Consider the following 56,533-nt stretch of genomic DNA (forward strand, 5'->3'; position numbering starts at 1 on the left):
CCGACCACGCCGCGCGCGATCAGCGCCTGGCACACTTCCCACGCATGGGGATGCGCCACGCTGACATGGCTGCCGCGCGTCGCCGGATCGCGCGGCGTCACCAGCGTAAAGCCCGCACCCGCGCACCGCTGCTCGATCCCTGCGATCAGCAGCGCGCTCAGCGACCGGCTCTTCGCCGTCACCTCGGCCATGCTCACGCCGTCGAACGTATCGAGTCCCGCATCCAGCGCCGCCATGCCGAGGATCGGCGGCGTGCCGCACAGGAATGGCGCCATGCCCTCGCCCGGCGCGTAATCGTCGCCGAAATCGAACGGCGCGCGATGACCCATCCAGCCCGTCATCGGCGAGCGGAGCCGCCCGTGCAGCCGCCCAGCGACATACAGGAAGGCGGGTGCACCCGGCCCGCCGTTCAGATATTTATACCCACAGCCGACCGCCATGTCCGCGTCGCAACCGACCAGATCCACCGGCACCGCGCCAACGCTGTGGCTGAGATCCCACAGGATCAGCGCGCCCTTGGCATGCGCCGCCATAGTCAGCGACGCCATGTCGAGCATCGCACCTGTCTTGTAGTGCACATGCGTCAGCATCACGACCGCGGTGTCGCCGTCGATCGCCGCCGCGATCTCACCCACCGGCACGGTGCGCACCTGCCGCCCGGGCAGCAGGTCAGCGATCCCTTGCGCGATGTACAGGTCGGTTGGGAAATTGCCCGGCTCGGTCAGGATCGTCGTGCGATCGGGCTGCGCCTGGCACGCCGCGACGATCAGCTTGAACAGGTTGGCCGAGGTCGAATCGGCGACGATCACCTCGTCCGCGCCCGCCCCGATCAGCGGTGCGATGCGCGCGCCCAGCCGCACCGGCGCCTCGATCCAGCCATGCTTGTTCCAGCTGGCGATCAGATCGTGGCCCCATTGCGCCTCGACCGCCGCTGCCACCCGCGCGGGCGTGGCACGCGGCAGCGCGCCAAGCGAATTGCCGTCGAGATAGATCAGCCCCTCCGGCAGCGTGAAGCGGTCGCGGTACGCACGCAGCGGATCGGCCGCATCCATCGTCTGCGCCTCGGCCAGCGTCGTCCAGCCGCTCACAGCACCGCCCTTACGGTCAGCAATTCGGGAAAGAACACCTGGTCGATCACCCGTGCAAGATACGGCACGCCTGCCGTGCCGCCCGTACCACGCTTGAACCCGATCACCCGTTCCACCGTCTTCAGATGGCCGAAACGCCACAACTGAAAGCGATATTCCAGATCGACGAGCTTTTCCGCCAGCTCGTACAGGTTCCAGTATCGCTCGGGCGCGGCATAGACCGTGCGCCAGCATGCCTCCACACCCGCCGAGGCGACATAGGGCTGCGTCACGTCGCGGTTCAGCTGGTCCTCCGGCACCGGCAGCCCGGCGCGCGACAGCGCCCGCAGCGCCTCGTCATAGATGCTCGGCTGCGCCAGGGCATCGCGCAGCAGTGCCTGCAGATGCGGCGCATCGTCGAACACTGCGATCATCGCGGCGTTCTTGTTGCCCATCAGGAATTCCATCGCGCGATATTGCTGCGACTGGAAACCGGAGCTCGCGCCCAGCTTCCCACGCATCGCGGAATAATCGGCCGGGGTGATCGTCGCCAGGGTCTCCCAGCTGCCGATCAGCTGCTGCTGCACCCGCGCCACCCGCGCCATCATCTTGAACGCGGTGTCGAGCCGATCCTCGGCGATCGCGGTGCGCGCCGCCGTCAGTTCGTGCAGGCACAATTTCATCCACAATTCGGACGCTTGGTGGATGACGATGAACAGCAGTTCGTCATGCGTGTCGGACAAGGGTGTCTGGCACGCGAGCAGCTCGTCGAGCCGCAGATAGCTGGCGTAGGTCGGCCCGCCAGGTGGCGTGGCGGCGTTGGGATCGGCGCGCATTTCCATGCCCCGCCCCTAGCGCGAACCACCCACCCGGCGCAGCCCGTTAGTTCGCCGCCGCTGCCGTCACCGTACCGACCTGGCTCTGACATGGCGGCGCGGCACCGGCGAAATCGGCAAAACTGCCGAACCGGCTGGTGGCGTCCGCCGCCACCGTGCCGCCCTTGCCGGCCACCTCCCAGACATAGGATTTGTTGTTGTCGAACCCGGAAATCGCCGCGTTAAGGGCCGCCGCTTCTGCCGCGCTGATCTCCGGCGCCACGACGCGGCGGCTCTTCACCATGCGCGCGACCTGCCCGTCGAACAACGAGATGCGCCAGTAGGCGATTCCGCCCAGCGTGCGATCCATCGGCTTGGCGGAATAGGACCAGCGAAATCCCTTGCCCGCCGGCGGCACCTTCACCGTCGTCGCATAACAGGAGAATGCCGGATAATCGTTGGCATAGGGCACGTCCTGCGGCTGATCCTTCGGGCGCTTCAGCTCGCTTGGCGGGGGAAAGCCGCCGCCGAACAGATAATGCGTGTGCCCCCCCTTGGCATCGCCCTCCCAATCGACCTTGCCCTCGCCTTCGAGTCCTAGGACGAGCAGGCGATTGTCCTCGTCGAAGCGCCAGCTGGTGCGGCTCGCCTCCACTGCGGGATATTGCTGCCGCCAATAGGCCGTCAGCATCTTGTCCGCGTCGCTCGCCGCCACCCCCGCGAGCTGTGCGCGAACGCCGTAGATCTCATCGCCGCGCAGCGTCTGCTGGATGCGATAGCGGCCCGGCTGATCGAACCCCGCCGAGGCATCGATGTCGACCACCTCGATCCGGTTCGGCAGCCGCGGCGCGGGAAATACCAGTGCCTCCAGCGCCGCACCGTCGGCGCGCAGCGGCAATACCCAGCGCGACAGTGGCGCCTCCAGCGCGGCGAGCGTACGATCGCCCAGCCGCGTACCGTCCAGCCATACGGGCGCGCCATTCACCGTGGCGCGCACCACCACATGGTCGAACATCGCAGGCGTCGGCAACCGCTCGTTGATCCCATCGCCGCCCTTGCTCGCCACCAGCACCGGCTCGGCCGCGATCCCCATCTCGCGGAGCAGCGCGATCAGCAGCGCGGTCTTGCCTTTGCAGTCACCGAACTTGCGGCTCCACGTCTCGTCGGCATTAGCCGGGCGGTAATTGCCGCCGTCCAGCCCGACATAGACGTAGCGGATGCGGTCCTGCACCAGCCGCAGCGCCGCCTCCACGCGGCGCGCCGGATCGCTCGTTTCCGCCGCAATACGCTGCGCCTCGGCGCGGATCGGCGAATTGGGTGCCAGCGCCGCTGCCTGGGTGTAAGAATCGGCAAAGCCGCGCGACAGCGTCTGCCAGTCGGCATAGCCGCTGAACTGCACCAGCCGGTTGATGAGATAGCGCACCGGGGCCTGCTCGGGCAGCGTCGCACTCGCCGGATCGGTCAGCAGGTATAGCCGCTCGGTCTGGTCGCCGAGATCGCGCACCACCGGCTCGGGCAGGTCGCCCGTGCTGCGATACGCCACCGGCACGTTCTTGTCGGCCAGCACGCGCAGCCGGTAAGCGCCGCGTATCCCGATCATCGGAAATTGCTGGAAGCCGTCTGCCGCATCCACCGGCACCACGCCACGCCGCCGCTTGGTCGCGGCGAATTCCAGCTCGTCCCCGACCTGCAATCCCGCCGCCTGCAAGGTCGCGGTGAGGTCGCCGTAGAGCATGGATTGCTCCAGATCGTTCTCGCGCTGGATCACCGCGAACTTCTGCGCGCCGATCACGTCGATCGTCTGCCCGCCGCGGATGATCACCAGCCGATGAACAATCATCTCTTCATTGGCGGGCGACCAGGTGATCGCGATATTGCCAGCCGCCAGCCCCTCGGGCGACAGCAGCTTCATGCGCCAGGCCTGATATTCCTCCTGCACCCCCGCGGTGATCCGCGCCTGCGTATCCGAATAGATGACCCGCAGCGGCGCGCCCGGCGGCAGCGGCGCGTCGGTCGCGCTCGGCGGCGCGATCACCCACGCTGGCGCGGGAGCATAGAGCACGTCGCGCGCTGTCGTTCGGGCACTCTGCGCCTTGGCCCCGGTGGCAGCGCCATCGCGCAACGATTGCGCCGCCGTCTGGCTGGCCAGCGCGCCCGCCAGCAGCACCGAAAAACCTGCAACCCGCATGCGTCCCCCCCTATGTCCCCGCCCCTTGCTATCAGCGCGCGGGCGGGTTCGCGAGCCACCATATCGGCCCCGCTTTTCCGATCGACATGGCGCCAGCAGCGGCTCGATGGAAGGAAGCAGCGGATGGCACCGGTCCGATCCAGCCGCTAAGCGGAGCGCCATGGATTATGTCGCGATGAAGAACTTTGTCGGCACTTGGTTCGAAAGCGGTGGCGATGCGCTGTTGCACGTCCACGGCGGCATGCTGGTGCTGATCCTCGCGCGTCTGATCACGCGCCGCTCACTCGCGACGCCAATCCCGCTCCTGTGTGTCGTCGCGCTCCAGACGCTCAACGAATGTATCGATCGCTACAACCACGGCTCGTGGCGTTGGCCCGATACGATCGGCGATACCGCCAACACCCTGTTCTGGCCCGTGGTACTGTTCATTGGCCTGCGCCTGCGCCGTCAGCGCGAGAACAGTGGTCGGGCCGTGGCGGATGCGGAAGCGGCGCTCTGACGCGTCGCTACGCCGCCAGCCGCCGCCGGTCCGCTTCGTCGAGCGCCTGAAGCGACACGCCCCGGCTTTCGCGCATCACCAGCGCGGCGCCCAGGCTCACCGCCGCGCTCGCGCTCACGTATATGGCCAGCGGCAGCCAGTCGTCATAGGCGCGCAGCATCGTCGCGCCGATCAGCGGTGCCCAGCTTCCCGCGACGATCGCCGTGACCTGATAACCGAGCGACACACCCGAATAGCGCATCCGCGTCGGAAACATCTCGGCCATGATCGCCGGCTGTGGCGCATACATGATGCCGTGCACCACCAGCCCGGCCATGATCGCGGCAAGCATGGTCGCGGTGTCGCCGGTATCGAACATCGGAAAGGCCGCGAACGGCCAGGCGATCGCTAGCGCGGCACCAAGCAGATAGGTCGGCCGCCGTCCCACCCTGTCCGCCGCCCAGCCGGCGAGCGGGATCACCACCACATGCAGCAAATGGCCGATGAACAGCAGCCCCAGGATGCGGCTGGTCGCGATGCCGCGATACGCCAGATAGGTGATCGAGAAGGTGACCACCATGTAATACAGGATGTTCTCGCCGAAGCGCAGCGCCATGGCGGTAAACACGCCCCGCGGGTAGCGGCGAAACACCTCCACCACGCCATGCCCAGCCTCATCGCGGCGCGCCGCTTCTTCGCGCGCGGCATGGAACAGCGGCGAATCGCTCACCTGCGTGCGGATGTAATAGCCGATCGCGATGATGATGACCGACAGCCAGAAGGCGACGCGCCAGCCCCAGGCAAGGAACGCCTCTTCGGTCAGAAATGTCGACAGGACCAGCAGCACGATCGTCGCCAGCACATTGCCAAGCGGCACGCCGGCCTGCGGAAAGCTGCCCCAGAACGCCCGGCTCTTATTGGGGCTATGCTCGGTCACCAGCAGCACCGCACCGCCCCACTCGCCGCCCAGCGCAAAGCCCTGGATGAAGCGCAGCGTCACCAGCAGCGCCGGCGCCCAATAGCCGATCGCCTCGAAGCCGGGCAGGCAGCCCATCAGGAATGTGGAGGCGCCGATCAGTATCAGGCTGAATTGCAGCAGCGACTTGCGCCCGATCCGATCGCCTATATGCCCGAACACCACCCCGCCCAGCGGCCGCGCGATGAAGCCCACGGCATAGGTGGCGAAGGCGGCGATGATGCCGTCGAGGTTGTTGCCCGTTTGCGGAAAGAACAGCTTGCCGAAGACCAACGTGGCGGCGGTGCCGTAGAGGAAGAATTCGTACCATTCGACGATCGTGCCCGCCATGGAGGCGCTCACCACCTTCTTCAGGTGCGACAGGTCGGCCCGGCTCTCGTGTTCCAACGCCATTGTTCTCCTGCCCCTCGCGTCCCCAGTAACGTACCGGGATCAGCCGGCAAAATCATCATCGTGGCCAAACAGCGCCGCGACAATCCCGGCCGGATGTGCTTTGATGCGCGGCATGGAGAGCGCAGAGCCACAGAGCCGCAAGCGCCGTGCACCGAGACGCGATGCGCAGGCACGCCGCGCCGCGCTGATCGCCGCGGCGGTGCATTGCTTCACGCAAGAGGGCTATCGTGTGCCGCTGGACACGATTGCCGAGCGTGCCGGCGTTGGCCGCGGCACCTTGTATCGTAACTTCAAGGATCGCGAAGCGCTGGTGCTCGCCATCCTTGAACAGGAAACCGATCAGCTGGAACGCGGCATCGATCCCGCGCGGCCGTTGATCGACATCCTGCTCGATTTCGTGCGCGACGGCGCAGTCGCCTCGTCGCTGTTCGCCCGGATCGCCGCCGACCTGCAGCTGGACGAGACGAACCGAGCCGCGTGGCAAGCGCTGGGCGAGCGCTTCGCCCGCATCCTTGAACCCGCGGTGGTCGCGGCCCGGCAGCGTGGCGAGATCGGGCCTGCCATCACCGCGCGTGACGTGGTCCTGGCCGCGCGCATGGCCAGCATCGTCATGCTCCCCTTCCTCAGTGAGGAAGAAGTGACGGATCAGCTCAACGAGGCGCTTCGCCTGGTGTTCGGCGGGCTGCGTCCGCGCTGAGCGGCGCGGCCTGCCACCCCAGCCCCAGCGCCTTGTTCACCGCGATAAAGCTTTGCGTCAGCTGTGCCTTGGCCTGCGCGACTGCCAATTCCGCGCCGATCCGCTGTCGCTCCACGTCCAGCTGGTCGATCAGCGTCGTCGTGCCCGCCGCCACGCGCTGCTGATTGAGCGCCGCCGCCCGCTTTGCCGTGCCCGCAGCGCGCGCGAGCACGCCAAGCTGCGCCCGCGTGCTGCCAAAGCGTGATAGCGCCGTCTCCGTCTCCTGCAACGCCTGCAACACCGCCTGGCGGTACGCGGCATCCGCCGCATCGCGCTGCGCCTCCGCCGCCCGCGTCGCCGCACGCGCCCGACCGAAATCGAGCAGCGACCAATTCAGCGACGGCGCCACCAGCGTCGTCAGATTGCCGAGATCGAAGATGTCGCCCGCCGTCGTCCCGCCCAGCCCGAGCAACCCCATGAAGCTCAGCCCTGGCAGCTCCTTTGCCTTCTTCACGCCGACACCCGCCGTCGCCGCCGCGAGCTGCCGCTCCGCCGCGCGTATGTCCGGCCGCTGGGCGATCAGCGCGGCGGGATCGCCGATCGGCACGCGCGCGGGCGGCAGCGGCACCGGCACCGGCCGCGACAGGTCCGCATCGAGCGCCCCAGGCGCCCGCCCGGTCAGCACCGCCAGCAGGTTCAGTTGCTCGTCGCGCTGCGCGTTCAGCGGCACGCCTTCGGCCGTGGTGTTCTCCAGCTGGTTCTGCAATCGTTCCAGCTGTAACTGCGAGGCGGTGCCCCGCGCGACGCGCTGGCGCATCAGCGCAAGCTGCTGCTGTTGCAGGCTGACCGACGCGGCGTTCAGCCGCAGCCGCTCCTGAACGTCGCGCAGCGCAACATAGGCCTGTGCCACCTGCGCGGAGAGCGAGACCTGCGCGTCGGCAAGGTCCGCCACCCGCGCCGCCGCGGTGGCGCGCGCCTGCTCCACCCCGCGCCGCACGCCGCCGAACAGATCGAGTTCCCATGATATGTTGAGGCCGGCATTGTAGAATTCGAGCGCCGTGCCCCCACCGCCGCTTTGCCCGGCACCCGCCTGACCAGCGCCGCCCCCCTGTGTGGCGCCGCTCTGCCCCTGCGCATTGCCCAGTGCGACCCCGGGCAGGTCGGCATAGATCACGGTGCCCATCGCGCTCGCGCTCGGCAGCTGCGCGCTGCGTTGCTGGCGCAGCTGCGCCTCCGCCTCGCGGATCCGCGCCGCTGCCTGATCCAGCGTCGGGCTATGCGCCAGCGCATCCGCCACCAGCGCATCGAGCCGCTTGTCGCCCAGCGCCTCCCACCACCGCGCGAGTCCCGGCGCTGCATCGGCAACGCCAGCGGGCGCGCGCACGAAGCTGCCGCGCTGAATCGCGTCGGCCGCGACCACCGGCGGCGCCTTATAGTCCGGCCCCACCGTGCACGCCCCGATCAGCGTCACCGCCAGCAAAGCGACCGACCACCGCATCAATGCACCATCGCCGGGCCGGTGTTGGTCGGCAGCGGCCGCAGGAAGAGGACGAGCGGCAACACCACCAGCGTGCCCACCCCCATGATCCAGAAAATATCGTTATACGTCATCACCAGCGCCTCCGCCTGGATCTGCTGCGACAGCAGCCGCAATCCCGCCTGCTGATCGCCCACCACCTGCGCCAGCGATCCGACGTAATCCTGCACCGACTGGCTGTTGGCGCTCATCGTCTCCTCCAGCCGCCGGCTGTGAAAATACAGCCGCTTGTCCTGCAGGATCGAGATGCCCGCCAGCGCGAAGCTGCCGCCCAGATTGCGCACCGCGTTGAACAGGCCGGACGCGTCACCGGCGTCCTCGGGCGGCACCGAACGCACGACCGCCTGGCTCAGGAACAACATGCCCAGGATCTGCCCCACCCCACGCATCAGCTGCGACACGGTGAAGTCGCCGCCCGCCGATTGTGCCGTAAGGCTTGAATCGAGCAGGGACGAGCTTCCCATGATCAGCAGCCCCGCCCCCACCGCCAGGCGAATGTCGACACGGCGCAGCAGCACGGGGACGATCGCCATCAGGAACAGGCTGGGCAGGCCAGACAGCAGCACCACCTTGCCCGCCTGCAACGCATTGTAATCCGCCAGCGCGGCGAGAAACTGGGGAATGGCGTAGCTGGTGCCATACAGCACCATGCCCAGCACCATCGCCATCAGCGCGACCGATCCGAACTGTCGATCGATCAGCAGCTTCAATTTGATAATCGGCCGCCGTGCGGTCACCTGCCCCCAGAACAGGAGCGCAAAGCCGACCAGGCTGATGACGAACATCCAGCGGATCAGGCTGGAGTCGAACCATTGCTCGCGCTGCCCGTCCTCCAGGAACACCGTCAGCCCGCCCAGCCCCAGCGCCAGCCCGACGATCCCCAGCCAGTCCGCCTCGCGGACCAGGTGCAGTTGCGACTGCTCGTGCCGCAGCCCGAGCAGCAGCAGCGTGACCAGCACGGCGCAGATCGGCACGTTGATGAAGAACGCATAATGCCAGCTGATGTTCTCGGTCAGCCACCCGCCGATCAGCGGCCCCAGTACCGGCCCGAGGATCGCCGTCACGCCGAACGCGGCAATGCCGACGGGCTGCTGCGCGGGCGGCAGGCGCTGCGCGATGATCGTCTGCGCGGTCGGGATCATCGCGCCGCCGGTGAAACCCTGCCCGATGCGCCCGACGATCATCATCGACAGGTTGGTGGAGAGACCGCAGATCACCGAAAAGCCGGTGAACAGCGCGGCGGCGAGCAGCAGAAAGGTGCGCAGCCCCAGCATCCGCTCCAGCCAGGCGGCCATCGGAATGATCACGATCTCCGCGACCAGATAAGCGGTCGCGATCCACGTGCCTTCCGTGCCGCTGGCGCCGATCTCGCCCTGGATCGTCGGCAGCGCCGAATTGACGATGGAGATGTCCAGCGTCGCCATGAAGGCGCCAAGCGTTCCCGCCGCCACCGCCAGCCACGCGCCGACATCCGCCCGCGCTGCGCCTCCACGAGGCATCGACGGCGCCGCGCTTGCCACCTTATCGCGCCCGCTGACTTTCTCGGACGGCCTCCTGCTGCGCCCGGATGCGCGCCAGATCGTCACGCGCCGACTTGGTGTTCACCGTCACCGTCACCGACATGCCCGGCACCAGCAGCCGCCGTGCCGCGGGCGTCGCCTGGATGGAGATGCGCACCGGCACACGCTGCGTGATCTTGGTGAAATTGCCCGTCGCATTCTGCGGCGGGAGGATCGAGAATTGCGCGCCCGTCCCCGGCGCCTGACTTTCCACCCGCCCGGCAAGCTCCACACCGTCCAGCGCGTCGACCTTGATCGTAGCGGGTTGCCCCGGCCGCATCAGCGCGAGCTGCGTTTCCTTGAAATTGGCGCGGACGTACAATTTGTCGAGCGGCACGATCGACATCAGCCGCGTGCCCGCCTGCACGAACTGCCCCACCGTCACCGTCTTGTTGCCGATCCGTCCCGCACTGGCGGCGCGCAGCAGCGTCGCACCGACATCGACGTTGGCAGCGGCAAGCTGCGCCCGCGCGGCCTCGCCCTGCGCGCGCCCCTGCCCTACCTGCTCCTGCAAGGTCGCGACGCGGCGCTGCTGCATCGCCAGTGCGGCTTCCTGCGCGCGGACATTGTCGGCCGATTGCTCGGCGGTCGCTTCCAGCTGGGCAAGCTGCTGGCGGCTCTCTGCGCCACTCGCCGCCAGCGGGCGATAGCGCGCGACCTCGCCGGCATCGAAGGCCGCCTTGGCGCGCGCCGCCGCCAATTGCGCGCGCGCCTGCGCCACCACGGCATATTGTTCGCGCACCTGCGCCCGCGCCGCATCGGCCTGTGCCGCCGCCACCGCGATCTGCGCCTCGGCCTGCGCCGCCTGCGCGCGGGCGGTGCGGGGATCGATGCGCACCAGCGGCTGGCCGGCGCGCACGTCCTCGTTCTCCGCCACGAACACCTCGCCGACATAGCCGCCGATTCGCGGCGCCACCGTCACCATGTCCGCCGCGATCTGCGCGTCGTTGGTGTCCTGCAGATATTTGCCGATGCTTTGATACCGCAGAAACCACCAGCCGCCCGCGATCAGCGCGACAAGCGCAACGATCCCGAGGATCAGCTTGGCCTTGCGGCTGATCGGCTTGCGCGCCGAGGCTTCCTCCTCCGGCGTGTCGTGCGTCTGGTCTTCGGCACCTTCGGATGCGGTCATCATGAACTCGCGGCAGATGGTGCGCGGCAGGCACCTGATACATAGCGCCTAAACGGACACGGTGTCCGTATCAAGCCGAGCGCTCCCGCAGCGTTGCTTACATCCGCGGCCCGGCGACCGCCCGCACCGCGCGCTTGGGCTTCTCGTCGATCAGCTTGGCGATGGCGGGAGAGCGCGCATCCGCATTCGCATAGTCGCGCGCGGACATGCCGGCGATATTGTCGGTCTGGTCCGGGTTCGCGCCAGCCGCCAGCAGGCTGCGCACCAGCGCCAAATCGCGCTTCTGCACCGCCCGGATCAGCGGCGTCTCGCCGCCGCCATTGGCAAGGTTCGGATTGGCCTTGGCTGTCGCCAGAATGTCGACCAGGTCGTTCTGCCCGTATTGCACGGCCAGCAGCAGCGGGGTGTCGCCGCGCCCGTCACGCATGTTCGGATCGGCACCGCGCGCCAGCAGGAACCGCAGATAGGTCGCGTCCCCACGCTTCACCACGATGTGCAGCGCGCCTTCGCCCGTGGTGACATCGCGCGCGTTCACGATGCGCTGCCCGGGCTGGTCGAGCATCTTCACCACTTCGTCGCCGCTCGACTTACGAACGGCTTCAAGAAACTTGTATCCCTGCGACTGCTGCTGCGCGGCGGCGGGCAGGGCGGCGAGGAGAAAAACAGGTACAAACAGGCGGCTGAGCGTCTTCACGGGCAAACGATCCATCTGATGGTTGCGGCGCCCGGCCTAACAGATCAAGGCTGCCGGTGCCATGAACGTCCGTCAATTTGCCTGGCTCGCGCCATTCGCCCTTCTTGCCTGCTCGCCCGACCAGCAGCCCCCGGCACAGCCGCCGCTGGAGGGCGCCCGCATCGGCGGCGCCTTCACGCTCACTGATCAGGACGGCAAGCGCGTCTCCGATACGGCGTTCGCCGGCAAATACCGCATCATGTATTTCGGCTATACCTTCTGCCCGGACGTGTGCCCCGTCGACGTGCAGAATCTCGCCGCCGGGCTGAAGCTGCTGGAGAAAAGCGATCCGGCACTCGCGCAGCGCGTCGTGCCGATCTTCGTTACGATCGATCCCGAACGCGATACGCCTGCGGTGCTGAAGCAGTTCGTCGGCGCCTTTCATCCCCGCATGGTCGGCCTCACCGGCTCGCCGGAGGAAATCGCCAAGGTGGCCAAGGAGTTCGCGATCTTCTATCAGCGCGGCAAGGGCACGCCGGACGGCTATCTGATGGATCACAGCCGCCAGGCCTATCTGATGTCGCCGGAGGGCAAGCCGTTGGCGCTGCTGCCGCAGGACGGCACGCCACAGGCGGTTGCCAACGAGATCAAACGCTGGGTGAAATGACGCGCTTCTGGGAAGACACGCCGCTCGACAAGCTGGACCGCGCGCAATGGGAGGCGCTGTGCGACGGCTGCGGCAAATGCTGCCTGCACAAACTGGAAGACGAGGAAACGAACGAGCTGTTCGCCACCAATGTCGCCTGCCGCCTGCTCGATCGGCGCAGCGGGCAATGCTCCAACTATCGCCACCGCCACGCCTATGTCTCCGAGTGCGTGCGCCTGTCGATGCGCAACGTCGACGCGATAGAGTGGCTGCCCAGCACCTGCGCCTATCGGCTGCGCCTCAACGGCGAACAATTGCCCGACTGGCATTATCTCAACTCCGGCGATCGCGAGGCGGTGCACCGCGCGGGCGAGTCGGTGCGCGGCTGGACGATCAGCGAGGATGATGCCGGCGAACTGGAATATCACATGACCGATCGCCGGCTATAACGGCCTCGCACGCCCGATCTCGCGCGCCGCCTCGTGACTGATGATATCGACATCTTTCGCCACCCCGCCGCGCGCCGAATCAAGCTGGCGTTCGATCCCGCGACCGGTCGTTTTCGCCTGACGGTTCCCAAACGCGCATCGCTGGCCAAGGCACGCGCCTGGGTGGCCGAAAACATCCAGTGGATGGCCGAACAGCGTGCGCAGCTACCCCAGGCGCGGCCATTCGTCCCCGGCGCAGAGCTGCCGTTCGGCGACGAGACGCTGGTGATCGACTGGCAGGAAGGCCCTTCGCGCCTCATTCGCCGCGTCGACAATCGCCTGGTCGCATCTGGCGCGGAGGTCACCCTCCCCCGCCGAGTCGAGGCGTGGCTGCGCCGCGAAGCACTGCGCCTGCTGGAGGAGGACACCGCCTTCTACGCCGCCCGCGCCGGGGTGAATATCACCCGCGTCGCCATCGGCGATCCGCGGGGCCGCTGGGGCAGTTGCAGCAGCAGCGGCACGATCCGCTACAGTTGGCGCCTCGTCATTGCGCCCACCGCGGTACGCCGCGCCACCGCCGCGCACGAAGTGGCACACCGCATCCACATGAACCATTCCGCCGCCTTCCACACCCTGGTGGAAACCCTCTACGGCAGCGACCCGACGCCGCACCGTCACTGGCTGCGCACCAATGGCGCCGCGCTTCACTGGTACGGTCGATCGTCCGCCGGCGGTGGCGGCTGAATACGCCGATCCCGCCGCGGCTCACGTGACGGGTCACGCGGCTGCTCACGATAGGGATCGCGCCCGGTCACGCGATCGATCCAGTCCTGGTCCAACCGCTGCGGCGGCGGTGGAGCAGGCGCTGCAGGTGCCGGCTGCTCGTAAGAATAATCGTCCGATGCCGGCCGCTCGGCGCGCGGCGAGGGTCGCTCGATGCCCCGCCCGTAAGTGTCGTCATCCTGCACCGGAACACCATCAACCGCGATCGGCACGCCGTTTTCGTCCACGAACACGCTGTTGTCCGGCTCACCGAAATAGCTCTCCTCATCAGGCTCGAGCTGCCATTCAGGAAGCGTCACCTCCGTGTCGAACTGCTCGACCGGCCGCGAGGCCACCGCCTTTGTCATGAACTGCGAGAAGGCACGCGCCGGCGCGGCGCCGCCCTGCAACCCGCCCACCGGCTTGGCATCGTCGCGGCCCATCCACACGCCTGTGGTCAGCCCCGAAGAGAAGCCGAGGAACCAGCCATCCTTTGACGAAGAGGTCGTGCCCGTCTTTCCCGCCACCGGGCGGCCGATCTGCGCGGCGCGACCGGTGCCGGTGCTGACCGCCGTCTGCAACAGGTCGGTCATCTGCGCCGCGACATAGGGCGCCACCAGCACGCGGCTGCGATCCACCTCCTGCTGGTAGATCACCTCGTTGTTCGCGGTGACCTTGGTGATGCCATAGGGTGTTACCGCCACCCCCTTGTTCGCGACGCTGGCGAAGGCGCGCGTCATGTCGATCAGGCGCACGTCCGATGTGCCGAGCACCATCGAGGGCTGCGTATTGATCGGCGAGGTGATGCCAAACCGGCGTGCCATGTCCGCCACCGTGGTGAAGCCCACCTGCTGCCCAAGCCGCGCCGCCACCGTGTTGAGCGAATAGGCGAACGCCGTCCTGAGCGTCACCTGACCGGAATAGCGGCGCGAGCTGTTCCGCGGACTCCAGCCGTTGATCGTGATCGGCTCGTCGACAACGGTCGACTCCGGGGTCATCCCGGCCTCAAGCGCCGAAAGATACACGAACAGCTTGAACGCCGAGCCCGGCTGGCGCTGCGCCTGCGTCGCCCGGTTGTAGATCGACGACACGTAATCCTTGCCGCCGACCATCGCGCGAACCGCGCCGTCGCGATCCAGCGACACCAACGCCCCCTGCGCACCGGCGGGCGCATTGGCGCGCACGGCGGCGTCGGCCGCGCGCTGCATGTTGAGATCGAGCGTGGTCCACACTTCCAGCGGCCGCTCGGTCTCGTCGATCAGCATTTCGAGCTGCGGCAGCGCCCAGTCGGTGAAATAGCGTACGCTGTTCTGCTTGGGCTCCGGTGCCAGCTTGACGGCATTCGGGTCCGCATCGGCGGCTTCGCTGGCGCTGATCACGCCATTGGCCGCCATCACGCGCAGCACCACCTGCGCGCGGTCAACCGCGGCTTGCGCGTCGGCGGTCGGCGAATAATTGGACGGCGCCTTCACCAGCCCGGCGATGATCGCCGCCTCACTGAGCGACAGGCGATTGGCGCCATGACCGAAGAATTTGCGCGAAGCGGCGTCGATGCCATAGGCGCCGCCCCCGTAATACACCTTGTTCAGGTAGAGCTCGAGCACCTGCTCCTTGGAGAATTTGCGCTCCATCGCGAGCGCCAGGATCCATTCGCGGAACTTACGCCCGAACTTCTTCTGATTGTTGAGGAAAACGTTACGGGCGAGCTGCTGCGTGATCGTTGATCCGCCCTGCACCCAGCGACCGCGATCGAGGCGTACCTTCAGCGAGCGCGCTACGCCGATCGGATCGACACCGATGTGGCTGTAGAACCTCTTATCCTCCACCGCGATGGTCGCCTCGCGCATGATGCGTGGGATGCGATCGAAGGGCAGCCACTCGCCGTAGCTCGGGCCGATCGACACCAGCACCGTGCCGTCCACCGCATGCACGCGGATCATCTGACCATTCGGAGAGGACTTCAGCTCCTCGAACGAGGGCAGCTGCGCGCGTGCGATGTAAACCGCGGTGAGCAATGCGCCAAACGCCAGCACCGCGAGCGCGATCAGGACCTTGATCGTGATCGACAGGCGGCGACGCCAGAGCGAACGGGGAGCGGGGCGGCGGGCCATTGAAGCGCCTTGTGGGATAGAAGCTTAGGCTGCGCTTAACAAGATGACCCGGACCCGCTCAACTACGTGGCTGGAAATCGAGGCTGACCGAGTTCATGCAATAGCGAAGGCCGGTTGGCGGCGGCCCGTCGGGGAAGACGTGGCCCAAATGACTGTCGCACCGGCCGCAGCGCGATTCGATCCGTGCCATGCCGTGGCTGGTGTCGCGGTGGTCGGTCACCGCATCGGGTGCGATCGGCTGGGTGAAGCTGGGCCAGCCCGAGCCGGAGTCATATTTGTCCGCGCTGTCGAACAAATCCAGATCACAGGCGGCACAGCAATAGATGCCATCACCCTTGTAATCGTTATATTTTCCGGCGAACGCGCGTTCGGTCCCCGCTTCGCGCAGCACATGATATTGCTCGGGGGTAAGCCGCTCTTTCCACTCGGCTTCCGACAAATTCAGCTGATCCATTCGCGATCGATCCTCGTGATTGACCCTGCATCTGGGTTCACGAACGTGCCGGTACAAGTCAGTCGTTGGACCAGCGCGCCCAGATCGCGGTGGGCAGCACCAGCCCGCGCGCTTCCTCGCGCACGCCAAGTTCGCCGCATTCCACCGTGCCCGGCAAGTCGGCGAACAGCTGGCGCAGCATCTCGCCGATTGCCAGCGCGGACATGCGCACCGCATAAACGGTGAGGAACAGCGCGCGGGAGTTGGCGTCGAGCAGCTGGCGGCAATCCGCAATCAGCGCGGGCAGATGCTCCTCCAGCCGCCAGATCTCGCCATCGGGGCCGCGGCCGTATTTGGGGGGATCGAGCAGAATCGCGTCATAGCGGCGGCCGCGACGGACCTCGCGGGCGACGAACTTGGCGGCGTCATCCACGATCCAGCGTACCGGACGGTCGGTCATGCCCGACAGCTTGGCATTGGCGCGGGCGGCATCGACCGATTTCTTGGAGGCATCGACATGGACCATCTTGGCGCCCGCCGCCGACAGCGCGAGCGTGCCGACGCCGGTATAACCGAACAAATTCAACGCCTCAGGCTCAGTCACGCCATCCAGTCGCTCGCGCAGCCAGGACCAGACGGGCGCCATGTCGGGGAAGAAACCGAGATGGCGGAAGGGCGTGTTCTGCGCGGTGAAGCGCACGGTGCCGGGGCCGACGCCCCAGGCGAGTGGCCAGCCGTCGCGCGGGACGGGGCGGGTGTAATGCCATTGGCCACCGCCATCCTCGTCGCTGCCGGGAATGAATTCTCCGTGCGATTTCCAGTCGTTACCGGCCGGCGCCCAGAGCGCCTGCGGCTCGGGGCGGATGAAGCGATAGTCGCCGTAGCGCTCCAGCTTGCGACCATGGCCGCAATCGACGAGGCCATAATCGCCCCAGGGTTCACCGATGAGCGTGTCGAGTTTCATGGGAGCAGCGTTACCGCCATGCTGATCGACTTGGAACCGCCCGGCGGGACCAGGAAGATGCCGGGTTTGTCAATGAATTCACCGGCATAGCCCTCCGGATCGGCGATGCCGTGCCACGGCTCGACGCAGATGTAGCGGGCGCCGGGCTTGGTCCAGATGCCGAGCATCGGGGTGTCGGGGAAGTCGATCCGCAGGTGTGGCCCGCCGGGGGCGCCGTAGGTGACGCTGGAGGAGCGGACATGGTCCCACACCAGCGCGTCATGCGTGAACAGATCATCGGCGAGGTGGAGCGTCCGACCGTCCAGCGGCGAGGGGTTTGAGCCGGCCTTGATCGTGCCGTCATCGGCGATGGGTCGGACGCCATCCGGCTCATTTTGGCCAAAAGTGATGACGTGCTGGCCACGTTCCGCGCCACCGGGCAGCGGCCAAGCGAAAGCGGGGTGAAAACCGAAACTCGCCGGCATTTCGTTTTGGTTCGAATTGGCGATCAGGATGTCGGTGTGCAGCGTCGCGTCGTCGAGGCGGAAGGTCGCGTCGAGCGTGAAGGCGAAGGGGTAATGGACGCGGGTCTCGTCGTTATCCTGCAAGCGGAAGGTCGCGTGCGTGGGGCCGTGGTCGACCAGCGTGAATGGCAGACGGCGAGCGAAGCCGTGCTGCTTCATCGGGTATTCGCGGCCGCCGATGCGGATCACCTCGCCGGCGGGCTTGCCGACGACGGGGAAGAGCAAGGGCGCGCGGCCGGTCCAAAACGCCGGGTCGGCATCGGTCATCAGCTCGCAGCCGGCGGCGTCCTTCAGCGAGGACAGCTCCGCGCCGAGCGGGTTGATCGCCGCGGACAGTTGATCGTTCGCGATGGTGATCCAGTCGGTCACTTTGCCTCCTTCACCGTCAGCCCGCCGGGGCGGGACGACGGCTATGTGTTAGCCCCTGAGCGAGGCGCCCAGCTTGGCGGCGGCGGCGACGACCTTGTCGGCGATCGCCTTCAGCTCGGCCTCGACGAATGCCTTTTCACCGGGTTGCAGCACGACCTCGACCGCCATCGAGGTTTCGCCGTCCTTGGTGAAGACGTCGAACACGCGGGCGGAGACGATCGCGGCCTTGTCCGCACCCTTGACCGCGCGGGCGAGCGCATCTGCAGCAAGCCCCTCGGGCACGAGGAAGGCGAAGTCGCGGCGGACGGCCTGGAGCGCGGGCGGTGTATAGGCCGGGCGCATGAAGCCTGCAGAACGCTTTGCGGGGATCGCCTCGAGATACAGCTCCACCGCGGCGACGCCGGCGTCGAGATCGAACGCGCGGGTGACATTGGGGTGGAGGATGCCGAAGGCGGCAAGCACCGTCTTGGGTCCGAGCCGCAGCGTGCCCGACTGGCCAGGGTGCCAGGCGTCACCGGCTTCGCCGAATACCTGGAGGTTATCGACCGGCGCGCCGGCGGCGGCGAGGAGCGCCAGCGCCTCGGTCTTGGCGTCGAACGCGTCAAAGGCTTGCGCCTTGCCCGTTTGCCAGTGCCGCGCGCGGCGATCGCCGGCGAGGACGAGGCTGAGCGTCGGCCGCTCCTTGTCAGCGAGATAGCGGCGGCCGATCTCGAACAGGCGGATCGTGCCCGCCCCGCGCCGCACGTTGCGCGCGGCGGCGGAGAGCAGGCCCGGTAGCAGCGACGGGCGCATGACCTTCAGGTCCTCGCTGATCGGATTGGCGAGCGTGAAGGCACCGCCACCGAAGGGCGCGGCCTCGGCCTCCGAAATGAAGCTCCACGTCACCGCTTCGTCCAGGCCGCGCGCGGCGGCGGCGCGGCGGACGCGGCGTTCCAGCTTCTGCTCCGGCGTGGCGGTGGGGGCTGCGACACCCGGCGCGCGGGGCAGCGGGACCGAGGGAACGTTGTCGATTCCCTCGATGCGGATCACTTCCTCGACCAGATCGGCGGCGCCATCGATGTCGCGGCGCCACGTCGGCGGGGTGACCTGCCAATCGTCGCTGACGGTGAAGCCGAGCGAGGTAAGGATCGCGCGCTGCCGCTCCGGCGCGACGGCGAGGCCGCCGAGCGTTTCGGCGCGGGCCGGATCATAGGCGTAGCTGCGGGTGCCGAGCGGCGGCTCGCCGGCGCGGCTGATGCCCGTTGGCTGGCCACCGCACAGGTCGAGCACGAGACGGGTAGCGATCGCCAGGCCATCGTCCAGAAACGCCGGATCAACGCCGCGCTCGAACCGCTGGCGCGCATCGCTGGTCAGCATCAGCTTCTGGCCGGTGCGCGCGATATGCTCGGGATCGAAATAGGCGCATTCGATGACGACATCGGTGGTCGTGTCCGACACGCCCGATTCCTCGCCGCCCATGATCCCGCCGATGTCGTGGACATGGGCGTCGTCGGCGATGACCGTCATCGTCTCGTCGAGCGTGTAGGTCTTGCCGTTGAGCGCGAGGACCGTCTCGCCCGCCTTCGCCTTGCGCGCGACGAGGCCGCCCGACAGCTTCGCCTTGTCGTAGACGTGCAGCGGACGGCCGAGATCGACGGTGATGTAATTGGTGATGTCGACCAGCGCCGAAATCGGCTTCTGACCGATCGCGCGCAGGCGCTTGGCCAGCCACTCGGGCGATGCGCCGTTGCTGACGCCGTTCACGCCCTGCGCGAAGAAGGCCGGGCAGCCGGCGGGATCGTCGGTGCGCACGTCGGGGCCGGGGCCCGTTCCCTCAGTCGCCTCGATCCCCGTTCGGGCTGAGGCTGTCGAAGCCCGTGCGTCTGGAACACGCCCTTCGACAAGCTCAGGGCGAACGGAGGTAGAGTTGTCCGTGCCAAGGTGGGGGCCGGGCACCGTCAGCGGCTTCAGCGTGCCGAGGCCGGCGGCGGCGAGATCGCGGGCGATGCCGCGCACGCCCATGCAATCCTGGCGGTTGGGGGTGATCGACACGTCGATGACCGGATCGTTGAGGCCCGCCCATTCGGCGAAGGCAGCGCCGACCGGAGCGTCGGCGGCCAGCTCGATGATGCCGTCATGATCGTCGCCCAGCTCCAGCTCGCGCGTGGAGCACATCATGCCGTTCGATTCGACGCCGCGGATCGCCGCGACCTTCAGCACCATGCCGTTGGCCGGCACCGTGGCACCGGGCATGCCGAACACGCCGACGAGGCCGGCACGCGCGTTGGGCGCGCCGCACACGACCTGAAGCGGGCCGTCACCGGCGTCGACCGACAGCACCTGAAGCTTGTCCGCCTGCGGGTGCCGCTCGGCGGTCAGCACCTTGGCGATGCGGAAAGCGGCGAGCTTCTCGCCCGGGTTCTCGACCCCTTCGACCTCGAGGCCGATGCGGGTGAGGCCGACGAGGATCTCGTCCAGCGACGCCTCGGTCGAGAGGTGGTCCTTGAGCCAGGAAAGGGTGAATTTCATGGGTTTCTCAATCCGTCGCCCCGGCCGAGGCGGGGGTCTTGTGAGCTATCGTAGGTCGTGTGGTCGCCAAGGTCACGCCGTCACCCCGGACTCGATCCGGGGTCCATCGTGCCGCGAACGCATCGAGGTCGGTGTGCGCGGAACCATGGATCCCGGATCAAGTCCGGGATGACGCAGTGAGATAGGGCGCCGTCGCGGTTCAAGCTTCAGCGCGCCGATCACGCCGCGCCGACGCCGCCCGACAGCGTCGGGACGTCGAGGGCGGAGAAGCCATAATGTTTGAGCCAGCGGATATCGCCGTCGAAGAAGGCGCGCAGATCGTCCATGCCGTATTTCAGCATGGCGAGGCGATCGATGCCGCAGCCGAAGGCGAAGCCCTGCCATTCATCGGGATCGAGCCCGCAGGCGGCGATCACCTTTGGGTGGACCATGCCGCTGCCGAGCACTTCCATCCAGCCGCCGTTCTCGACATCGCCGCCGCCGCCGATCACGCGCTTGCCCTTTTGCAGGGTGTAGCCGACGTCGACCTCCGCCGACGGCTCGGTGAAGGGGAAGTAGCTGGGGCGCAGGCGCAGCACGATGTCGTCACGCTCGAAGAACGCCTTGAGGAACGTCTCCAGCGTCCACTTGAGGTGCCCCATGGTGATGCCCTTGTCGATCACGAGGCCCTCGACCTGGTGGAACATCGGCGTGTGCGTCGCGTCGCTGTCGCTGCGATAGGTGCGGCCGGGGGCGATGATGCGGATCGGCGGCTTGTTCGCCAGCATCGTGCGGATCTGCACCGGCGAGGTGTGGGTGCGCAGCAGACGCGGCCGCTCGCGATCCTCGGGCACATGGTCGCCGTCGAGATAAAAGGTGTCGTGCATCGCGCGCGCCGGATGGGTCTCCGGAATGTTGAGCGCGGTGAAATTGTGCCAGTCGGTCTCCATCTCCGGGCCGGTGGCGACCGCGAAGCCGAGATCGGCGAAGATTTCCGCCAGTTCGTCCATCACCTGGCTGACCGGGTGGATCGTGCCGGCAAGCGGCACCTCGGCCGGCAACGTCATGTCGATCCGCTCGGCGGCGAGCTTCGCCTCCAGCGCGGCGGCTTCGAGCGCGGCCTTGCGGCTGGCGATCGCGCCCGTCACGGCCTCGCGCAGGCCGTGGATCGCGGGGCCCTGCACCTGGCGCTCCTCGGGGCTGAGCCCGCCCATCGACTTCAGCAGCGCGGTGACGCGGCCCTGCTTGCCCAGCGCGTCGACACGCACCGCGTCCAGCGCCTCCAGCCCCGCCGCGGCCTCGATCGCGGTCAGCAGGTGCGTTTTCAGGTCGTCAATCTCGGTCATCGGTAACTATCCCGTCATTCCCGCGCAGGCGGGAATCCATACGCGCTGTGTTCTCGACTTGCTCGAAGCCGAGGTTGATCGCCAAGTCCACCCATCCGGGGTTGTTCTCCTCGACCAACCGCAGCTTCCAGTCTCGATCCCACTTCTTCAGCTGCTTCTCGCGGCCGATCGCGGCTTCCATCGTGTCTGCCATCTCGAACCAGACAAGACGATGCACACCGTAGCGGCTGGTGAACCCTTCGATCAATCCTGCGCGGTGCTGATGCAGCCGCGCGAGCAGGTTCGATGTGACCCCGATGTAGAGCGTACCATGCTTGCCGCTGGCGAGAATGTAGACGCAGGGTTGTCTGGCCATCGTCGATCCTCCTCTCGCCGGTTCGGAGAATATGGATTCCCGCCTGCGCGGGAATGACGATTATCGAGGGGAGAAGGGCTTCAGAAACACGAAAGGCGCGGGTGTTGCCACCCACGCCCGTTGTGTCGCTCTGGAAGAAGAGGCTCAAGCCTCGGCGGGCAGCGCCTTCTTCACCTGAGCGATCAGCGCCGTAAACGCTTCGCCTTCGTGCATCGCGATGTCGGCCAGGACCTTGCGGTCGAGGTCGATGCCGGACAGCTTCAGGCCGTGCATGAACTGGCTGTAGGTCAGGCCCTCGGCGCGGACGCCGGCGTTGATGCGCTGGATCCACAGGCCACGGAAGGTCCGCTTCTTAACCTTGCGGTCGCGATACGCGTACTGGCCGGCCTTTTCGACGGCCTGCCGCGCGATGCGGATCGTGTTCTTGCGGCGGCCGCGGTAACCCTTGGCCTGTTCCAGAATGTTCTTGTGCTTGGCGCGAGTGGTTACGCCCCGCTTGACGCGTGCCATATCTTAGTTCCTCTCGCTCAACGCAGACCGTAGGGAGCCCAGGCCTTCACCGTCGCGGTGTCGGCCTTCGACAGCACCTTGGTGCCGCGATTCTGGCGGATGTACTTGCCGGTGTGATGCAGCAGGCGGTGGCGCTTGCCGGCGACGCCGTGCTTCAACAGGCCGGTTGCGGTGAGCTTGAAGCGCTTCTTCACGCCGCTCTTCGTCTTGAGCTTGGGCATTTTGGTCCTTTCAGTTCGAGCGAGACTGGAACCGCCGCGGCAGCCCTGATGGCCGGGCGGTTCGTTTCACCTCGCTGGGAGAAGCGCCGGCCCCTAGCGATGCTGCGGGCGAAATGCAACCAACTCGTGATCCCAAGCGATGTGCGGGGATGGACATGGTGAGTGAGCGTAACGACCAGCCGTCACCCCCTGCGGCAGACGCGCGGCAGCAGCGCCGTCGCCGGATCATCCGCAACACGATCATCGCGATCCTGGCGGTGCCGGCGCTGATCTGGCTGGTGCTGTTCATCACTAAGGGGCGCTTTTTGAAGAGCCCGTTCGAATCGATCGTCGGCCGCATGACCAATCGCGAGGTGCGCGTCGGCGGCGACTTCCAGCTCTATTTCGCGCCGTGGCGGATCAAATTCTATGCCGAGCGCTTCACGATCGCCAATCCTGAATGGGCGACGCGGCCGTATCTGTTCCGCGCGGACCGGATCGACACGCAGATCGCGCCGCTGTCGCTCCTGTTCGGCAAGCGGCGGCTGTATTCGCTCGATCTGCTGAACGGCGCGGCGGATCTCGAATGGAATGCGGGCCACAGCACCAACACCTGGACCTTCAGCGAGAAGAAGGGCGGCAAGCCGCTGGAGTTTCCGCGGATCGACGTGGCGACCGTGCGCGGCACCACCGTGCGCTATCTCGATCCGCGCATGCGGCTGCTGGCCGATCTCGGGATCGAGGACATCCGATCCGAGGATGCGCAGATCGGCAAGGCGGTGCGCGTCGCTGGCGAAGGCCGGATCCGCGACACGCCATTTCGCGTCGCCGGGCAATTGCTGTCGCCCGACGCGACGGTGAACCGCGGCGAGAACAAGCTGACCGCGCGCGCCTGGGCGGCGAACAATGTGGTCGACGTCGCCGGCACGCTGCCGTCGCTGGCGGAGGTCGAGAAGGTGCCGCTGCAAACGCGGGCGCGCGGACGCGATCTTGCCGAGCTGCTCGGCATCATCGGCGTCGTTCTGCCGGAAACGCGGCGCTATGCGCTGAAGGGTCGCATGGTGAAGGACGGCGACGTCTATCGCTTCACCAACATCGGCGGGACGGTGGGCGAGAGCGACGTCGCCGGCACGCTGACGGTGACAAACGGCGAGCGGCTGCACCTCAAATCGACGCTGCGCACGCGCAGCCTCGACATCGTCGATGCGTCGGGCCTGATCGGCTACAATCCCGACATCGTGGAGGAACAGGGCGCGGTCGCCGCGGCGGCCGCGACGGGGGCGGGTGCGCGCAAGCTGCTGCCCGACACCGCAATGCCGGTCGAGAAGATGCGCGTGTTCGACGCCGATCTCGACTGGACGATCGATCAGGTAAAGTCGCGCCGCGTCCCGATCTCGAACGTGGCGCTGACCCTGAAGCTCGAGCGCGGAAAGCTGGCGCTGTCGCCGTTCAGCTTCGCCATGGCGCGCGGCAACGTTTCGACTGACATCGTGTTCGACACGCGGCAGCGGCCAAGCGCGGTCAGCTACGACGTGCGGCTGGCGCCGACCCCGATGGGGCGGCTGTTCGCGGGCTGGGGCATTGCCGAATCGGGGACCAGCGGCACGATCAAGGGACGGATGGAGCTGCGCGGACGGGGCGATTCGATCGGCGATTCGCTGGCGACGTCGAGCGGGCGCATCGCCTTTGTCATGCCGCAGGGCACCTTGTGGACGCGCAATGTCCAGCTTGCCGAACTCGACATCGGCACGTTCGTGCAGAAGATGTTCGCCGGGAAGCTGAAAAAGCCGGTGGAGATCAATTGCGGGCTGGTTGCCTTCACCGTGCGCGGCGGCATCGCCGCGGCTGACCCGATCCTGATCGACACGCAGAAGAACGTCATTCTCGGGCGCGGTGGCTTCAGCTTCCGCACGGAGGCGATCGATCTGGCGATCCGCGCCGATGCCAAGAAGTTCAGCCTGTTCTCCGGCCAGTCGCCGGTCGGGATCGGCGGCTATTTCGCGGCGCCGGCGCTCGATGTCATCAGCCCCGACCTGATCGGCCGCGCCGGCGCTGGACTCGGCCTGGCGGTGGTCGCCGCGCCGCTCGCGGGCGTGCTGGCGTTCGTCGACGTGGGCGATGCCAAGTCCGCCGCGTGCGGCCCTGTGCTGTCGGGCGCGAACGCCGCCGCGCAGCGCACCAGCAAGGGCGAGAAGCGCGACGACGTGGGCAAGGGCACGACCGCCAAGGACGAAAAGGGCGAGGACAAGCCCGGCAAGAAGCAGCGCAAGAAGTTCCTGGGGATCTTCTGACGCGCGGTGCCGGCTAACCTTCGATAATAGTCACAGCCCGTCGGACATACGACCGCGGCTCTCGTCTACGATGGCGCGCGCCCGACGGTTGCCCCATTCGTCCGCATCACGCCACTCGGCCTTGGTCCTGCAAACCCGCTCCTTGCGGGCGATCGAACCGGTGACTTCCACTCTTCGGCAGATCAGCTCGGGTTGAGGCGCCGGTACTGCTGCCACCTGCAGCAACATCCAGGATAGTAGCATTGTCACGACATTCCTTCATTAGACATCGCGACAGAGCACAGGCAGCCGCGCCATATAGCCGAACTGATGACCGGTGACGCTTAATTCGCGATCGAACGGCTCGTGCTGTACTCGACGATGGCGCGAGCGCGGCTGTTGCCATTGTCGTCGGCGGCGCGCCACTCGGCCTTGGTCTTGCAGACCTTTTCCTTGCGCGCGACGTAGCCGGTCACTTCGATGCGGCGGCAGATCTGCGGCTGTTCGGTAGCAACGGCAGGAACGGCGGAGGGCGGCGTCGCTGCCGATTGAAGCAGCATGACCATTGCGACTGAAAGACCCGACATTTCCCCGTTCTCCCTACCCTTGTTTGATCATCACCCCTTGACCGGGGAGTCGGCTAAATCATCTATCATGCCGCAATACTCGGCGACAACAGATTGTTCTTCGGGCGACAGGTGCGGACTCCATACGTCAAAGATCAGCACGGCGCGTAATTCATCGCTGTTGTTCCATGCTTCATGTTCGATCGTGTCATCGAAAGCGAAGGGCTGACCGATCACCCATTCGCGTGTCTCGCCGCCGACGCGGAAGCCGCAGCCCGGCGGCACGATGAGCGGCAAGTGCACGATCGCGCGCGTATTGGTGACGCCGGTGTGCGGCGGGATTCGCGTATGCGGTTTCAGCATGGAGAAGAAGGCGCTGGGCGCACGGCCGGGAATGCGCGCGCCCGGCAGGCGCGCCAGCGCGGCGACGGTGCGCGGGCAGCGCGCGAGGACCGGTGCGTTCGGCCGGCCATATTCCCACAGGAAACAGGCGCCCCAATCGAGATTGTTGTTGAGCGGATCCCACTGGCTGCCCGACTGGCCTTTTTCCATGCGCACATAGGGGATCAGATCGTCGCCGGGATCGGCGATCAGCGCTTCCAGCTCGGCGCGGATCGCGTCGGTGTCGGCAGCTAGCGCGGCGAACCAGGGGAAATGATGATCGTCGAAGAATTCGTCGGCCGGGAGAAACGGATAATGCAGGCCGGCGCAGACATTGGGATAGATCCGTCGGCCGGAGAGCGAATGATCGAGAAACGCCTGCGAGCGGCGGCGGCTGGTCTGATCGAAGCCATTGACCTGCGGCATCAACGCCTGGCGGATCGGCGCGGCGATCGCCTGCCCCTGCGCGGCGCAATAGTCACGCGCGTGATCGAGCAGCTGGCCGAACTCGGCGCTTGGCTGCGCGATCTGTTCGCCAAGCTGGATCACGCCGGACCAGCGCAGCATCGCCTCGCGCCGGTCGCCGGCACGCTCGAACCATTGCGCCAGCCGCACCAATGCCTGAAGATCGCGCGCATCGATCCCCAATGCTCCCTCAAGCGCTTGCCGCTCGCCCGGCTCGTCGCCGGCCAGACGGCGCGCGTGCGCAAGGTTGCGCCACAGACTGCCCGCGGCGGGATCAAGCGCAACGGCTTGCTCGAACAAGCGCTGTGCCTGATCAATATCTTGGGCGCGCAAGGCGGCGAGGCCGCGTGCATTGGCTTCCTGGGAGGTCAGCGACATGCAGATCTTTCTATGAGGCGACCCGTGGGTTGGGAAGACTATGCCGCACTCGCGAACAAAGGCTAGGGTTCACCTATGTATTCCCGCAACACTTTCGACGCCGCGGACCCGCAATGGCTGGCGCACCGGTACGAGCCGGGGCGTGACCAATTATTGTATCGCTTCGTGCCGCGCGCGATGCACGCCGACGGGCCGTTCCTGACCGACGAGCTGGTGGGCGCGCAGCCGAGCCATGTCGCCGATCGCGCCGCCGGCGTGGCAGCGGCGCGTGCGCATGCCGCGCCACTCCATTTCATCTTTCACTCGGCCTTTTGCGCCTCCACGCTGCTGGTGCGCGCGCTTGATCGGCCGGGTGTGGCGATGGGGCTGTCGGAGCCGGTGCTGCTCAACGATGTGACGGGGATCCGGCGGCGTGGCGAGCGCACGGGCGCCGATCTGGCGCGATTGCTCGACGAGGCCATGGCGCTGCTCGCGCGGCCGTGGGGCGCGGGCGAGAGTGTCGTCGTCAAGCCGTCCAACATCCTGTGCGCGCTGCAACGCCCGATGCTGGCGCTGCGCCCGGATGCGCGCGCGGTGCTGCTGCATGCGCCGCTGCGGGTGTTTCTCACCTCGGTGGCGCGCAAGGGGCTGTGGTGCCGATTGTGGGTGCGCGAACTGCTGGAGGGGCTGCTGCGCGACGGATTGGTCGACCTGGGGTTCGCGCCGGACGACTTCTTTCGCATGAGCGACCTGCAGGTGGCGGCGGTCGGCTGGCTGGCGCAGCATCGCCAGTTCGCCATGCTGGTGCAGCAATTTCCCGATCGGGTCCGCACGCTCGATTCAGAACGGTTGATGGCGGACCCGGCGGCCGCGATCGGCCGGGCAGCGGCGCTGTTCGGGCTGCCGGCGGACGGCGTCGGCGAGCATGCGGCGATGGCGCGGCACAGCAAAACGGGCGCGGCGTTTACGCCCAGCGATCGCGCGCGCGAGCATGCGGATGCGATGGCAGCGCACCGTGACGAGATCGAGAAGGTCAAAGCCTGGGCGCTGGTGATCGCCGAGCGGTCCGGGATCGCGCTGGACCTCAAGGCGCCGCTGCTGCCCTGATCGCAGAGTGCGTTAGGAGGAAGGCGGACGAGGGTTCCGCTTGTCTGGCCGTGGCTGAAGCTCGGCTGCCTTGCAGCGTTTCGCAGACAAAAAAAGGGCGGGCACAAGGCCCGCCCTTCTCTTTGGTGTGAAGCGTTCGCTTAGAAGCGGATCTTCGCAGCCATCACGTAACGGCGACCAATCGCGTCGTAGGTCGACGGGAAGGTGTTGCCGCTGTTGAAGGTGGTCGAACCAGCCTCACCACCGACCAGCGGCGGCTCGATGTCGAACAGGTTCTGGATACCCGCGGTGAACGTCAGGTTCTCTGCAACGTTGAACCGGGTGGTGAGGTCGAAGTAATCCTTCGCCTCGATCCGGTTGAAGTTGACCTGACGGCCAGCCAGACGACCTGCCGAAGCCGGCAGCGTGCCCTCGAAGATGAAGCGCGAGTCTTCGTCGAAGCCACGAGCGACGAAGTCACCGGCTGCGCCCTCATAACGGGTGCTGCCGATGTGGCGCCACAGGAGCGAGATGTCCACGCCCTCGACCGTTGCCGTACCACGCACCGACCACTGCCACTCAGGGATCGGCTGACCGCAGTTGGCCGAGTAATAGCCGACGCAATCACGGTTGAAGCTGGCGGCAGTCGCCTGGAAGGTCGACTTGTCGGTCCAGGTCATCGAGCCGGCGAGGCTGAGCTTCGCGAAGCCGATGTCGTGCGCGTAGTTCGCGGTCACGTCGATACCGCTGGTTTCCAGACGGCCGAGGTTCGACAGCGACAGGAACAAGCCCGGCGTGGTGTTCGGGTCACCGTTCAGGCCGCCCGTGAGCGGGTCACGACGGATCGAGGTGCACGCCGCGCTGGTCGGCGAGTTGGTGCCGGTGGCGCCGAAGCAAGCAGAGATCGCGTCGCCCGGAGCCGGCGAGGTGATCGCACCGTCAACCTTGATGTTGAAGTAATCAACCGAGATCGACAGACGCGGCACGAAGGTCGGCGTGAAGACCACACCGGCCGTCCAGCTCTTGCCCACTTCCGGATCGAGCAGCAGGTTGCCGCCGCCGGTGGAGTTGGCCTGACCCGAGATCGGCTGCGCGATCGAATCAACGTTGGCAGCCGATGCACCCTGCGCAAGGCAGATGGCGCGCAGCGTGCCCGTCGGGTTCGGACGGATGCGGTTACCGTTGTCGTCGAACGTGGCGCACGGATCGTCCTGCAGGTTGGTGAGACCCGTGGTCACCGGCGAGAACAGCTCGGCGATGTTCGGGGCGCGAACGGCGCGCGCGTAGTTACCGCGGATCTTCAGGCCGTTGAACGGCGTCCAGCTACCAGCCGCCTTCCAGGTGGTGGTGTTGAAGCCCGGATCACCCGCTGCATCGATCGTGTAGCTGGAATAGCGGATGCCGCCTTCCACCGTCAGATCCTGGAAGAACGGACGGTTCTGGATCAGCGGAACGATGAGTTCGCCGATCGCTTCGTACACGTCATAGCCGCCGGTGATGTTCGGAGCCGGGCCACCGGCGCCGCCCAGATCGCCGCTGGCTGCCAGCGTGTCGGAGGCCTGCGATGCGCTGTAGCGACGATACTCGCCGCCAACCGCGAACGAGATCGGGTTGTCGGAAAGCGGGCTGGCCACGCCGAAGTCACCGCTGATCGTGGCGCGAGCCTGGGCCAGCGTGGTGCGGGTACGAACGGTCGACGTCTCGTTGAGGAAGTCGACAGCCGCGTCGGTCCAGGTGGCGTTACCCTGCGGACCGAACCAGTTGATCGGAACGCAGCCGGCGGCCGTGCCGTCGAAGCAGCTGGTGGTGTTGTTGGCGAGGAAGCTGTCTGCAACGCGCGAGTTCAGGGTGTAGCCCTGGATCGACTGCAGGTTCTCCGACTCACCGTACGAACCGAACACGTCCCAATCGATCGTGTCGGTGATCGCGCCGCGCGCGCCGAGACGATAGTCGAAGAACTGCGTCGAGTACTCGCTGACGCGCGGACCCACCTCGGTCGCACGACGGAACAGCGCGCTGGTGACCGTCTGGTAGCCGGCATCGCCCGGCGTCAACGTCGGGTTCGCAGCAGCGGCGCAGGCCGCGGCCGAAATGCCGTTGGCCGAGCAGAAGGTGTTGCGCAGCGCGTCGGTCAGGAACGGGTTGTTGAGCGGAATGTCGACCGCGACGCCGAACGAACCCGACGGTGCGATGATCGTCGACACGGTGTTCTTCGAGAAGATGCCACGCGTGTAGACTTCGACGTCGTCGCTGACTTCGTAGTTGGCCGCACCATAGATGTTGAAGCGGTCAAACGGCGTCTGATAGACGTTGAACGGGTTGAAGTTGAACGCGGTGAACGCGTTGCCCGGACGGAAAGCCGTGCCGTCTGCGTTGACCTGACGCGTGCCCTGGCCGGGGATCGAGAAGCGCGACGGAACCGCCGTGCCCGAACCGCCGCCGCCGCCGGTGCCGGAGCTGAGCGCGAGGAAGCCGTAGTCGCGGGCGCCCTGATAGATCGGATCCGATTCCTGGTAGCCGATGCTGAACACCGCGTTGCCGCGGCCGTCATCGAAGTTCGCACCGATCGTCACGTCGGCGCGGAACACGCTGCCGTCGCCTTCTTCGCTGATCTGCTGCGAGACGTTTGCCTCGAGGCCGGCGAAGTTACGGCGGGTGATGAAGTTGATGACGCCCGAAACCGCGTCTGCACCGTAGGTGGTCGATGCACCGCCGGTCAGCACGTCCACGCGGTCGATCAGCGCGAGCGGCACGTTGTTAAGGTCGAAACGGCCGTTCAGTTCGGCCGGCACCAGGCGGACGCCGTCGAGCAGGACGACGTTGCGGTTCGACCCGAGGTTGCGCAGGTTGGCGAACGACGCACCGCCGTTGCCGTTGTTGACCGCGGAACCGATCGACGGGGTGATGCCCGGCAGTTCGCGCAGCAGCTCTTCTGCAACGTTGGCCTGCTGCAGGTCGATTTCGTCGGCGCCGACGACCTTGACCGGGGTGGCCTGAACGAGGTTCGGGTTCTTGATCAGCGTACCGGTAACGACGATGTCGCCGGTCGCGGTCGGGGCGGTGTCAGCACCTTCCTGCGTGACGACGCCCGGCGCCGGTGCACCCGGCGTAACAGTCGAGTCGACCTGCTGCGCCGACGCGGAGCCGGCTGCCATCACGGCGCCGACGAACAGCGTCGTCGTCAACAAGCGCGAGCGAAAAGTTGTGCGCATGTGTGTTTCCCTTTTGATGCCCCGGTTGAACCCGGTTTATCGGCTTGCCCTAATGTGCGATCGACAAAGACCGACCCACATGGCCACACGGGCTAATCAGCAATCCCCGCCCCTGCAACGTCCACCCGGCGCATCCGCCACATTGCCGCGCAAGTGTAACAGGAAGGCAACACTTTCCTGTCCGCCTTGTCCGGTTTCACGACACACTGTATCACCAGCTTAGTTCAAGGAGACGAGAAATGGCGCAATCACGCGCGCTGGCGGCCGGAAGCATGGCGGTGGCGATCATCGCCGCGACCGGTGCCGCAGGGGCACAGGCGCAGGACCGCGCAAGCAGCCGGGTGGTGCAATCCTTTGCCCAATGCCGCGCGATTGCGGTGCCGGAGGAGCGGCTGGCCTGTTTCGACAAGGCGGCGGCTGCGCTGGAGCAGGCGGTGCAGGCGAAGGAAGTGCGCATCCTTGACAAGGACGACGTGCGGCGCACCCGGCGATCGCTATTCGGTTTCCAGCTGCCGCGCGTGGGGCTGTTCAACGAAGGCGACGAAGAGGCGAAGAAGGAGGAGTTCACCGAGATCAACACCACGGTGGCGTCCGCGCGACAGGTGCAGGGCGGACGGGTCGAGATCCGGCTGAGTGGTGAGGACGATGCGGTGTGGCAGACCACCGAGGCGGTGACCTTCCCGCCCAAGGCTGGCGACAAGATCCGCATTCGCCGCGGGGCGATCGGCAGCTATTTCATCAACTTCGGCGGTCGCAGCGTGCGCGGGATGCGCGTGCGCTGATCCCTGACCGGCGGGCCGGGGCGAGCGCACGCGCGCCTCGCCTAGCCGGGCAAGATCGACAGTGCCGGGAGCACCGCCGTCCGGATCGCCTGCTCGATCCGCTCGGCATAATAGCCAATGCCGATCTCGGGCGGATGGACGTTGTCAGCCGCGACGTAGAAGCCGGCGTTGGCGACGCCGGCGGGCACTCCGCTGGCGTTGTTCCACGAGCCCACCACCCACGGCGGCGTCGCGCCGCAGATGGGCACAAAGAGGGTGAGCGGATCGCCGGCTTGCGCGACCGCTGCGGCGATCGCCGCCTCCACCGCCGCGGCCCCCGGCAGGTTGATCGATGGTACGCCGACCACGATGATTGGCGCCGCCGATCCGGCGCGCAGCGTGCGCAAGGTTGCCAGCACGGCGGCCTGCACGGCCGCGGGGGCATAGCCGACGTCGTTGGTCGATCCCATCAACATGAGCGCATCGGGTGCGAGGGCGAGTGCCTGTGCCGCCCGCTGCCCAAAGGTGCGGAAGCTCGCGGCGGAGGCATTGCAATAGCCGGTACCGCCGACCGACAAGTTCCAGCAATCGCGCCAGCCGAGCCGCTTGGCGAGCAGTTGCGCGATCGATCCGCCCGCGAGCCAGGGACCGTAGCTCGACCCGGCATTGTAGCTGTCGCCGATGACGGCCAGCCGCGGCGCACCGCCACCGTCCGCGCTGACTGTGGCCGTGGCGCCGGTCTGGACGCCGCCGAACTGCGAGGCGCTCTTGCCGGTTTCCAGCTCATAGTGACGCCACCGGCGCCCCGTACTGGCCGACCAGTCGATCACCAGCCATTGATCCTGTCCGCCGGCGACATGGCTGCCCGGCATCAGATAGCGCCCATCGACGATCACCCGCACCTGCGCCGAGCCGGCGGGGATGAACAGCGCCACCTTCTCCCCGTCGCAGGCGAAGGAGACCGACGCGCCCACGCACATCGGCGCGCCCGCCTTTGCCTCGAAGCTGGTCAGCGACCAGAAGGTCGTGCGCAGGGGTGAAGCGGTTGCCCCGCGGAGCGTGAAGGCGCCGGAGTGGGCGGCAGGCGTCCAGGTTGCACCGAGCGACGGGTTGCTGGTGACCGCCGTCACTGCTGGTGCCCCGTCGCCCGGATCGGCGGCGCGCGCTCCGCCGACGAACGCCCAGTACAGCCCACCGGCACCATCGGCGACATATTGACCGTTGGTGCTTGTCGTCGGGCCGGTGCCGCTCAGCGGCGCGGTGCCCGCCAAGCCGCACAGATACCAATTGCCGCCATGCGCCACCACCTGGCCAACCGCGTAAGCGGCGCCTGGCGTATAGGCCGGGGCGGCAAGCCAGTGCCGCTCGACTACCGGATTGCGGCCAAGCGCCGCGCCCGCCGCCCGCAGCAGATTGGCGTGGCGGGCCGAGGCGGCTGCGGCTGCGCGGCCTTGCGCGGCGAGGCCGCGCGCCACCACATCCACGCCGCTCATTGCGCCACCCGATAGGTGAGCGTGCCGTTCAGCAGCGTTGCCGACACATAATGAAGCGCACCTGCCTCGCTTTCACTCACCACCGCTTCGTTGCAATTGGCGGTGAAACGCGCCCAGCGCGCACCGCCCGCCGTCAGCGGCAGGCTGGTGACCCCGCCATCGGTGGAGCGCAGCACCTCGACCGTGCCGGTCCACTCGCCCGTGAGCGTGACCCAGATCGGACGGTCCAGATCTGGGGCGAACGGCCCCGCGATGCCGCTGGCGGTCAAGGTGCCGGTGAGCGGGATCGAGCCGGCCGGTTTCTGAACGGCGCGCACCGGCAGCGGATTGTCCTCATGCACCGCCACGGCCGGCGCATCGACCGCGCCGAACGCCACGGCATATTGCGGCACGAAGCCTGCTGGTATTTCCACTTCCGCCATGTCTTCCTCCTGTTTGTTCCATTTATGTTCTACAGGAGGCCGAATGGTGTAGGACAGCGGCTTTCAGGGGATCGATTGCTCGATCAGCGATCGCAGGCTGTCGGCCGCGCGATCGATGTGGAAGCGGGTGGTGAAGCAGGCGCGTGCCTGAACGCGCATCGCCTCTCGCTGCGCGGGCGTGCAGGCGAGAAATCGCGCGATGAGGTCGATCGTGCCTGCCTGCGTATCGGATGCGGCGAACCCTGCGCCATCGGCCACGACCTCGCGCCAGATCGCCACCTGATCGCTGACCAGCACCGGCGTGCCCGCGGCGAGCGCCTCGGCAACGGCGATGCCAAAATTCTCCTGGTGCGATGGCAGCACAAAGGCGCTGGCGGCCCGCAGCGCGCCGGCCTTTTGTGCGCCGGCCAACATGCCGGGAAAGTGGACGCGGGCGGCGATGCCGGCGTCGCTTGCGATCTGCTGCAGGGTAGGCACCAGCTGCGCCTGGTCCGGCCCCGCGACGACCAGATGCAGTGCCGGCTCGCGGTTCGCCAGTGCCACGAAGGCGCGCACCAGCAGATCGCAGCCCTTTTTGGAATGGATCCGGCCGAGAAAGAGTAGAAACGGGTGTGCGCCGAGCGCCGGAAGCGATTGCCGAAAGGCCGCTTCGTCGGTGGCGCCATGTGGCAGATCGGCGGTGCCGTAGTTCACCACCGCGCTGTGCAGGCTATAGGGCCAGAAAGCCCGGTGCGCGCGCAACCGCTCCTCTTCGCTGGTGAAGAGCACCGCGCGCGCGTTGCGTAGCAGCGGCGCCTCCGCCCACCACCAGCTGGCTTGCTTGGCGAGATGCTTGAGCGGGGCGGTGCGGCGGAACCAGGGGTCAAGCATGCCGTGCGGAAACACGAAATACGGCACCGGGCCGCCGGCGAGCGCCTGCGCTGCCCCGCGCGCACCATAGCGCCACAAGCCTGAGACGATCACCGCATCGTAGCGCTGTGCGTTGGCCCGCAGCCACGGGACCATGGCTGGCGCGTAGCGGTAGCGGCGCAGCGGCCCCCCGCCGCGCGCCGGGCCGAGCGCGGTGATGGTGCCGGGGTAATCGGGCAGGTGGCGTTCGTCGGGCGGATCGAGCGTGAGGAGATCCTGCCGGTGCCCCTGCCGCGCCCAGATCGCCGCCACTTGCCGCGCGCCCTCGATCGGGCCGCCGGTGCGCGGATCGGCGCTGGTAATGATCCGCAGGATGCGCGTCACGCCGGTGGCGCGATCGGCAGGCCGCTGAGCGTTGCGAGCCGCGCCAAGCGTTCCTCGCGCGATTGGCAGGCGGCAAGCTCGCCTTCCCATTCGGCGACCTTTGCGGCGACCAGGAAGCGATACCAGAAGCCCTGCAGCAGATGGTAGATCAGCCCGGCCCGGCCATCCATGAAGCCGCGCTGCGCGATGTAGCGGTAGAGGAAATAGCCGAGCGGCCCGGCCCATAACGGCAGCCGAGCATAGACCTTTGTCTTCAGCACCCGCTTGCGGCGTGCCTGACCGGAGAGCCGGGAGGGCGCGGCATCGAACAAGGCGTGGCGGGTGGCGAGCACCTCGACTGCCTCGCGGCTGGCATAGCCATTGTGCTTGGCGGTGAAGAACGACAGGTCGCCGGTGTTCGCATCGGCAAAGCCGCCCGCCAGCTTGATCGCGCGCCCGTGGGTGAGGACCACATGCTCGTCCATCCAGCGCGCCTCCATCCGGCCCGCGCCGGTGCGCCACAGCCGCAAGAGCCACAGGGGGTAGCGCCCGCCGTGGCGGATCCAGCGGCCCATGAAGAGATGCTTGCGGTTCAGCAGCACGCCCGTGACGTCCGCCGCGGCAGTCGGCAGGGTGGTCGCGATCGCCTGCGCCAGATCGGGCTCGATCAGCTCGTCGGCATCGAGCCGCAGCGTCCAGCCGGTGGTGATGCCGCCGTGATCGAGCGCCCATTGCATCTGCGCGGCATGGCTGGTGAACGGGTGCTGCAGCACGCGGGCGCCGGTGGCCCTCGCCAGATCGACCGTCGCGTCGGTCGAGAAGCTGTCGACCACCAGCACCGCGCGCGCGATGGGGCGCACGCTGGCGATGGCGCGCGCGATGTGGTGCGCCTCGTTGAAGGTGATGATGACGACGGTGAGATCCGCTGCTGTCGTTGTGCCGAGCGCTTCGCTCATGTCGACGCGCCGAAGCGGATGCGGCGGTCGCGCAGGTGGGTCGCGGGATTGCCACCGTGGACGGTCCAGGGTGGCAGATCGCGCATCGCGCAGCCGCGTGCCCCGAGCACGGCCCCCTCGCCGATCGTTACGCCCGGCCCGACGAACGCCTCTGCCGCGACCCAGGCGCGCGCACCGATCGCGATCGGGCGGGCGCGCAGCTGGAATGCCGGATCCTCGATATCGTGCGTGCCGGCGCAAAGATGCGCGCGCTGCGAGATGATCGCATGCGCGCCGATCGTGATGCGCGCCATGGAATAGACGTTCGCGCCCGGCCCGATCGCGGCATGATCGCCGATGACGAGATTGGCCGGCGACCAGATGCGCGCGCTGGCATAGACATTCGCGGTCGGCGCCACCCGAGCGCCGAACAGCCGCAGCAGCAGGCGACGCCAGGCGCGCAGCGGCGGCGGGGTCCAGCGTGCCAGCAGCAGCCACGTTGCTGCCCAAGCGAGGCGATACAGACGATTGCCGAGCGCAAAGCTCGGCCCGCCTTTCCACGCACCCGCCACCCGCCCGTCAAGCGGCTGCGCCATCGCCAATCAGCATGATATTCTCCCCCTCGAGACAGGCTAGGCGATCCGCGCGAGGCTCGCAACGCAGTGTATCGACGCGTGCGCGATGGCGGATTAGGCTTACCGCCGGGGAAAAGCGGGGGAGGTTGGATTAGCGCCATGCAATGGCTCGGCTGGGCCTATCTGATCGTGCTGGCGCTGCTCGGCTGCGCGCAATTGCTATTGGGCGCCAGCCTATGGGTCCTCGGCGTGCTTGTGCTGATATCAGGCGCGGCGGTGATCCCGCTGCTTCGCAGCCAGTGGCGCGTATCCGACGGGCTGTACGCGATCATGACCGTGTATTTCGGATCGGGCGCGTTGCTGGTGAAGACGCTGGCGGGTCAGCCAGTCCACAGCAACCTGCAGGTGCCCGATCTTTCCGCCGGCTATCTGTTGCTTGGCTTTGGCGCGATCACGATCGGCTATGGTGTCGCCCGCACGGTGTCGCGCCCCTCGCGCAGCGCGGAGCATCTGCGCCATCTGACGCGCCATGAGCCCAATCTCGTTCGGCTTGCCGTCCCAACCTTTCTCGCTGGCGCCGTGTTCCTGTTCCTGCAGACGCAGTTTCGCCCGATCGCGGTGGATGGCGGCTTCGAGCCGGGCGGGTTCGGCGGGTTCGGCACCTTCTACCCGCTGCTGCCGCTCGGCATCGCCTTGCAGGCCGCGCTGGTGGTGCGGCAACCGCTGGTCGCCCGGCACAAGGCCGTGCTCGCCGTGATGATGCTGGTCGTGCTGGCGCTGACGCTGGCCGACAATACCAAGCGGACCTTGTTCGACTGCCTGCTGGTGATCGCGCTTGTCTTCGTGGTGCATGGCGCGCGGTTGCGCCTGCGGTGGATCATCCCTGCAGGGGTGAGCGCCGCCGTGCTGCTGGCGCTTGTCATGCCGGCGGTGCAGATCGTGCGCACCATGACCGACGTGCGCAGCACCGCGCGGATCGGCGCCACGTGGTCAGTGCTGCGCGAGCATGGCTTCCACCCTGTGCGGCTCGCCGCAACCGCCGATCAGCTGGCGACCGGGCACCAGCGCGTGTGGCGCGACAGCTACATCTTCCCGCTGGCCTGGAATACCGAGCGGTTTACGATGATCCAGCCGATCGACCTCGTGGCGCGCGGCCTGGACGCGTTCGGCACGATCGGCGGCGCTGACCTGTGGCGCGATCCGGCCGAGACGTTGCTGCCGGGCTTCCTCATCACCAAGACGCTGGCGAACGCCCCCGATCGGATCGCGTGGCATTACGGCTTTCGCGAGAACGGCTCGATCGCGCGGCCGGTGGTGGGGCTGATCGCCAGCAGCCTTGCCGCGTTCGGCGTCGCTGGCGTGATGCTGCTGCCGATGCTGGCGGCGGGACTGGCGTTTGCCGCGCTGGATTGGCTGGGCGGGCGGCTGAGCGGCAATGTCTGGGCGGCGTTCATCCTCGCCGCCACGTCGTTCCTGGCCGAGAAGGAGGTCAGCACCACCTTGTCGTTCTTCTGCCGCAGCTATCCGTTTCTCCTGCTGGTCGCGGCATGCATGTTGCTGATCGGCAGGGTGCGCCGTCCCCGCCCGGTGCGGGTGATCCCGATCAACGGCATGTCGCTTTAGAGCAGAGCGGCGAGATTGTGCGTGAAGGCGGCGGCCGAATAGCGGCTGGCTGTCTTGCGGTGACCGGCCGCGCCCATGCGCCGCGCCAGTTCGGGATCATCGAGCAGCCGGCGAAGCCTGTCGGCGAGCGCGGGTACGTCCTCCGGGTCAACGACGAACCCGTCCGCCCCTTCCTCGATCACCTCCGCTGCGGCGCCGAAGCGCGAGCCGATCACCGGCAGGCCGCGCGCCCATGCCTCCAGATAGACGATGCCGAATCCTTCCTTCGATGAGGGCAAGGCGAAGACCTGCGCCTCGGCATAGGCACGCGCCAGCGCCGCCTCGTCGACCCAGCCGGGCAGCGCCACGCGATTGCTGACGCCGAGCGTGGCGGCAAGATCCTGCAACTCCCCCCGCAGCGGGCCGTCGCCGATCACCGTCAACTGCGCGTCGGGCAGCGCAGGCAGCGCGGAGACGAGCTTGTCGACATGCTTTTCGCGCTCCCCAGCGCCCAGCCGCGCCACGGCGAGGATGGTCTTGCCCGCCACGACCGGCGCTAGCGGCGAGGGTTCGGGCAGGTCGACGGCATTGGGGAACAGCACGAATTTGGCCGCTTGCAGGCCGAAGGCTGCGGCCATGCGCTGCTGCGAGAAGCGGCTGACGATGGCGATCCGATCGATCGCCGCCCGTAGCACACGCCGCTCCCACCAGCGGGGCGCGCGATAGGCCGGATCGCCCCACACTTCGATACCATGCGCGAAGAGGATGATGCGCGCGCGCGGCCGAAGGGCTCGCGCGAGCAGGGCAAGCGGCAGCAGGTTGATGTGGCCGATCAGCACCACATCGGCCCGGCGCAACGTGGCGACGATCGTCGCGGCGAATCGGCGCGGTGGGTGATCGGCGCGCATGGCGACGCCCGGTCGGCAGCCGAGTGCGCGCAAGGACTCGATCACGCGCCGGTTAAAGCGCTGAATGCCGCCGTGTCCCGTGGCGGACAGGCCAATGAATAGGATGGAGCGCGGCGCGGCGCTATCGCGCACGGCGGTGCCCCCAGATCATGACCGGGATCATCGCGATGTGCCCTGCGAGGAGCGCGGCGGCGATCCCGCTCAGCCCGAAGATCGGGGCAAGCACGGCGGCTGCGGCAAGCGTCACAGTGGCCACCAGCAGGAAGATGAGGGTGACGGCGCCATGCCGGTTCACCGATGCGATCGGCGTGAACAGCGCGGACCACAGCATCTCGGCCGCGACGGCAGCGACCAGCAGCGGAAGAAAGGGATAGACCGGCTGCACCGCGCCATGGGTGAGCATCGGCAGCACAAAGGGCGCGGCGATCAGCACGGCGAGCGCGTAAGCCGCCGTGAGGGGCGCGGTGACGCCGGCCTGAACGCGCAGCAGCCGCGCAGCGCCGTGGCGATCGCCGCGCCCGGCGAGCGCGGCATATTCGCTCGTCACGCTGTTGTTAAGCATGTTGATCGCCGCCATGCCGACGCGCGACACGGTGCGCGTGGTCGAGAAGATCACGGTGGCGACGGCACCGAGCGCGCCGCCGACGATCAGCAACGGCGCCTGGATCAGCAGCGCCTGGGCGAGCGGCAGGAGCATATAGGCGAGCGCCGGGCGACACAGGCCGGCAAGCGTGGCATGATCGGCGTGGCGGGTGCCGAGCGACAGCCAGTGCGACAGGCCGCGCAGCCAGCGGTAGGCGGCGGCGAGCGTGATCAGCCGCACCGCCAGCATGGCGCCGGCGGCCGCGATCAGGCCACCGCCGGCGAGCGCCGCGGCGGCGACCGCGGTCCCTTCGAGCAGGCGGGCACTGGCCGCCCACATCGCCTCGCTGGCGGGGCGGTTCTCGGCGCGGATGCCAGCGCATACCAGCAGAAAGAGCTGGTAGAACAGCACGTTGGCGATGAGCAGGAGGAGCGTGGTGCGCGCGGCTCCGGGCGTGACCGCGTCGACCGAGAGCCAGCCGGGAACGTCGGCAAGGAAGATCGCGGCGGCGCTGGCGGCGAGGAGCAGCGGGGCGGCGATCGCGAGCAGCGCGAAGATACTCTGGAAGATGCGCAGCGCCTCGTCGCGTCGCCCGGCGGCGACCGCCATGACCATCGCGTTCTTGGCCACATAGGTGAAGCCGAAGTCACTGAATGTAAGGTAGAAAGGCACCGCCGACAGCAAGAGCCAGGCACCGTAGAGCGGCACCCCCCAGGCGTGGAGGAGCAGCGGGACGAGCGCGAGTTGCACGGCCAGCGTGACGAGCTGGCCATAGGCCTGCGCCGACAGCGTGCGCCCGAGCCGGGCGGCGGTGCCGCGGTCGAGCGACCGGCTCAACAGTCCGCCTCCGGTCGCCACGCTGCTTGCTTCCCCCTCTTGTCCCCCCGGTTAGCTGCGGCCTTTCGGGCAGAGGAGCAAGCCGCTTTGTGGCGAGAATCGGCCGCCTTCCGGCGAAAATCAGCCGCGGGCTATTACCCGATGGCCTTGAGCCAATCGACCAGCAGGTGGTTGACCTCTTCGGGCCGTTCCTGCTGCGTCCAATGGCCGCAATCCTCCAGCAAATGCCCTTCGACGCGCGGCACGTGTGGGCGCATGACCCCGATCGGATCGGGCAGCGCGCCAAAGCCGGTGGTGGCGGGATCCTTGGTACCGCCGATGAACAGCGCCGGCTGCTCGATGCGGCGATCGCGGAATTGCTGGAGCCAGGCGAAGTCGCGCTCGTGATTGCGATAGCGGCTGATCGGGCCGAAGAAGCCGGATGCCTCGAACTCGGCGACGTAATAATCGAGATCGGCGTCGCCGAGCCAGGCGGGGAAGGGATCGGGATCGACCATGTCCTGCAGCAAGGTCGCGCCGGCCGCCTTGGTGGGCCAGGTGCCCGGCGGGGCGTCGCCCGAGATCGCGTAATAGAATTTGCGCAGGAAATCGCGCACGTCGGCCTCCGCCTCGCGCTCCGCCGGGCCGACCTCCTGGAACCATTCCTGGTAGAAGAAGCGGCCCTTGTTGGTGAAGGCGTGACGGAACGTTTCGGTGAACGGGCGCGCGGGCACGCCGGTATAGGGGACGGACAGCGCGGCGACGGCGCGGAAGCGATCGGGCCGGGTCAGCGCCGAATTCCACACCTGCGGCGCGCCCCAGTCATGCCCGACGAGGATCGCGGGCGCGCCGGGTTGGAGCGCCTGCGCCACCGCGTCGATGTCGGCGACGAGATGCTCCATGGCGTAATCCTCGACGCGGGTCGGCTTGTCCGAGCCGCCGTAGCCGCGCACGTCGATCGCCGCCGCGGTGAAGCCCGCCTGTGCCACCGGCCCGAGCTGATGCCGCCAGGAATACCAGCTTTCGGGAAAGCCATGCACCATCAGGACCAGCGGCCCCTCCCCTTCGACGGCGGTGCGGATGCGCACCGGGCCGGTATCGATCATCCGAAATTCAGGCGTCCGAAACTCGGGCATGTCTCTCTCCAACTTTTTGTTGCTGCAATCAGACGGCGCATGGCTGCGTGCCGACCGGCAGGGTACAACTGGCGTCATGCACCGTATTCTGCCGCTTTGTCTCCTGTCGTGCGTGACATTCGCCGCGCCCGCTATCGCCCAGACGACCCATGACGAGGCGGTGTGGGTGAATGGCACCGTGTCGGGCAAGATCGAAGGGCCGATGGTGTTCTTCGCCGAGGTGCAACCGCGGATCGGCGACGGCGTGTCGCGATTGCAGCAATTGCTGCTGCGGCCGGCGGTCGGCGTCGAGCTATCCAAGGCGGTGACGATCTATCAGGGCTATGCGCGCGTGATCGATCCGGTCGATGGTGGGCGGGATCTGCAGGAGGATCGCCTATTCCAGCAGGTGACGTGGAACGTCGGCACGATCGGGCAGCTGGAGGTGCAATCGCGTACCCGGCTGGAAGAGCGCTGGCGCAACGATGGCGACGGCATGTCGCTGCGCGCGCGGGAGATGATGCGGTTCGAATATCCGCTCGCGCCGGGTAGCCGGCGGGTGGCGGCGCTGGCGTCGGTGGAGGGGTTCGTCGGGCTGACGACCGCCGAGTGGGGCGGCGAGCCGGGGTTCGATCAGGTGCGCAGCTTCGTCGGCGTGGAGATCCCGTTGGCGGGCAAATCGACGATCGAGGCCGGGTATCTGAACCAGACGCGCGATGCGCCGGGCGGCGACGTGCGGATGGCGCATGTCGCATCGGTGAGTGTCTTTATCCGCATGTAGCACACGGTGACCACGTCCTGAGGGCTGCCCGTTGCGAGGCGGCGCGAGTTGCTACGCTTGTGCTGAGTCGCATTGACGCTGGCTGAGGGTGACGTGCGAGCCGAGCCGAGCCGCGACCAAGCTGCGCCCTTGGCCGGGGCGGTGGTGGGGCGTGGCTGTGCGATGCTTCAGCCGCCGCCTGCTCGCGCCCGGCGCCAGCTTAGCTTCTCCCAAAAAGAAAGCGCCCCGCGAGTTTCCTCGCGGGGCGCTGTTCCTGTCACCGGTTGGCGATCAATGGTGCTTTTCGTCCTCGATCACCGGCAGCGTTTCGAACTGGTGATACGGCGGCGGCGACGTCAGCGTCCACTCGAGCGTGGTGGCACCCTCGCCCCAGGGATTGTCGGGCGCCTTCTTGCCCGCGGCGAGCGACCAGACGAGATTGATGAAGAAGATCACCATGCCCAGCGCCATGATCTCATAGCCGTGCGTCGCGATGCCGTTCCAGTAAGCGTAGGCGTCCGGATAGTCCGGGTAGCGCCGCGGCATGCCCTGGAGACCCAGGAAATGCATTGGGAAGAACAAGAGGTTCACGCCGGCGAAGAACACCCAGAAGTGCAGCTGGCCGAGGAACTCGTTGTACATCTTCCCCGACATCTTCGGGAACCAGTAATAGAAGCCGGCGAACAGCGCGAACACGGCGCCGAGCGACAGCACGTAGTGGAAGTGCGCCACGACGTAATAGGTGTCGTGCATGTAATCGTCGACGCCGCCGTTGGCGAGCACCACACCCGTCACGCCACCCACGGTGAACATGAAGATGAAGCCGATCGCCCAGACCATCGGCGTCTTGAAGGTGAGCGAGCCACCCCACATGGTCGCGATCCAGGAGAAGATCTTGATGCCGGTCGGCACCGCGATGACCATGGTTGCGGCGGTGAAGTACATCTTCGTGTTCACCGAAAGGCCGGTGGCGAACATGTGGTGCGCCCACACGACGAAGCCGACCACGCCGATCGCCACCATGGCATAGGCCATGCCGAGATAGCCGAAGATCGGCTTGCGGCTGAAGGTGGAGATGATGTGGCTGATGATGCCGAAGCCCGGCAGGATCATGATGTACACTTCGGGGTGACCGAAGAACCAGAACAGGTGCTGGTACAGGATCGGATCGCCACCGCCGGCCGGATCGAAGAAGGTCGTGCCGAAGTTACGATCGGTCAGCAGCATGGTGATCGCCGCGGCGAGAACCGGCAGCGACAGCAGCAGCAGGAACGCGGTGACCAGCACCGACCAGGCGAACAGCGGCATCTTGTGCAGCGTCATGCCCGGTGCGCGCATGTTGAAGATGGTGGTGATGAAGTTGATCGCACCCAGGATCGACGACGCACCCGACAGGTGGAGCGACAGGATCGCCATGTCGACCGACGGACCCGGCTCACCATAAGTGGAGAGCGGCGCATAAACGGTCCAGCCGGTGCCCGCACCCGCGCCGAAGAACGGCGAGGACAGCAGCAGCAGGAAGGACGGCACCAGCAGCCAGAAGCTGATGTTGTTCATGCGCGGGAAGGCCATGTCCGGCGCACCGATCATCAGCGGCACGAACCAGTTGCCGAAGCCGCCGATCATCGCCGGCATCACCATGAAGAACACCATGATGAGGCCGTGGGCGGTGATCATCACGTTCCACAGGTGCAGCGCCTCGTCGAACGTGCCCGGGCCATGCAGCATGGCGAGCCAGGTCGGCAGGTACTGGATGCCCGGATCACGCAGCTCGATACGCATCAGACCCGAGATCGCGCCGCCGATGATGCCGGCGAAGATCGCGAAGATCAGGTAAAGGGTGCCGATGTCCTTGTGATTGGTGGACATGAACCAGCGCTGGAAGAACGCGGGCTTGTGATCCGCGTCGTGATGGTGGTGCGCATGGTCGTCGTGCGCCTGAAAGGCGGATGGGTTGAGTGCGGTATCGGTCATGATCAGCGTCCCGAGTCGCCGGTGCCGCCCGGATTGGCGGTGGCACCCTGCGGGGAGGTGGCGGGTTCGACGGTGGCGTTCTCCGTCGGACCGGTCAGGTTGTCCGCGGCGGCAGCCTCTGCCGCGGCACTGGCGGAATTGTCTGCGCCCGGCTGCGGGATGGCAGCGGACGACGGCTGGCCGGCACCCGGCATCGACCCGCCCTTTTCACGGATCCAGGCGGCGAACTGCGCCGGAGACACCGCCTCGACGGTGATCGGCATGAACGCGTGACGCGCGCCGCACAGCTCCGAGCACTGGCCGTAATAGACGCCCGGCTTCTCGATGGTGAAGCTCGTCTCGTTCAGGCGGCCCGGCACCGCATCGAGCTTGATCCAGAATGCGGGCATCGCCCAGCTGTGGATCACGTCGTTGGCGGTGGTGATGAGGCGGATCGGCACGCCGACCGGCAGCACCACGCGATTGTCGGTGGCGAGCAGGCGGGGGCCGTCAGCATCGGTGCGGAAGCGCTCGCCGGGGGCAACCTCGCTGCGCTCCTTCAGCATGTTGGCGGTGATCTCGATCCCGCCGTGATCGGGATATTGGTAGCTCCAATACCATTGGTTGCCGATCGCCTTCAGCGTCACCGCGCCGGCGGGGGCCGGCTTGAACTGCGCGGAAAGGAGCCCGATCGAGGGCACGGCGATGGCGACCAGGATCAGCACCGGCGCCAGCGTCCACACCACTTCGATCATGGTGTTGTGGCTGGTCTTGGACGGGACCGGGTTCGCCGCCTGGCGATAGCGGATCGCCACCCAGACGAGCAGCGCCAGCACGAACAAGCAGATCACCACAATGAGCGGCAGCAGGATGTTGTTGTGGAAACCCATCGCGCGTTCACCGTTCTTGGTGACCTGCGGCTGGATCGACATCAGCCGGTCGGTGGGTTGACCGATGACCGGATGCGCCGTGAGCGGCACCGAGTCGGCGGTTGCCGCGCCGGGCGCTGCAGGCGCCACGTCGGGCGCCCGTTCGGTGACATTGGCCGAATTGCCGATCGCGGCCGCCTCGGTCGGCGCGCCCGCGGCGCCACCCCCTGTTGCTGCCGGCTGGGCAGCGGCAGGGGCAAGCCCGGCCATCGCAAGCCCGGCGGCGAGCATCAATCCCTTGAACACGCTTTTCATTCGTGCGGTAACCTTCGCCTCTCCAGTGCGGCGTCCGCACCCCCCTGTGCAGACCCCTTGGACCTTGTGGCCTATACGGACGGGTGCCGCGCGTCTCAAGCACGCATGTTGCTTTAATTTCCGCGCGCCACCTGCCCGATCGTGCAGGACCATCACGCCGCTGCCCGTTGCATGGCGCGCGCGACGTTCGTATCTCGGCGGCCCGACGAAAGGGCTTTTGGTGACCGACGACGAGGTTCTGGCAGAGTTCCGGGCGGCCGACGCGCTGCTGGAGGGGCATTTCATCCTGTCTTCGGGGCTGCGCTCCTCGCGCTATCTGCAATGCGCGCGCGTGCTGATGGACCCGCGGCGCGGGGCGCGGCTGGCCGAGGCGCTGGCCGAGCGGCTGCCCGCCGACCTGCGCGCGCGGATCTCCGCCGTTGTCTCGCCGGCGATGGGCGGGGTCATCGCGGGGCACGAGATGGCGCGCGCGCTGGGCGTGCCGGCGATGTTCGTCGAGCGGCCGACCGGCACGTTCGAGCTGCGCCGCGGCTTTCGCCTGGAGGACGGGCAGGAGGTGCTGATGATGGAGGACGTCGTGACCACCGGGCTGTCCTCGCGCGAGGCGATCAAGGCGATCGAGGCAGCGGGTGGCCGCGTGATCGCGGGGGCGTCGCTGGTCGATCGCTCCAACGGCGGCGCGGATATCGGCGTGCCGTTCTTTCCGCTGATCCGGCTGGACGTGCCGACCTATCAGCCCGACGCGCTGCCGCCCGAGCTCGCCGCAATCCCGGCGATCAAGCCGGGCAGCCGGGCCGCCGCGTGACCCGGGCGCTGCGCCTCGGGGTCAACATCGACCATGTCGCGACCGTCCGTAACGCGCGGGGCGGCGCCTATCCCGATCCGGTGCGCGCCGCCGCGCTGGCGGCCGAGGCGGGCGCGGACGGCATCACCGCGCACCTGCGCGAAGACCGCCGCCACATCACTGACGACGATATCGCGCGATTGTCGGACACGCTGACCATTCCGCTGAACCTGGAGATGGCAGCAACCGAGGAGATGCTGGCGATCGCGCTGCGCCACCGACCGCACGCCGCGTGCATCGTGCCCGAAAAGCGCGAGGAGCGGACCACCGAGGGCGGGATCGACGCCGCCGGACAGTTCGAGCGGCTGTGCCCGATGGTGGCGGCGCTGCGCGAGGCGGGGACGCGCGTGTCGCTGTTCATCGAGCCCGACGCGCGGCAGATCGATGCCGCGCTGCGGCTCGGCGCGCCGGTGGTGGAGCTGCACACCGGGCTTTATTGCGAGCTGGACGGCGCGCGGCGCGCGGACGAGCTGCGCCGGCTGGCCGATGCGGCGGCACTGGCGGCGAAGAACGGCATCGAGGTGCATGCCGGGCATGGCCTGACCTATGACAATGTCGCGCCGATCGCCGCCATCCCGCAGGTGGTGGAGCTGAACATCGGGCATTTCCTGATCGGCGAGGCGATCTTCGTCGGGCTGGCGGACAGCATCGCGCGGATGCGCGCGGCGATGGATGCCGCACGGTGATCGTCGGCCTGGGATCGGACCTGTGCAACATCGAGCGGATCCAGCAATCGCTCGACCGCTTCGGCACGCGCTTCGAGAACCGCGTCTTCACCGACGTCGAGCGCGCCAAGGCGCAGCGCCGGCCGTTCACGCGCGCTGGCACCTATGCCAAGCGTTTCGCCGCCAAGGAGGCCTTCTCCAAGGCGGTCGGCACCGGCTTTCGCCGCGGCGTGTTCATGAAGGACATCGGCGTCGTCAACGCGCCGTCGGGGGCGCCGACGCTGGCGCTGGCCGGGGGCGCGAAGGCTGCGCTTGACGCGATGATTCCCGCAGGCCACCGCGCCCGCATCCATTTGACACTGACCGACGATCATCCCTGGGCGCAGGCCTTTGTGATCATCGAGGCCATTCCGGACGAGTGAACCCCAGGACCGTGAACGATCTGGCCGAGAAACTGCCGATGACGGGCGAGCCGCCGGCAGACCATGCCCCCGAACAGCGGCGCCATCACGGCTTTGACTGGTGGGGCGAGCTGAAGGGCCTGTTCTGGCTGATCCTGGCGGTGCTCGGGTTCCACAGCTTCATCGCCAAGCCGTTCTATATTCCCAGCGAATCGATGCTGCCGGGGCTGGAGGTCGGCGACCGACTGGTGGTGTCCAAATTCGCCTATGGCTGGTCGTTCGTTTCGCCCACCCTGCCCAACCCTGCGGCGATCTTTCGCGGCGCGGTGCTGCATCAGCCGGTAGACAGCTGGTCGTTCCAGCTGCCGGCGTGGCACGGCCGCGTGTGGGGCGCGATGCCCAAGCGCGGCGATGTGGTGATCGTGACGCCGCCGGGGCAGACGAGCGATTATATCAAGCGCGTGATCGGCCTGCCGGGCGACACGCTGGAAGTGCGCGGCGGCGTTGTGGTGCTGAACGGCACGCCGGTGACGCGCGGGCCGATCCATTTCAAGGACCTGCCGGTCGACCAGAACGCCACCTGCGACCCGTGGCAATATCCCGAGGCGCGGATCACGCGCGCCGACGGCGTCACCGTCTGCCGCCTACCGATCGTGACCGAGACGCTGCCCAATGGTCGGCGCTTCGACACGGTGGAGCTGGGGTCGAGCCCCGGCGATTATTACGGGCCGATCCGCATTCCGCCGCAGCACCTGTTCCTGATGGGGGACAATCGCGATCGCTCCGCCGACAGCCGCTTCGCGCTGGGCGGCAGCGAAAAGGGGCTGGGCGGGCCGGTGCCGTGGGAGAATATCGGCGGGCGGGCCGAATTCATCACCTTTTCGGTCGACGGCACCGCAACCTTGAACCCGCTTAGCTGGTTTGGCTCGCTGCGCAGTGGGCGCACCGGCGTGTCGCTTCACCCGCAGGAAGTGGTTTCAAAGGAACAACGGTGAACGACAAACAGGTCACGGTTGTCGACGGGGCCGGCCCCAGCGAAGTCCGTGACCCGACGATGCGGCACGAATTCAAGCGTGCCGCGGTCTGGCTGGGCCTCGCGTCTGCCATCGCACTGGTCGTGCTGCTGATCCAGCCGCTGCTGATCATTTTTGCCGGTTTCGTCTTTGCCACGTTGCTCGACGGCGGGGTACGGCTGCTCGGCCGCGTGCTGCCGATCGGGCGCAACTGGCGCCTGCTGATCGTGTGCCTGCTGACGCTGATCTTCATGATCGGCACATTCGTGCTGACCGGCGTGCAGGTAGCCGAGCAGGTCGGCCAGCTGCGCGCCACGTTGGAAGCGCAGGCGGTCCAGCTGACCAGCTGGCTGACCAATCAGGGGCTGATGCCCGCGCCATCGGACATCAGCGGGATCGCGCGGCAGGCGATGAGCTCGGTCGGGCGGCTCACCTCATGGGTCGGAACCGCGGTCGGCGCGCTCACCACCATGTTCATGATCCTGGTGATCGGCCTGTTCATCGCCATCGACCCACACGTCTATCGGCGCGGCCTGCAATGGATGATCCCGGAGGAAAAGCGCGACGAGTTCGCGATCACCGCCAGCCGCATGGGCCAGACGCTGCGCCGGCTGCTGTTCGGGCGCATTCTTGGCATGATCGCGGAAGGCGTGCTGACCTGGCTGGCGCTGATGGTCGGCGGCGTGCCGATGGCGATGATCCTCGGCATTCTTTCCGGCATTCTCGCCTTTATCCCCAATATCGGCGCGTTCATCTCGGGCGCGCTGATGATCGCCGTGGGCTTTTCGGCCGGGGTCGACACCGGCATCTGGGCGATCGCCACCTATGTGATCGTGCAGACCTTTGATGGCTATGTACTGGTCCCGATCGTGGCGAAGCGCACGGTGGACATGCCGCCCGCGCTGACGCTGGGCGCGCAGATCCTGGCCAGTGCGCTGTTCGGCATCCTGGGCCTGGCGCTGGCCGACCCGATGACCGCGATGATCAAGGCGGCGCTGGAGCGGCGCAAGGAAGTCGCCGAAGAGGAACGCGACACGGAGGACGCACCCGCATGAACATCGTGCTGCACGATTATTGGCGCTCGTCCGCCTCCTACCGGGTGCGCATCTGTCTCAACCTGAAGGGGGTCGCGTACGAGCGCGTGCCGGTGAACCTGCTGACGGGCGAGCAGGGCGATGCGGCGAACCGGGCGATCAATCCGCAGGGCTTCGTGCCGACCTTGGTGGTCGATGGTCGCCCGCTGACGCAGAGCCTGGCGATCGTCGACTGGCTGGACGCGAACTTTGCCGATCCGCCGATGGTGGACAAGGACCCGTTCGTCCGCTCCGCGCAGCTCGCGCGGGCGCTGGTGATCGCGGCGGACACGCACCCGCTCGACAATCTGCGCGTGCTGAAGCGGCTGGAAACGCAGTTCGGCGCCGACCAGGCAGCGCGCGACGAGTGGTACCGCCACTGGGTGGTGGAAGGACTGACCGCGCTCGAGGCGATGGCGGGCGACGGGCCGTTCCTGGGCGGGGCGTCGCCCGACATCTCGGACATCTGCCTGGTGCCGCAGCTTGCCAACGCGCGGCGGTTCGACGTGCCGCTGGACGCCTATCCGAAGCTGCTGGCGGCGGAAGAGGCGAGCCTGGCTTTGCCGGCCGTGCAGGCCGCCGCGCCGGAGCGGGTGAAGCCGGCCTGAACCAGCCGAGCGTTTGAGAGGCGCCGCCGTCAGGTGTCGCATGAGCGCAGTTGGGCGCGGATCGGCAGCAGCTGATCTTGTGCGCGTGCGCCCCCCCGCCCTAAAGACCGCCGAAAAGAAACCACATTCGGGCGCCATTCGCGCGCCGGACACCCGCACAATGGTACATGGGTCGTGTGCAAAGGAAGCCCGACGTCTTGAGCGCGAACGCCGACAGCCTGCCCGCCGGCATCATCCGGGGCGACGTGCCGGAAACTTTGGCCTTGCAGCGGGCGAACACGCTTCGCCGCGGCTGGCCGTCCGTCGTCGGCGCGGTGCTGAGCGTCATCATGATCGTGCTGCTGGGGCGCGAACTGCTCGACGCGGGGCCGGCGGGGCTGAGCCGCGCCGCGCCGGATTCGCCGTGGTTCTACGTCTTCTTCGCCGCGCTCTACATGGTGGGGCCGACGGGCGATTTCCTGATCTTCCGTTATCTGTGGGGCATACCCTGGGCGGGGTTCGTCGCGCTGCACAAGAAGCGGATCGCGAACGATCTGGTGCTCGGCTATTCGGGCGAGGCGTATTTCTATGCCTGGGCGCGCGCCAGGGCCAATCTGGTCGCGGCGCCGTTCGGCGCGGTAAAGGACGTGTCGCTCTTGTCCGCGATCGCAGGGAATGGCGCCACGATCATCCTGTGCGCGCTGGCCTTGCCGGTCGGCTATCACCTGATGCCGCCGGGCATCCTGAACGTGGTGGTGGGATCGGTGGTGATCGCACTCGCGCTGAGCGTGCTGCTGATCCTGTTTTCCAAGCGCGTCTTTTCGCTGCCGCGGCATCAATTGTGGGTGGTGTTCCTTCTCCATTGCGGGAGCATCGCGGCGGGCGCGCTGATGCTGGCGCTGGCCTGGCATCTCGCGCTGCCGGCCGTCCCGGCGGGCATGTGGCTGTTTCTGTTGGCGGTGCGGCTGCTGGTCTTTCGCCTGCCGCTGATCCCGAACAAGGAATTGCTGTTCGCCACGGTCGCCATCCTGCTGATCGGCCCGGACGAGGCGCTGAGCGACCTGATCGCCTTTGTTGCCGTGCTGACGGTGGCGGTGCATCTTGCGCTGGTGCTGGCCTTTGCGGGCGCCGCCGGACTGCCGGGGCTGCGCCGGGGGCGGCACTAGCAACCCGGCGGCGCCGTGCCGGTCACGACTCGGGACATCGCTGCCCCATCAGCATCGCGCGCAACGGGCATTTTCGCATTGCGGCGCTCCATTGCCCGGCCGCCGTGGGTGATCTTGACGATACTTTCGGCCGAAGTGGCCGATTGCACTCTTTTGATCCGGGCCGGGACGCATTATATATTGGAAGTTTGAAGCAACAGGAGAATTGACCATCCGTCCGCCCATGATGCGCCGGCCAATGCAGGCGCCGCCGATGAACGGCCCGCGATTCAACGAGTGGATCCAGAGCCAGAAGGTCCGCGTGATCGATCACGAGGGCGAGAATCTCGGCGTGATGTACACCCGTCAGGCAATCGAGCAGGCCAAGGAAGTCGGCCTCGATCTGGTCGAGGTGTCGCCCAACGCCGATCCGCCCGTGGCCAAGTTCCTGGACGTCGGCAAGTACAAGTACGAGGCGCAGAAGAAGGCGAACCTCGCCCGCAAGAGCCAGAAGACGCAGGAGATCAAGGAGATCAAGATGCGTCCGAACATCGATGACCACGACTATGACACCAAGATGAAGAAGGTGGAGGAGTTCATCGGTGACGGCGACAAGGTGAAGGTGACCATGCGTTTCCGCGGTCGCGAACTGAGCCACGGCCAGCTGGGCATGAACGTGCTGCAGCGCGTCGCCGAGCAGGTCGCCGAGGTGGCGAAGGTGGAAGCCTACCCCCGCATGGAAGGCCGCCAGATGCTGATGGTGCTCGCGCCCAAGTAAATTTTTTCGGCCGATTTCGGCGAACGGGCCGCGTCTTTCGCAAGACGCGGCCTTTTTCGTGTTTGCCGTAGCGTCAACTGACACTTGCGACAGGTCCGCTCCGGACCAATCGTGGCATCGCGGCGACAGCGGCATTCGAAAAGGTTCTTCCGGCGATAGAAATTCCTTTGACGTTTCCACCGTGAGACTAAAGGCGGCGCACCAAACCCAATGTTCAAAAAATAATCCGGAGAGCCCGATGCGTCGCGCCGCCTCGCTTTTGTCCACTGCCGTTCTTTTCGCCGCCCTGCCCGCGCTCGCGCAGGAGCAGCCGAGCCAGGATCCCACCGCCGCCGGTTCGGTGGCGCAGCCGCAGGACGCCCCGGCCAGCAACACCGATCTTGGCGCGCCGGCAATGGGCGCGGGCGACATCGTCGTCACCGCGACCCGCCGCGCCGAGCGCCTGGCCGACGTGCCGATCGCCGTTTCGGCGGTGAACCAAGCCGCCTTGCAGAATTCGGGTGCCAACGACATTCGCGGCCTGACGCAGCTCGCCCCGTCGCTGCTCGTCTCCTCGACCGGCAGCGAGGCGAACGCCTCCGCGCGTATCCGCGGCATCGGCACCGTGGGTGACAACCCCGGCCTCGAAAGCTCGGTCGCGGTGTTCATCGACGGCGTGTACCGCAGCCGCACCGGCTCGGGCCTGAACGACATCGGCGAGATCGACCGGATCGAGGTGCTGCGCGGGCCGCAGGGTACGCTGTCGGGCCGCAACGCATCGGCCGGCGCGATCAACATCTACACCAAGATGCCCTCGCAGGAGTTCGGTGGCTATCTCGAGGGCACCTACGGCAATTACGACAACGTCCGCATCGCCGGCGCGGTGACCGGGCCGATCGTGCAGGACGTTCTGTCGTTCCGCGTCGACGGCGTGTACAACAAGCGTGACGGCTTCCTGCAGGATGTCGTCAACGACACCGATTACAACGATCGCAACCGCTGGTTCGTGCGCGGGCAACTGTTGTTCGAACCGACCAGCGACCTGTCGATCCGCCTGCTCGGCGATTACACCTGGCGCGACGAGAAGTGCTGCGGCGCGGTGTACATCGACACGCGCGAGAAGCTGGACCCGACGCCGGGCCAGCCGGGCGATTTCACGATCAACCCGAACGGCAACCGCATCGTCGACGTGCTGCGCAGCCTGGGCGGCGTCTTCCCGAGCGCGGGTGATCCGTACAACCGCAAGATCGCCTTCTCGCCGGGCCGCGCCTATTCGAACGAGACCAAGGATTACGGCGGGTCGATGCAGATCGACTATAACTTCGGCGGCGCTTCGCTGACGTCGATCACCGCCTATCGCGAATACAAGTCGGGCAATGCCGGCGACATCGATTTCGGCAACGTCGACCTTGGCTATCGTGCCGACGACGGCAACGCCTATCGCCAGTTCCACACCTTCACGCAGGAAGTCCGCCTGCAGGGCGAGGCGTTCGGCGATCGCCTGAACTGGCTGATCGGTGGCTTCTATTCGAACGAAGACCTGACGATCGGCGACAACCTGCAGTTCGGTTCGCAATATGGCGCGTTCGCTTCGTGCCGCATCGTCGCAACGATCAACCCGGCGGCGGCGCTGCGCAATCCGGCGGCGCCGGGCTGCCTCAGCGGCGCCGGGACGGCCGTGCTGACCGGCGCGCTCGGTCCGGCCGCGCCGCTGCTGCTCGGTGGCCTGCGCACGCTCTCGACGCTCAACAACCTGGGCGACAGCAACGCGCGTTATTACCAGAACAGCGAGAATTACGCGTTCTTCACGCACAACATCTTCAAGCTGACCGACACGCTGTCGATCACCGGCGGCCTGCGCTGGACGCATGAAGCCAAGAAGTTCAACGCGACGTTCAACAACACCAACACCGTCTGCCCGCAGCTGCAGCAGGGCCTCGCCCCGCTGCTCGGCAATGCGGCGCTGGCGAGCCTGGCCGGCGGCATCATCACGCTGGGCTGCACCGGCAATTCGACGGTGGCGCTCAACGGCCTCGACCTGCGCAACAACTTCAACGAGAACGAGTTCACCGGCACGGGCGTCATCTCGTGGAAGCCGACGCGCGACGTGATGTTCTATGCGAGCTACTCGCGTGGCTACAAGGCCGGCGGCTACAACCTCGATCGCTCGGAGCTTGCGCCCAACGCGTTCGCTCCGCCGACGAACGCCGGCGCCGCACGCCTGCGCTTCGATCCGGAGCTGGTGAACAGCTACGAAGCGGGCGTGAAATATTCGAGCCGTCGCTTCACCGCGAACCTCACCGTGTTCCGTTCGGACTTCGAGAATTTCCAGCTCAACACGTTCAACGGCACCAACTTCGTGGTGCAGAATATCGGGTCGTGCTCGGAAAGCCTGAACGGTGCGGATCAGGACGGCTCGGCCGCGACCGGCGCCTGCACCGGCGATGTCGGCACGGGCGTGCGCAGCCAGGGCGTCGAGCTCGAGCTCGGCTTCTATCCGGCGCGCAACTTTGCGGTGAACCTCGGCTACACGCTGGCCGACACCAAGTTCCGCCGCAACCTGGTGGGCTCGGCTTCGGGCGAGCCGCTCGATCCGGCGCTATTCCTGACGCCGGGCAGCCAGATGTCGAACGCGCCGCGCAACGTCGCGACGGGGTCGGTCAGCTGGACGCCGGATATCGGCAGCACCGGCCTGTCGGCGCTGTTCTATGTCGATGGCCGCATGACCAGCGACTATAACACCGGCTCCGACCTGTTCATCGAGAAGGAGCAGGACGGCTTCTTCGTCGCCAACGCCCGCATCGGCGTGCGCGGGCCGGACAAGAGCTGGTCGATCGAGGGCTTCGTACAGAACCTGTTCGACACGGACTATCAGCAGGTGGCGTTCAACGCGCCGTTCCAGGGCGCGGGCAGCCTGTCGCAGACGCTGCGCCTCGGCACCTCGCCGGCGAACCAGATCTTCTCGTCGTTCCTGGCCGAGCCGCGCACCTATGGCGTGACGCTGCGCAAGCGCTTCTGATCTTTACCGGGGCGGGGATGACCCGCCCCCAAGGTCAAGAGAAACCCCGGCTGCCGTTCGCGGACGCCGGGGTTTTTTCGTTGCCAGGGTCAGGCAGGTGGTTCCCACAGCTCGATCGCATTGCCCTCGGGATCGTGGATGCGTGCAAAGCGGCCTGCCTCTGGCGAGTCCCACTCGGCGCGGGTCTCCACCGGCACGCCGCCTGCGGTGAGATCGCGGATCATGTCGGCAAGGCCGCTGACGCGCAGATTGATCATGAACGCCTTGTCGGCGGCGAAATAGTCGCTCGCTTGGCTGAACGGCGCAAAGACGAAGGGGCCGCCCTGCACCTGCCAGAACCAGTCGTTCGGCGGTTCGGCGGGACCGCCGCTGAAGCCTGGCCCGACCTTCAGATGTGTGGCGTACCAGGCGCCGAGCGCATCCGGATCGCGCGCCCGAAAAAACAGTCCGCCCATTCCCAGCACCGGCATCGCGACTCTCCCGTCATGTGACGGGTGCGAGTGTAGCGCTAGGCGGGCGTTACGCGGCGAGCTCGACCGGGCGTCCGGCGGCGGCATCGAGCAGGCGCTTTTCCAGCGTCTTCAGCCGCGCGCTGCTGGCGATCTTATCGCCGGTCAGGTCGGTGAGATAGAAGGTGTCCACCGCACGCTCGCCATAGGTGGCGACATGCGCAGAATGGATCGTCACTTTCGACTGGAACAGCGCGTGGGCGAGCTGATTGAGCAGTGCGGGCCGATCGCGCGCATTCACCTCCACCACGGTGAAGCGGTTGGACGCGCGATTGTCGACCAGCACATTAGGCTCGATCGGAAAGGCATCGGCGCGGGTGCGCGGCAGCGGCTTGGCCTTCAGCCGCTCGACCAGCTTGCCGCGATTGGCGAGCGCATCCTCGATCGCGGTCTTGAGGCGGGCGAGCTGCGCGGGCTCGTCGAACGGTCGGCCGTAGGGATCCTGTACGAGGAAATTGTCGAGCGCCATGCCGTCGCGCGTGGTGTGGATGCGCGCGTCGATGATGTTGCCGCCCGCGACATGGATCGCGCCGGCGATGCGATAGAAGATGCCGGGGTGATCGGCGGCATAGACGGTGACGAGCGTCGCGCCGCGCTGGGCATAGACCTGCGCGTCGATCGCGAGGCGCGCCTCCCCGATGCCGGTGACGAAGCGCGCATTGTGTTCGAGCACGTCCTCCGGCTCGGCGATCCAATAGGCCTCGGGGAAGTGGCGGACGTAATCGGCGATCGCCGCTTCGTCCCAGCCGAGCGCCTGGGCGAGCGCGGCCTGCTTGCCGGCGATCCGCTCGTCACGGCCGCGCTGCTTGTGGCCAAGGCGCAGGACCTCCTCCGCCGCCTCGAACAGGTCGCCGAGCAGCTGCCGCTTCCAGCCGTTCCACGTGCCCGGGCCGACCGCGCGGATGTCGACAATGGTGAGCACCAAAAGGAGCCGCAGCCGCTCCGCCGATTGCACCACGGCGGTGAAATCGAGAATCGTCTTGAAGTCCGACAGATCGCGTTTGAACGCGGTGGCGGACATGAGCAGGTGATGGCGGACCAGCCAGGCGACCGTTTCGGTTTCGGCGCGGGTCAGGCCGAAGCGCGGGCACAGCCGCTGCGCCACGGCCGCGCCGAGGATCGAATGGTCGCCGCCGCGTCCCTTGGCGATGTCATGCAGCAGCACCGCGACGTAGAGCACGCGGCGCGAGACGATCTGCGGCAGAATACCCGAGGCGAGCGGGTGATCGGCGGCAAGATCGCCGCGCTCGATCCGG

General features: G+C 67.2%; 52 protein-coding genes (2 of these 52 running past the window's edge). 19 read left to right on the forward strand and 33 right to left on the reverse strand.

Annotated features, from left to right (window positions below; all coding sequences use genetic code 11):
* The 3 genes in view from kynU to SPDO_RS09775 are tightly spaced (at most 40 nt apart) and all read right to left on the reverse strand, a layout consistent with a single transcriptional unit that may run on beyond the window.
* Positions 1-1,052, reverse strand: partial view of a kynureninase gene (gene kynU / locus SPDO_RS09765; RefSeq protein WP_088367487.1) — the 5' portion only. Its footprint begins 154 nt before the window's first position; only the first 1,052 of its 1,206 coding nucleotides appear in the window; its start codon is at positions 1,050-1,052; the stop codon falls past the left edge of the window.
* Positions 1,053-1,084: 32 nt separating this feature from the next.
* A complete protein-coding gene (locus tag SPDO_RS09770; RefSeq protein WP_245829356.1) occupies positions 1,085-1,909 on the reverse strand; it encodes a tryptophan 2,3-dioxygenase in 825 nt (274 codons plus the stop codon).
* A 40-nt stretch (positions 1,910-1,949) separates the two neighbouring features.
* Entirely contained in the window at positions 1,950-4,070 is a 2,121-nt protein-coding gene (locus SPDO_RS09775) for a DUF3857 domain-containing transglutaminase family protein (RefSeq protein WP_158212172.1), read from the reverse strand.
* Positions 4,071-4,230: 160 nt separating this feature from the next.
* Here SPDO_RS09775 and SPDO_RS09780 point away from each other — a divergent pair, with 160 nt between their 5' ends.
* A complete protein-coding gene (locus SPDO_RS09780; RefSeq protein WP_088367289.1) occupies positions 4,231-4,569 on the forward strand; it encodes a hypothetical protein in 339 nt (112 codons plus the stop codon).
* Positions 4,570-4,576: 7 nt separating this feature from the next.
* Here SPDO_RS09780 and SPDO_RS09785 read toward each other — a convergent pair whose 3' ends face one another.
* Positions 4,577-5,917 carry an MFS transporter gene (locus tag SPDO_RS09785; RefSeq protein ID WP_211280040.1) on the reverse strand — a complete coding sequence of 447 codons (1,341 nt, stop codon included), beginning with the start codon at positions 5,915-5,917 and terminating at the stop codon, positions 4,577-4,579.
* On the opposite strand from SPDO_RS09785, the gene SPDO_RS09790 reads away from it, so the two are divergent.
* Complete coding sequence (locus SPDO_RS09790) at positions 5,853-6,614, forward strand: TetR/AcrR family transcriptional regulator (RefSeq protein ID WP_088367291.1); 762 nt, start codon at positions 5,853-5,855, stop codon at positions 6,612-6,614. The genes SPDO_RS09785 and SPDO_RS09790 overlap by 65 nt on opposite strands.
* On the opposite strand, the gene SPDO_RS09795 is transcribed toward SPDO_RS09790, so the two are convergent.
* From SPDO_RS09795 to SPDO_RS09810, 4 genes are all read right to left on the reverse strand, one after another.
* Complete coding sequence (locus tag SPDO_RS09795; RefSeq protein ID WP_088367292.1) at positions 6,568-8,091, reverse strand: efflux transporter outer membrane subunit; 1,524 nt, start codon at positions 8,089-8,091, stop codon at positions 6,568-6,570. The genes SPDO_RS09790 and SPDO_RS09795 overlap by 47 nt on opposite strands.
* Entirely contained in the window at positions 8,091-9,629 is a 1,539-nt protein-coding gene (locus SPDO_RS09800) for an MDR family MFS transporter (protein ID WP_088367489.1), read from the reverse strand. Before SPDO_RS09800 ends, SPDO_RS09795 begins: the two co-directional genes overlap by 1 nt.
* A 22-nt stretch (positions 9,630-9,651) precedes the next feature.
* Positions 9,652-10,824: an HlyD family secretion protein gene (locus SPDO_RS09805; protein WP_211280041.1), complete on the reverse strand. Its 1,173-nt coding sequence runs from the start codon at positions 10,822-10,824 to the stop codon at positions 9,652-9,654.
* 94 nt (positions 10,825-10,918) lie between these two features.
* Positions 10,919-11,530: an ankyrin repeat domain-containing protein gene (locus SPDO_RS09810; RefSeq protein WP_088367293.1), complete on the reverse strand. Its 612-nt coding sequence runs from the start codon at positions 11,528-11,530 to the stop codon at positions 10,919-10,921.
* A 46-nt stretch (positions 11,531-11,576) separates the two neighbouring features.
* Between SPDO_RS09810 and SPDO_RS09815 the strand changes: the two genes are divergently transcribed.
* From SPDO_RS09815 to SPDO_RS09825, 3 genes are read left to right on the forward strand one after another with little or no spacing between them, the layout of a single operon-like run.
* Entirely contained in the window at positions 11,577-12,161 is a 585-nt protein-coding gene (locus tag SPDO_RS09815) for an SCO family protein (protein WP_088367294.1), read from the forward strand.
* The gene (locus SPDO_RS09820; RefSeq protein WP_211280042.1) at positions 12,158-12,589 is read left to right on the forward strand and encodes a YcgN family cysteine cluster protein; all 432 of its coding nucleotides are present in this window, start codon (positions 12,158-12,160) and stop codon (positions 12,587-12,589) included. Before SPDO_RS09815 ends, SPDO_RS09820 begins: the two co-directional genes overlap by 4 nt.
* 33 nt (positions 12,590-12,622) lie before the next feature.
* A complete protein-coding gene (locus SPDO_RS09825; RefSeq protein ID WP_088367295.1) occupies positions 12,623-13,312 on the forward strand; it encodes a M48 family metallopeptidase in 690 nt (229 codons plus the stop codon).
* Here SPDO_RS09825 and SPDO_RS09830 read toward each other — a convergent pair.
* From SPDO_RS09830 to rpmI, 9 genes are all read right to left on the reverse strand, one after another.
* Positions 13,273-15,441 carry a transglycosylase domain-containing protein gene (locus tag SPDO_RS09830; RefSeq protein WP_088367296.1) on the reverse strand — a complete coding sequence of 723 codons (2,169 nt, stop codon included), beginning with the start codon at positions 15,439-15,441 and terminating at the stop codon, positions 13,273-13,275. The two genes, SPDO_RS09825 and SPDO_RS09830, sit on opposite strands and share 40 nt — an antisense overlap.
* 58 nt (positions 15,442-15,499) lie before the next feature.
* Entirely contained in the window at positions 15,500-15,895 is a 396-nt protein-coding gene (gene msrB / locus SPDO_RS09835) for a peptide-methionine (R)-S-oxide reductase MsrB (protein WP_088367297.1), read from the reverse strand.
* A gap of 58 nt (positions 15,896-15,953) precedes the next feature.
* On the reverse strand, positions 15,954-16,838 hold the full coding sequence (locus SPDO_RS09840) for an RsmD family RNA methyltransferase (RefSeq protein ID WP_088367298.1): 885 nt from the start codon (positions 16,836-16,838) through the stop codon (positions 15,954-15,956).
* Positions 16,835-17,710 (reverse strand): aldose 1-epimerase family protein, encoded by an 876-nt coding sequence (locus tag SPDO_RS09845; protein WP_088367299.1) that lies wholly within the window; start codon positions 17,708-17,710, stop codon positions 16,835-16,837. The genes SPDO_RS09840 and SPDO_RS09845 overlap by 4 nt, the downstream gene beginning before the upstream one ends.
* A 48-nt stretch (positions 17,711-17,758) precedes the next feature.
* On the reverse strand, positions 17,759-20,218 hold the full coding sequence (gene pheT, locus SPDO_RS09850; RefSeq protein ID WP_088367300.1) for a phenylalanine--tRNA ligase subunit beta: 2,460 nt from the start codon (positions 20,216-20,218) through the stop codon (positions 17,759-17,761).
* A gap of 218 nt (positions 20,219-20,436) precedes the next feature.
* On the reverse strand, positions 20,437-21,543 hold the full coding sequence (gene pheS, locus SPDO_RS09855; protein ID WP_088367301.1) for a phenylalanine--tRNA ligase subunit alpha: 1,107 nt from the start codon (positions 21,541-21,543) through the stop codon (positions 20,437-20,439).
* Positions 21,530-21,898 carry a GIY-YIG nuclease family protein gene (locus SPDO_RS09860; RefSeq protein ID WP_088367302.1) on the reverse strand — a complete coding sequence of 123 codons (369 nt, stop codon included), beginning with the start codon at positions 21,896-21,898 and terminating at the stop codon, positions 21,530-21,532. The genes pheS and SPDO_RS09860 overlap by 14 nt, the downstream gene beginning before the upstream one ends.
* 144 nt (positions 21,899-22,042) lie before the next feature.
* Positions 22,043-22,408 (reverse strand): 50S ribosomal protein L20, encoded by a 366-nt coding sequence (rplT, locus tag SPDO_RS09865; protein WP_088367303.1) that lies wholly within the window; start codon positions 22,406-22,408, stop codon positions 22,043-22,045.
* 17 nt (positions 22,409-22,425) lie between these two features.
* Complete coding sequence (gene rpmI, locus SPDO_RS09870) at positions 22,426-22,629, reverse strand: 50S ribosomal protein L35 (protein WP_076743996.1); 204 nt, start codon at positions 22,627-22,629, stop codon at positions 22,426-22,428.
* A 149-nt stretch (positions 22,630-22,778) separates the two neighbouring features.
* On the opposite strand from rpmI, the gene SPDO_RS09875 reads away from it, so the two are divergent.
* Entirely contained in the window at positions 22,779-24,899 is a 2,121-nt protein-coding gene (locus SPDO_RS09875) for an AsmA family protein (RefSeq protein WP_425441946.1), read from the forward strand.
* A 30-nt stretch (positions 24,900-24,929) separates the two neighbouring features.
* Here SPDO_RS09875 and SPDO_RS16695 read toward each other — a convergent pair whose 3' ends face one another.
* From SPDO_RS16695 to SPDO_RS09885, 3 genes are all read right to left on the reverse strand, one after another.
* The gene (locus tag SPDO_RS16695) at positions 24,930-25,127 is read right to left on the reverse strand and encodes a hypothetical protein (protein WP_143559626.1); all 198 of its coding nucleotides are present in this window, start codon (positions 25,125-25,127) and stop codon (positions 24,930-24,932) included.
* Positions 25,128-25,222: 95 nt separating this feature from the next.
* Positions 25,223-25,465 carry a hypothetical protein gene (locus SPDO_RS09880; RefSeq protein ID WP_143559627.1) on the reverse strand — a complete coding sequence of 81 codons (243 nt, stop codon included), beginning with the start codon at positions 25,463-25,465 and terminating at the stop codon, positions 25,223-25,225.
* 30 nt (positions 25,466-25,495) lie between these two features.
* Positions 25,496-26,668, reverse strand: coding sequence for an aspartyl/asparaginyl beta-hydroxylase domain-containing protein (locus SPDO_RS09885; protein ID WP_088367305.1), 1,173 nt, complete (start codon positions 26,666-26,668; stop codon positions 25,496-25,498).
* 75 nt (positions 26,669-26,743) lie between these two features.
* Between SPDO_RS09885 and SPDO_RS09890 the strand changes: the two genes are divergently transcribed.
* Complete coding sequence (locus SPDO_RS09890; RefSeq protein WP_088367306.1) at positions 26,744-27,754, forward strand: hypothetical protein; 1,011 nt, start codon at positions 26,744-26,746, stop codon at positions 27,752-27,754.
* Positions 27,755-27,894: 140 nt separating this feature from the next.
* Here the strand turns inward: SPDO_RS09890 and SPDO_RS09895 are convergent, their stop codons facing one another.
* Positions 27,895-30,945: a TonB-dependent receptor domain-containing protein gene (locus SPDO_RS09895; protein ID WP_088367307.1), complete on the reverse strand. Its 3,051-nt coding sequence runs from the start codon at positions 30,943-30,945 to the stop codon at positions 27,895-27,897.
* 239 nt (positions 30,946-31,184) lie between these two features.
* Between SPDO_RS09895 and SPDO_RS09900 the strand changes: the two genes are divergently transcribed.
* Positions 31,185-31,727, forward strand: a complete 543-nt coding sequence (locus tag SPDO_RS09900; protein WP_088367308.1) for a hypothetical protein — start codon at positions 31,185-31,187, stop codon at positions 31,725-31,727.
* A 41-nt stretch (positions 31,728-31,768) separates the two neighbouring features.
* On the opposite strand, the gene SPDO_RS09905 is transcribed toward SPDO_RS09900, so the two are convergent.
* The 5 genes from SPDO_RS09905 to SPDO_RS09925 all read right to left on the reverse strand — a co-directional run bounded on the left by SPDO_RS09905 (position 31,769) and on the right by SPDO_RS09925 (position 36,364).
* Positions 31,769-33,199 (reverse strand): GDSL-type esterase/lipase family protein, encoded by a 1,431-nt coding sequence (locus tag SPDO_RS09905; RefSeq protein ID WP_088367309.1) that lies wholly within the window; start codon positions 33,197-33,199, stop codon positions 31,769-31,771.
* Entirely contained in the window at positions 33,196-33,621 is a 426-nt protein-coding gene (locus SPDO_RS09910; RefSeq protein ID WP_088367310.1) for a hypothetical protein, read from the reverse strand. The genes SPDO_RS09905 and SPDO_RS09910 overlap by 4 nt, the downstream gene beginning before the upstream one ends.
* 63 nt (positions 33,622-33,684) lie before the next feature.
* The gene (locus tag SPDO_RS09915; protein ID WP_211280043.1) at positions 33,685-34,854 is read right to left on the reverse strand and encodes a glycosyltransferase; all 1,170 of its coding nucleotides are present in this window, start codon (positions 34,852-34,854) and stop codon (positions 33,685-33,687) included.
* Positions 34,851-35,789, reverse strand: coding sequence for a glycosyltransferase family 2 protein (locus SPDO_RS09920; protein WP_088367312.1), 939 nt, complete (start codon positions 35,787-35,789; stop codon positions 34,851-34,853). The genes SPDO_RS09915 and SPDO_RS09920 overlap by 4 nt, the downstream gene beginning before the upstream one ends.
* Positions 35,786-36,364 (reverse strand): putative colanic acid biosynthesis acetyltransferase, encoded by a 579-nt coding sequence (locus tag SPDO_RS09925; protein ID WP_088367313.1) that lies wholly within the window; start codon positions 36,362-36,364, stop codon positions 35,786-35,788. The genes SPDO_RS09920 and SPDO_RS09925 overlap by 4 nt, the downstream gene beginning before the upstream one ends.
* Positions 36,365-36,502: 138 nt before the next feature.
* Here SPDO_RS09925 and SPDO_RS09930 point away from each other — a divergent pair, with 138 nt between their 5' ends.
* Positions 36,503-37,966, forward strand: coding sequence for a hypothetical protein (locus SPDO_RS09930; RefSeq protein ID WP_088367314.1), 1,464 nt, complete (start codon positions 36,503-36,505; stop codon positions 37,964-37,966).
* Here the strand turns inward: SPDO_RS09930 and SPDO_RS09935 are convergent.
* From SPDO_RS09935 to SPDO_RS09945, 3 genes are all read right to left on the reverse strand, one after another.
* A complete protein-coding gene (locus SPDO_RS09935) occupies positions 37,963-38,898 on the reverse strand; it encodes a glycosyltransferase family 4 protein (protein WP_143559628.1) in 936 nt (311 codons plus the stop codon). The genes SPDO_RS09930 and SPDO_RS09935 overlap by 4 nt on opposite strands.
* Before the next feature lie 76 nt (positions 38,899-38,974).
* Entirely contained in the window at positions 38,975-40,273 is a 1,299-nt protein-coding gene (locus SPDO_RS09940) for a lipopolysaccharide biosynthesis protein (protein ID WP_088367315.1), read from the reverse strand.
* A gap of 134 nt (positions 40,274-40,407) precedes the next feature.
* Entirely contained in the window at positions 40,408-41,388 is a 981-nt protein-coding gene (locus SPDO_RS09945; protein WP_088367316.1) for an alpha/beta fold hydrolase, read from the reverse strand.
* A gap of 76 nt (positions 41,389-41,464) precedes the next feature.
* Between SPDO_RS09945 and SPDO_RS09950 the strand changes: the two genes are divergently transcribed.
* A complete protein-coding gene (locus SPDO_RS09950; protein ID WP_088367317.1) occupies positions 41,465-42,148 on the forward strand; it encodes a DUF2490 domain-containing protein in 684 nt (227 codons plus the stop codon).
* A gap of 270 nt (positions 42,149-42,418) precedes the next feature.
* On the opposite strand, the gene ctaD is transcribed toward SPDO_RS09950, so the two are convergent.
* Both ctaD and coxB read right to left on the reverse strand, forming a co-directional pair.
* Entirely contained in the window at positions 42,419-44,101 is a 1,683-nt protein-coding gene (gene ctaD, locus SPDO_RS09955; protein WP_088367318.1) for a cytochrome c oxidase subunit I, read from the reverse strand.
* Between the two features lie 2 nt (positions 44,102-44,103).
* Positions 44,104-45,264 carry a cytochrome c oxidase subunit II gene (coxB, locus tag SPDO_RS09960; protein WP_088367319.1) on the reverse strand — a complete coding sequence of 387 codons (1,161 nt, stop codon included), beginning with the start codon at positions 45,262-45,264 and terminating at the stop codon, positions 44,104-44,106.
* 220 nt (positions 45,265-45,484) lie between these two features.
* Here coxB and pyrE point away from each other — a divergent pair, with 220 nt between their 5' ends.
* From pyrE to SPDO_RS10005, 9 genes are all read left to right on the forward strand, one after another.
* Positions 45,485-46,069, forward strand: a complete 585-nt coding sequence (gene pyrE / locus SPDO_RS09965; RefSeq protein WP_088367494.1) for an orotate phosphoribosyltransferase — start codon at positions 45,485-45,487, stop codon at positions 46,067-46,069.
* The gene (locus SPDO_RS09970; RefSeq protein WP_088367320.1) at positions 46,066-46,794 is read left to right on the forward strand and encodes a pyridoxine 5'-phosphate synthase; all 729 of its coding nucleotides are present in this window, start codon (positions 46,066-46,068) and stop codon (positions 46,792-46,794) included. The genes pyrE and SPDO_RS09970 overlap by 4 nt, the downstream gene beginning before the upstream one ends.
* Positions 46,791-47,195 (forward strand): holo-ACP synthase, encoded by a 405-nt coding sequence (acpS, locus tag SPDO_RS09975; RefSeq protein ID WP_088367321.1) that lies wholly within the window; start codon positions 46,791-46,793, stop codon positions 47,193-47,195. The genes SPDO_RS09970 and acpS overlap by 4 nt, the downstream gene beginning before the upstream one ends.
* 38 nt (positions 47,196-47,233) lie before the next feature.
* A complete protein-coding gene (lepB, locus tag SPDO_RS09980; RefSeq protein WP_088367495.1) occupies positions 47,234-48,169 on the forward strand; it encodes a signal peptidase I in 936 nt (311 codons plus the stop codon).
* Positions 48,170-48,228: 59 nt separating this feature from the next.
* Complete coding sequence (locus tag SPDO_RS09985; protein WP_088367496.1) at positions 48,229-49,242, forward strand: AI-2E family transporter; 1,014 nt, start codon at positions 48,229-48,231, stop codon at positions 49,240-49,242.
* Positions 49,239-49,868 (forward strand): maleylacetoacetate isomerase, encoded by a 630-nt coding sequence (gene maiA / locus SPDO_RS09990; protein ID WP_088367322.1) that lies wholly within the window; start codon positions 49,239-49,241, stop codon positions 49,866-49,868. Before SPDO_RS09985 ends, maiA begins: the two co-directional genes overlap by 4 nt.
* A gap of 197 nt (positions 49,869-50,065) precedes the next feature.
* Entirely contained in the window at positions 50,066-51,013 is a 948-nt protein-coding gene (locus SPDO_RS09995; protein WP_245829358.1) for a hypothetical protein, read from the forward strand.
* Between the two features lie 223 nt (positions 51,014-51,236).
* Positions 51,237-51,770 (forward strand): translation initiation factor IF-3, encoded by a 534-nt coding sequence (gene infC, locus SPDO_RS10000; RefSeq protein WP_088367323.1) that lies wholly within the window; start codon positions 51,237-51,239, stop codon positions 51,768-51,770.
* A 238-nt stretch (positions 51,771-52,008) separates the two neighbouring features.
* A complete protein-coding gene (locus tag SPDO_RS10005) occupies positions 52,009-54,768 on the forward strand; it encodes a TonB-dependent receptor (protein WP_088367324.1) in 2,760 nt (919 codons plus the stop codon).
* Between the two features lie 89 nt (positions 54,769-54,857).
* Here SPDO_RS10005 and SPDO_RS10010 read toward each other — a convergent pair whose 3' ends face one another.
* Positions 54,858-55,238, reverse strand: coding sequence for a VOC family protein (locus SPDO_RS10010; protein ID WP_088367325.1), 381 nt, complete (start codon positions 55,236-55,238; stop codon positions 54,858-54,860).
* A 49-nt stretch (positions 55,239-55,287) separates the two neighbouring features.
* Positions 55,288-56,533 carry the 3' end of a [protein-PII] uridylyltransferase gene (locus SPDO_RS10015; protein WP_088367326.1) on the reverse strand. The gene runs 1,502 nt beyond the window's last position, so 1,246 of the gene's 2,748 nt are visible here — the last part of the coding sequence; its start codon lies beyond the right edge, outside the window — the gene reads right to left on this strand; it ends in the stop codon at positions 55,288-55,290.

Source organism: Sphingomonas dokdonensis (genome assembly GCF_002197685.1).
In the GTDB taxonomy this organism is placed as follows: Bacteria; Pseudomonadota; Alphaproteobacteria; order Sphingomonadales; family Sphingomonadaceae; genus Sphingomonas; species Sphingomonas dokdonensis.

What these genes read in the sequence shown, in the direction of transcription:
- SPDO_RS09770 (WP_245829356.1), bottom strand. Translation starts at nt 1,909, where the DNA reads ATGGAAATGCGCGCCGATCCCAACGCCGCCACGCCACCTGGCGGGCCG.
- SPDO_RS09775 (WP_158212172.1), bottom strand. Translation starts at nt 4,070, where the DNA reads ATGCGGGTTGCAGGTTTTTCGGTGCTGCTGGCGGGCGCGCTGGCCAGC.
- SPDO_RS09780 (WP_088367289.1), top strand. Translation starts at nt 4,231, where the DNA reads ATGGATTATGTCGCGATGAAGAACTTTGTCGGCACTTGGTTCGAAAGC.
- SPDO_RS09790 (WP_088367291.1), top strand. Translation starts at nt 5,853, where the DNA reads ATGGAGGCGCTCACCACCTTCTTCAGGTGCGACAGGTCGGCCCGGCTC.
- SPDO_RS09785 (WP_211280040.1), bottom strand. Translation starts at nt 5,917, where the DNA reads ATGGCGTTGGAACACGAGAGCCGGGCCGACCTGTCGCACCTGAAGAAG.
- SPDO_RS09795 (WP_088367292.1), bottom strand. Translation starts at nt 8,091, where the DNA reads ATGCGGTGGTCGGTCGCTTTGCTGGCGGTGACGCTGATCGGGGCGTGC.
- SPDO_RS09800 (WP_088367489.1), bottom strand. Translation starts at nt 9,629, where the DNA reads ATGCCTCGTGGAGGCGCAGCGCGGGCGGATGTCGGCGCGTGGCTGGCG.
- SPDO_RS09805 (WP_211280041.1), bottom strand. Translation starts at nt 10,824, where the DNA reads ATGATGACCGCATCCGAAGGTGCCGAAGACCAGACGCACGACACGCCG.
- SPDO_RS09810 (WP_088367293.1), bottom strand. Translation starts at nt 11,530, where the DNA reads ATGGATCGTTTGCCCGTGAAGACGCTCAGCCGCCTGTTTGTACCTGTT.
- SPDO_RS09815 (WP_088367294.1), top strand. Translation starts at nt 11,577, where the DNA reads ATGAACGTCCGTCAATTTGCCTGGCTCGCGCCATTCGCCCTTCTTGCC.
- SPDO_RS09820 (WP_211280042.1), top strand. Translation starts at nt 12,158, where the DNA reads ATGACGCGCTTCTGGGAAGACACGCCGCTCGACAAGCTGGACCGCGCG.
- SPDO_RS09830 (WP_088367296.1), bottom strand. Translation starts at nt 15,441, where the DNA reads ATGGCCCGCCGCCCCGCTCCCCGTTCGCTCTGGCGTCGCCGCCTGTCG.
- msrB (WP_088367297.1), bottom strand. Translation starts at nt 15,895, where the DNA reads ATGGATCAGCTGAATTTGTCGGAAGCCGAGTGGAAAGAGCGGCTTACC.
- SPDO_RS09840 (WP_088367298.1), bottom strand. Translation starts at nt 16,838, where the DNA reads ATGAAACTCGACACGCTCATCGGTGAACCCTGGGGCGATTATGGCCTC.
- pheT (WP_088367300.1), bottom strand. Translation starts at nt 20,218, where the DNA reads ATGAAATTCACCCTTTCCTGGCTCAAGGACCACCTCTCGACCGAGGCG.
- pheS (WP_088367301.1), bottom strand. Translation starts at nt 21,543, where the DNA reads ATGACCGAGATTGACGACCTGAAAACGCACCTGCTGACCGCGATCGAG.
- SPDO_RS09860 (WP_088367302.1), bottom strand. Translation starts at nt 21,898, where the DNA reads ATGGCCAGACAACCCTGCGTCTACATTCTCGCCAGCGGCAAGCATGGT.
- rplT (WP_088367303.1), bottom strand. Translation starts at nt 22,408, where the DNA reads ATGGCACGCGTCAAGCGGGGCGTAACCACTCGCGCCAAGCACAAGAAC.
- rpmI (WP_076743996.1), bottom strand. Translation starts at nt 22,629, where the DNA reads ATGCCCAAGCTCAAGACGAAGAGCGGCGTGAAGAAGCGCTTCAAGCTC.
- SPDO_RS09875 (WP_425441946.1), top strand. Translation starts at nt 22,779, where the DNA reads ATGGACATGGTGAGTGAGCGTAACGACCAGCCGTCACCCCCTGCGGCA.
- SPDO_RS16695 (WP_143559626.1), bottom strand. Translation starts at nt 25,127, where the DNA reads ATGTTGCTGCAGGTGGCAGCAGTACCGGCGCCTCAACCCGAGCTGATC.
- SPDO_RS09880 (WP_143559627.1), bottom strand. Translation starts at nt 25,465, where the DNA reads ATGTCGGGTCTTTCAGTCGCAATGGTCATGCTGCTTCAATCGGCAGCG.
- SPDO_RS09885 (WP_088367305.1), bottom strand. Translation starts at nt 26,668, where the DNA reads ATGTCGCTGACCTCCCAGGAAGCCAATGCACGCGGCCTCGCCGCCTTG.
- SPDO_RS09890 (WP_088367306.1), top strand. Translation starts at nt 26,744, where the DNA reads ATGTATTCCCGCAACACTTTCGACGCCGCGGACCCGCAATGGCTGGCG.
- SPDO_RS09895 (WP_088367307.1), bottom strand. Translation starts at nt 30,945, where the DNA reads ATGCGCACAACTTTTCGCTCGCGCTTGTTGACGACGACGCTGTTCGTC.
- SPDO_RS09900 (WP_088367308.1), top strand. Translation starts at nt 31,185, where the DNA reads ATGGCGCAATCACGCGCGCTGGCGGCCGGAAGCATGGCGGTGGCGATC.
- SPDO_RS09905 (WP_088367309.1), bottom strand. Translation starts at nt 33,199, where the DNA reads ATGAGCGGCGTGGATGTGGTGGCGCGCGGCCTCGCCGCGCAAGGCCGC.
- SPDO_RS09910 (WP_088367310.1), bottom strand. Translation starts at nt 33,621, where the DNA reads ATGGCGGAAGTGGAAATACCAGCAGGCTTCGTGCCGCAATATGCCGTG.
- SPDO_RS09920 (WP_088367312.1), bottom strand. Translation starts at nt 35,789, where the DNA reads ATGAGCGAAGCGCTCGGCACAACGACAGCAGCGGATCTCACCGTCGTC.
- SPDO_RS09925 (WP_088367313.1), bottom strand. Translation starts at nt 36,364, where the DNA reads ATGGCGCAGCCGCTTGACGGGCGGGTGGCGGGTGCGTGGAAAGGCGGG.
- SPDO_RS09930 (WP_088367314.1), top strand. Translation starts at nt 36,503, where the DNA reads ATGCAATGGCTCGGCTGGGCCTATCTGATCGTGCTGGCGCTGCTCGGC.
- SPDO_RS09945 (WP_088367316.1), bottom strand. Translation starts at nt 41,388, where the DNA reads ATGCCCGAGTTTCGGACGCCTGAATTTCGGATGATCGATACCGGCCCG.
- SPDO_RS09950 (WP_088367317.1), top strand. Translation starts at nt 41,465, where the DNA reads ATGCACCGTATTCTGCCGCTTTGTCTCCTGTCGTGCGTGACATTCGCC.
- ctaD (WP_088367318.1), bottom strand. Translation starts at nt 44,101, where the DNA reads ATGACCGATACCGCACTCAACCCATCCGCCTTTCAGGCGCACGACGAC.
- coxB (WP_088367319.1), bottom strand. Translation starts at nt 45,264, where the DNA reads ATGAAAAGCGTGTTCAAGGGATTGATGCTCGCCGCCGGGCTTGCGATG.
- lepB (WP_088367495.1), top strand. Translation starts at nt 47,234, where the DNA reads ATGACGGGCGAGCCGCCGGCAGACCATGCCCCCGAACAGCGGCGCCAT.
- SPDO_RS09985 (WP_088367496.1), top strand. Translation starts at nt 48,229, where the DNA reads ATGCGGCACGAATTCAAGCGTGCCGCGGTCTGGCTGGGCCTCGCGTCT.
- maiA (WP_088367322.1), top strand. Translation starts at nt 49,239, where the DNA reads ATGAACATCGTGCTGCACGATTATTGGCGCTCGTCCGCCTCCTACCGG.
- infC (WP_088367323.1), top strand. Translation starts at nt 51,237, where the DNA reads ATGATGCGCCGGCCAATGCAGGCGCCGCCGATGAACGGCCCGCGATTC.
- SPDO_RS10005 (WP_088367324.1), top strand. Translation starts at nt 52,009, where the DNA reads ATGCGTCGCGCCGCCTCGCTTTTGTCCACTGCCGTTCTTTTCGCCGCC.
- SPDO_RS10010 (WP_088367325.1), bottom strand. Translation starts at nt 55,238, where the DNA reads ATGCCGGTGCTGGGAATGGGCGGACTGTTTTTTCGGGCGCGCGATCCG.